This is a genomic window from Curvibacter delicatus NBRC 14919, from assembly GCF_001592265.1.
In the GTDB taxonomy this organism is placed as follows: Bacteria; Pseudomonadota; Gammaproteobacteria; order Burkholderiales; family Burkholderiaceae_C; genus Hylemonella; species Hylemonella delicata.
Map to the genome: position 1 here is coordinate 1 of NZ_BCWP01000030.1, position 42,643 is coordinate 42,643.

General features: G+C 64.3%; 41 protein-coding genes and 1 tRNA gene. 27 read left to right on the top strand and 15 right to left on the bottom strand.

What is annotated here, in order from left to right:
* On the bottom strand, positions 1 to 302 hold a 302-nt coding region (locus CDE01S_RS13545), incomplete at its 3' end, for a hypothetical protein (RefSeq protein WP_157077129.1).
* 49 nt (positions 303 to 351) lie between these two features.
* A complete protein-coding gene (locus CDE01S_RS13550) occupies positions 352 to 756 on the bottom strand; it encodes an HIT family protein (protein ID WP_066708496.1) in 405 nt (134 codons plus the stop codon).
* A 109-nt stretch (positions 757 to 865) separates the two neighbouring features.
* Between CDE01S_RS13550 and CDE01S_RS13555 the strand changes: the two genes are divergently transcribed.
* The 5 genes from CDE01S_RS13555 to CDE01S_RS13575 all read left to right on the top strand — a co-directional run bounded on the left by CDE01S_RS13555 (position 866) and on the right by CDE01S_RS13575 (position 6,248).
* Entirely contained in the window at positions 866 to 2,101 is a 1,236-nt protein-coding gene (locus CDE01S_RS13555) for a multidrug effflux MFS transporter (RefSeq protein ID WP_066708498.1), read from the top strand.
* Positions 2,079 to 3,047 carry a tRNA (adenosine(37)-N6)-dimethylallyltransferase MiaA gene (gene miaA / locus CDE01S_RS13560; protein WP_066708501.1) on the top strand — a complete coding sequence of 323 codons (969 nt, stop codon included), beginning with the start codon at positions 2,079 to 2,081 and terminating at the stop codon, positions 3,045 to 3,047. The genes CDE01S_RS13555 and miaA overlap by 23 nt, the downstream gene beginning before the upstream one ends.
* Positions 3,044 to 3,709 carry an ABC transporter ATP-binding protein gene (locus CDE01S_RS13565; protein WP_066708504.1) on the top strand — a complete coding sequence of 222 codons (666 nt, stop codon included), beginning with the start codon at positions 3,044 to 3,046 and terminating at the stop codon, positions 3,707 to 3,709. Before miaA ends, CDE01S_RS13565 begins: the two co-directional genes overlap by 4 nt.
* Positions 3,709 to 5,436, top strand: a complete 1,728-nt coding sequence (gene pabB, locus CDE01S_RS13570) for an aminodeoxychorismate synthase component I (RefSeq protein WP_066708506.1) — start codon at positions 3,709 to 3,711, stop codon at positions 5,434 to 5,436. Before CDE01S_RS13565 ends, pabB begins: the two co-directional genes overlap by 1 nt.
* Positions 5,437 to 5,546: 110 nt before the next feature.
* On the top strand, positions 5,547 to 6,248 hold the full coding sequence (locus tag CDE01S_RS13575) for a DUF3334 family protein (RefSeq protein ID WP_066708509.1): 702 nt from the start codon (positions 5,547 to 5,549) through the stop codon (positions 6,246 to 6,248).
* Positions 6,249 to 6,344: 96 nt separating this feature from the next.
* On the opposite strand, the gene CDE01S_RS13580 is transcribed toward CDE01S_RS13575, so the two are convergent.
* A complete protein-coding gene (locus CDE01S_RS13580) occupies positions 6,345 to 7,007 on the bottom strand; it encodes an NAD(P)H-dependent oxidoreductase (protein ID WP_066708512.1) in 663 nt (220 codons plus the stop codon).
* Positions 7,008 to 7,144: 137 nt separating this feature from the next.
* Here CDE01S_RS13580 and CDE01S_RS13585 point away from each other — a divergent pair, with 137 nt between their 5' ends.
* A complete protein-coding gene (locus CDE01S_RS13585; protein WP_066708515.1) occupies positions 7,145 to 8,035 on the top strand; it encodes a LysR family transcriptional regulator in 891 nt (296 codons plus the stop codon).
* 60 nt (positions 8,036 to 8,095) lie between these two features.
* On the opposite strand, the gene CDE01S_RS13590 is transcribed toward CDE01S_RS13585, so the two are convergent.
* Positions 8,096 to 8,986 carry a LysR family transcriptional regulator gene (locus tag CDE01S_RS13590; protein WP_066708609.1) on the bottom strand — a complete coding sequence of 297 codons (891 nt, stop codon included), beginning with the start codon at positions 8,984 to 8,986 and terminating at the stop codon, positions 8,096 to 8,098.
* A gap of 102 nt (positions 8,987 to 9,088) precedes the next feature.
* Here CDE01S_RS13590 and CDE01S_RS13595 point away from each other — a divergent pair, with 102 nt between their 5' ends.
* From CDE01S_RS13595 to CDE01S_RS13605, 3 genes are read left to right on the top strand one after another with little or no spacing between them, the layout of a single operon-like run.
* Positions 9,089 to 10,303 carry a CaiB/BaiF CoA transferase family protein gene (locus CDE01S_RS13595; RefSeq protein ID WP_066708518.1) on the top strand — a complete coding sequence of 405 codons (1,215 nt, stop codon included), beginning with the start codon at positions 9,089 to 9,091 and terminating at the stop codon, positions 10,301 to 10,303.
* Positions 10,300 to 11,301 (top strand): hydroxymethylglutaryl-CoA lyase, encoded by a 1,002-nt coding sequence (locus CDE01S_RS13600; RefSeq protein ID WP_066708521.1) that lies wholly within the window; start codon positions 10,300 to 10,302, stop codon positions 11,299 to 11,301. The genes CDE01S_RS13595 and CDE01S_RS13600 overlap by 4 nt, the downstream gene beginning before the upstream one ends.
* Positions 11,302 to 11,325: 24 nt before the next feature.
* Complete coding sequence (locus CDE01S_RS13605; RefSeq protein WP_066708524.1) at positions 11,326 to 12,324, top strand: Bug family tripartite tricarboxylate transporter substrate binding protein; 999 nt, start codon at positions 11,326 to 11,328, stop codon at positions 12,322 to 12,324.
* A 71-nt stretch (positions 12,325 to 12,395) separates the two neighbouring features.
* On the opposite strand, the gene CDE01S_RS13610 is transcribed toward CDE01S_RS13605, so the two are convergent.
* Together CDE01S_RS13610 and CDE01S_RS13615 are read right to left on the bottom strand one after the other, a co-directional pair.
* Positions 12,396 to 12,821, bottom strand: a complete 426-nt coding sequence (locus CDE01S_RS13610) for an Hsp20/alpha crystallin family protein (RefSeq protein ID WP_066708527.1) — start codon at positions 12,819 to 12,821, stop codon at positions 12,396 to 12,398.
* Positions 12,822 to 12,976: 155 nt separating this feature from the next.
* Entirely contained in the window at positions 12,977 to 13,441 is a 465-nt protein-coding gene (locus tag CDE01S_RS13615; RefSeq protein ID WP_066708530.1) for a CBS domain-containing protein, read from the bottom strand.
* Between the two features lie 131 nt (positions 13,442 to 13,572).
* Here CDE01S_RS13615 and CDE01S_RS13620 point away from each other — a divergent pair, with 131 nt between their 5' ends.
* From CDE01S_RS13620 to CDE01S_RS13635, 4 genes are all read left to right on the top strand, one after another.
* Complete coding sequence (locus CDE01S_RS13620; protein ID WP_066708533.1) at positions 13,573 to 16,131, top strand: FtsX-like permease family protein; 2,559 nt, start codon at positions 13,573 to 13,575, stop codon at positions 16,129 to 16,131.
* A gap of 61 nt (positions 16,132 to 16,192) precedes the next feature.
* Positions 16,193 to 16,268 (top strand) — tRNA-Lys (locus CDE01S_RS13625).
* A gap of 426 nt (positions 16,269 to 16,694) precedes the next feature.
* Positions 16,695 to 17,900, top strand: coding sequence for a hypothetical protein (locus tag CDE01S_RS13630; protein ID WP_066708536.1), 1,206 nt, complete (start codon positions 16,695 to 16,697; stop codon positions 17,898 to 17,900).
* A 203-nt stretch (positions 17,901 to 18,103) separates the two neighbouring features.
* A complete protein-coding gene (locus CDE01S_RS13635; protein ID WP_066708537.1) occupies positions 18,104 to 21,034 on the top strand; it encodes an EAL domain-containing protein in 2,931 nt (976 codons plus the stop codon).
* A 33-nt stretch (positions 21,035 to 21,067) separates the two neighbouring features.
* Here the strand turns inward: CDE01S_RS13635 and CDE01S_RS13640 are convergent, their stop codons facing one another.
* The gene (locus tag CDE01S_RS13640) at positions 21,068 to 21,403 is read right to left on the bottom strand and encodes a cupin domain-containing protein (RefSeq protein WP_066708538.1); all 336 of its coding nucleotides are present in this window, start codon (positions 21,401 to 21,403) and stop codon (positions 21,068 to 21,070) included.
* Between the two features lie 314 nt (positions 21,404 to 21,717).
* On the opposite strand from CDE01S_RS13640, the gene ubiU reads away from it, so the two are divergent.
* The 8 genes from ubiU (at position 21,718) to CDE01S_RS13680 (ending at position 28,723) form a co-directional block, all read left to right on the top strand.
* Entirely contained in the window at positions 21,718 to 22,785 is a 1,068-nt protein-coding gene (gene ubiU, locus CDE01S_RS13645; protein WP_245636176.1) for a ubiquinone anaerobic biosynthesis protein UbiU, read from the top strand.
* A 14-nt stretch (positions 22,786 to 22,799) separates the two neighbouring features.
* Complete coding sequence (locus CDE01S_RS13650; RefSeq protein ID WP_066708541.1) at positions 22,800 to 23,699, top strand: U32 family peptidase; 900 nt, start codon at positions 22,800 to 22,802, stop codon at positions 23,697 to 23,699.
* A gap of 5 nt (positions 23,700 to 23,704) precedes the next feature.
* On the top strand, positions 23,705 to 24,322 hold the full coding sequence (gene trhA, locus CDE01S_RS13655) for a PAQR family membrane homeostasis protein TrhA (RefSeq protein WP_066708544.1): 618 nt from the start codon (positions 23,705 to 23,707) through the stop codon (positions 24,320 to 24,322).
* On the top strand, positions 24,322 to 24,867 hold the full coding sequence (gene ubiT, locus CDE01S_RS13660; RefSeq protein ID WP_066708546.1) for a ubiquinone anaerobic biosynthesis accessory factor UbiT: 546 nt from the start codon (positions 24,322 to 24,324) through the stop codon (positions 24,865 to 24,867). The genes trhA and ubiT overlap by 1 nt, the downstream gene beginning before the upstream one ends.
* Complete coding sequence (locus CDE01S_RS13665; RefSeq protein ID WP_066708549.1) at positions 24,860 to 25,234, top strand: putative zinc-binding protein; 375 nt, start codon at positions 24,860 to 24,862, stop codon at positions 25,232 to 25,234. Before ubiT ends, CDE01S_RS13665 begins: the two co-directional genes overlap by 8 nt.
* A gap of 6 nt (positions 25,235 to 25,240) precedes the next feature.
* On the top strand, positions 25,241 to 25,852 hold the full coding sequence (locus tag CDE01S_RS13670; protein WP_066708554.1) for a UbiX family flavin prenyltransferase: 612 nt from the start codon (positions 25,241 to 25,243) through the stop codon (positions 25,850 to 25,852).
* A 6-nt stretch (positions 25,853 to 25,858) separates the two neighbouring features.
* On the top strand, positions 25,859 to 27,343 hold the full coding sequence (ubiD, locus tag CDE01S_RS13675; RefSeq protein WP_066708569.1) for a 4-hydroxy-3-polyprenylbenzoate decarboxylase: 1,485 nt from the start codon (positions 25,859 to 25,861) through the stop codon (positions 27,341 to 27,343).
* A gap of 69 nt (positions 27,344 to 27,412) precedes the next feature.
* On the top strand, positions 27,413 to 28,723 hold the full coding sequence (locus CDE01S_RS13680; RefSeq protein ID WP_066708572.1) for an acyl-CoA dehydrogenase family protein: 1,311 nt from the start codon (positions 27,413 to 27,415) through the stop codon (positions 28,721 to 28,723).
* A gap of 18 nt (positions 28,724 to 28,741) precedes the next feature.
* Here the strand turns inward: CDE01S_RS13680 and CDE01S_RS13685 are convergent, their stop codons facing one another.
* From CDE01S_RS13685 to ytfE, 3 genes are all read right to left on the bottom strand, one after another.
* The gene (locus tag CDE01S_RS13685; protein ID WP_066708574.1) at positions 28,742 to 29,005 is read right to left on the bottom strand and encodes a DUF2249 domain-containing protein; all 264 of its coding nucleotides are present in this window, start codon (positions 29,003 to 29,005) and stop codon (positions 28,742 to 28,744) included.
* 103 nt (positions 29,006 to 29,108) lie between these two features.
* Positions 29,109 to 29,303: a hypothetical protein gene (locus CDE01S_RS13690; protein WP_157077130.1), complete on the bottom strand. Its 195-nt coding sequence runs from the start codon at positions 29,301 to 29,303 to the stop codon at positions 29,109 to 29,111.
* 23 nt (positions 29,304 to 29,326) lie between these two features.
* On the bottom strand, positions 29,327 to 30,061 hold the full coding sequence (gene ytfE, locus CDE01S_RS13695; RefSeq protein WP_066708580.1) for an iron-sulfur cluster repair protein YtfE: 735 nt from the start codon (positions 30,059 to 30,061) through the stop codon (positions 29,327 to 29,329).
* A gap of 207 nt (positions 30,062 to 30,268) precedes the next feature.
* Between ytfE and CDE01S_RS13700 the strand changes: the two genes are divergently transcribed.
* Positions 30,269 to 31,381, top strand: coding sequence for a lipocalin-like domain-containing protein (locus CDE01S_RS13700; RefSeq protein WP_066708583.1), 1,113 nt, complete (start codon positions 30,269 to 30,271; stop codon positions 31,379 to 31,381).
* An 18-nt stretch (positions 31,382 to 31,399) separates the two neighbouring features.
* Here the strand turns inward: CDE01S_RS13700 and CDE01S_RS13705 are convergent, their stop codons facing one another.
* A complete protein-coding gene (locus CDE01S_RS13705; RefSeq protein ID WP_066708615.1) occupies positions 31,400 to 32,176 on the bottom strand; it encodes a TOBE domain-containing protein in 777 nt (258 codons plus the stop codon).
* A gap of 79 nt (positions 32,177 to 32,255) precedes the next feature.
* Here CDE01S_RS13705 and modA point away from each other — a divergent pair, with 79 nt between their 5' ends.
* Genes modA through modC form a run of 3 tightly spaced genes read left to right on the top strand, consistent with a single transcriptional unit; the run spans position 32,256 to position 34,791 of the window.
* Positions 32,256 to 33,017 carry a molybdate ABC transporter substrate-binding protein gene (gene modA / locus CDE01S_RS13710; protein ID WP_066708618.1) on the top strand — a complete coding sequence of 254 codons (762 nt, stop codon included), beginning with the start codon at positions 32,256 to 32,258 and terminating at the stop codon, positions 33,015 to 33,017.
* An 8-nt stretch (positions 33,018 to 33,025) separates the two neighbouring features.
* Positions 33,026 to 33,709: a molybdate ABC transporter permease subunit gene (gene modB, locus CDE01S_RS13715; RefSeq protein WP_066708586.1), complete on the top strand. Its 684-nt coding sequence runs from the start codon at positions 33,026 to 33,028 to the stop codon at positions 33,707 to 33,709.
* Complete coding sequence (modC, locus tag CDE01S_RS13720) at positions 33,706 to 34,791, top strand: molybdenum ABC transporter ATP-binding protein (RefSeq protein WP_066708589.1); 1,086 nt, start codon at positions 33,706 to 33,708, stop codon at positions 34,789 to 34,791. Before modB ends, modC begins: the two co-directional genes overlap by 4 nt.
* An 8-nt stretch (positions 34,792 to 34,799) precedes the next feature.
* Here the strand turns inward: modC and CDE01S_RS13725 are convergent, their stop codons facing one another.
* Both CDE01S_RS13725 and CDE01S_RS13730 read right to left on the bottom strand, forming a co-directional pair.
* Positions 34,800 to 36,473, bottom strand: coding sequence for an FAD-dependent oxidoreductase (locus tag CDE01S_RS13725; protein ID WP_066708592.1), 1,674 nt, complete (start codon positions 36,471 to 36,473; stop codon positions 34,800 to 34,802).
* Between the two features lie 9 nt (positions 36,474 to 36,482).
* Positions 36,483 to 37,472, bottom strand: a complete 990-nt coding sequence (locus CDE01S_RS13730; protein ID WP_066708595.1) for a Bug family tripartite tricarboxylate transporter substrate binding protein — start codon at positions 37,470 to 37,472, stop codon at positions 36,483 to 36,485.
* Between the two features lie 121 nt (positions 37,473 to 37,593).
* On the opposite strand from CDE01S_RS13730, the gene CDE01S_RS13735 reads away from it, so the two are divergent.
* The gene (locus CDE01S_RS13735) at positions 37,594 to 38,517 is read left to right on the top strand and encodes a LysR family transcriptional regulator (protein WP_066708598.1); all 924 of its coding nucleotides are present in this window, start codon (positions 37,594 to 37,596) and stop codon (positions 38,515 to 38,517) included.
* Between the two features lie 73 nt (positions 38,518 to 38,590).
* Entirely contained in the window at positions 38,591 to 39,952 is a 1,362-nt protein-coding gene (locus CDE01S_RS13740; RefSeq protein ID WP_066708601.1) for an esterase-like activity of phytase family protein, read from the top strand.
* A gap of 20 nt (positions 39,953 to 39,972) precedes the next feature.
* On the opposite strand, the gene CDE01S_RS13745 is transcribed toward CDE01S_RS13740, so the two are convergent.
* Together CDE01S_RS13745 and CDE01S_RS13750 are read right to left on the bottom strand one after the other, a co-directional pair.
* The gene (locus tag CDE01S_RS13745; protein ID WP_066708604.1) at positions 39,973 to 40,830 is read right to left on the bottom strand and encodes a methylated-DNA--[protein]-cysteine S-methyltransferase; all 858 of its coding nucleotides are present in this window, start codon (positions 40,828 to 40,830) and stop codon (positions 39,973 to 39,975) included.
* 102 nt (positions 40,831 to 40,932) lie between these two features.
* The gene (locus CDE01S_RS13750; RefSeq protein WP_066708606.1) at positions 40,933 to 42,576 is read right to left on the bottom strand and encodes a methyl-accepting chemotaxis protein; all 1,644 of its coding nucleotides are present in this window, start codon (positions 42,574 to 42,576) and stop codon (positions 40,933 to 40,935) included.
* Positions 42,577 to 42,643 lie beyond the last annotated feature (67 nt).

A 42,643-nucleotide genomic window follows, 5' to 3' on the forward strand; every position in this document is an offset into this window, starting at 1 on the left:
CGCGGCCCGAGCACCTTGCCGAACTCCAGTGGGTCATAACCTGGCCCCACCGGGCCCACACCACCGCCCCAGCGCACGTTGTTGCGGTCCATGGCTGCACGTAGCTCCTCAGGCGTGAGCCCGCGGTACAGATGCATGTGCACATCGGCAATCGGCACGCTGGCGGCTAGGCTGGCGCTTTCGGCCTCGTTGGCGCGCACCGGCGCCGCCAGGGACAGCCAGGTGGCGAGCATCGCGCCCAGCGCCAGGCCGTGGCACAACCGTCTGACATTCAGGTGCCGGATCAGGCTCAGGGGCTTCATGCAGTCTCCTCTTGGGCTTGGATGTGAGTGAGACCCATGATAGGCAGGTTCAGAGCTTGATCTGCTCGGCGTATACCCTGAGCTTCTCCAGCCCCGGCTCCTTGCGCGGCCAGACCAACTCCGCGCCGTCTCCCACGTAGCGCGGCAACACGTGAATGTGCACATGCGGCACGGTCTGCCAGCCCGCCGGTTTATTGGTCTGCAGCAGTGTCATACCCTCGGGCTTGAAGGCGGCCTGCACCGCCCGCGCGATGCGGTGGGCCACGGCAAACAGGTGGGCTGCCTCAGCCTCCTCCAACTCGATCAGTGTCTCGACCTGGCGCTTGGTGGCCACCAGCACGTGACCGGGGTTGACTTGGCCAGCGTCCATGAAGGCAATGACCTGCTCGTCCTCGAAGACGATGACGGCCGGGATCTCGCGGCGGATGATGCGGGTAAAGACGGTGTCGGTCATGGCAGTCGGATGAAGGCTGTGCGTTGCGCATTCTGCAGGGAACGGTTGCCCTTGTTGCAAGGGGCCGCAAACGCCTTAGGGTATTCACCGATCTGGTAGTCTTGGCCGAATGTCTGCTCCCGTTTCCGTCTCTGCTGCCCCTCCTGTCAGCGCCATGTCTCCCGCGCTGGTTGTGCTACTCCTGTCCCTGCTGCTGGGCCTGCAGCCCATCACCACCGATCTCTACCTGCCCGCCCTGCCTGCCCTAACCGAGGGCTTTGGCGCCACGCTGGCGCAAGCCCAGCTCACGCTCACCGGGCTGATGCTGTCCTTCGGTCTCTCGCAACTGGTGTGGGGCCCGCTGTCCGACCGTTTCGGCCGTCGCCCCATCCTGCTGTGGGGCATGGGCGCCTATGTGCTGGCGTCGCTGGCCAGCGCGCTGGCACCCAGCATGGAACTGCTGATCATCGCGCGCATCGTGCAAGGCGCGGCCATGGGCGCCGGCGTCATGTGCGCGCGGGCCATCGTGCGCGACCTCTACCGCCCGGCAGAAGGCCCGCGCGTGATGTCCAAGGGCCTGACCGGCCTGGGTGTCGCTGCCTGCATGAGCGCGCCGCTGGGTGGCCTGCTGTCGGACTGGATGAACTGGCGCGTGGCCATGCTGGCGCTCACCGTCTTCAGCGTCGCCACGCTGGTCCTGGTGGCCTGGCGCTTCGAGGAAAGCCTGACCCAGAAGAACCCGCAGGCACTGCAGCCCGCCAAACTGCTGGCCACCTGGCGCGTCATCCTGTCCAACCCCACTTTCTGGACCTATTCGGTGCTGTCCACCGCCACCTACGGCGGGCTGTTCACCTTCCTGGCCTCGTCGTCCTTCATCTTCATCAAGGTGCTGCACATCTCCAAGCCGACCTATGGCCTGCTGATGTTCACGGTCTCGTTCGTCTACATCATGGGCACCGTGATCTGCCGCCGCCTGGTGCCGCGCCTGGGCGTGCGCCGCGCCGTGGCGCTGGCCGGCGGCTTCTCGCTGGCCGGTGGCACGCTGATGGGTATGCTCGCGCTGGCCGGCCTGCACAGCGTCTGGTCCCTCATGCTGCCGTTCTACCTCTTCATGCTGGGACACGGCGTGCACCAGCCCTGCAGCCAGAGCGGTGCCATCGGCCCCTTCCCCTATGCAGCCGGTGCCGCTGCCGCGCTCAACGGCTTCCTGATGATGGTGGCCGCCTTCGCTGTGGGCGGCTGGCTGGGCACCCACATGGACGGCACCGTCATGCCGCTGGCATATGGCGTGTGGTTCTGGGGCGTGGTTGTCGCCCTCTCCAGCTGGACCCTGGTGCAAAAGCATGGCAAAGCCAGCGAACACTGAGTTCCCCGTCTGCCTGGCCATCGCCGGCCCGACTGCCAGCGGCAAGACTGCGGCGGCACTCGCCATTGCACGCGAAATGGCGGTGGAGATCATCAGCGTCGACTCGGCGCTGGTCTACCGCGGCATGGACATCGGCACCGCCAAACCCAGCGCACAGGAACTGGCCGCCGTGCCGCACCACCTGATCGACATCCGCGACCCGCTGCAGGCCTACAGCGCCGCCGAGTTCGTGCGTGATGCCACGCAGTTGATCCACGAGATCCATGCGCGCGGCAAACTGCCGTTGCTGGTGGGCGGCACCATGCTGTACTTCAAGGCCTTGTTCGACGGCCTGGACGATATGCCGAAAGCCGACGCGCAGGTGCGTGCCGCCCTGGAAGCCGAGGCACAGGCCAAGGGCTGGCCGGCACTGCATGCCGAGCTAGCGCAGGTTGACCCGGTTACTGCGGCACGGCTGGCGCCCGGTGATTCGCAACGCATCCAGCGCGCGCTGGAGGTGTTCCGCGTTTCAGGCCGCCCGCTCTCCAGTTTTCACACTACAAAAACCATAGCTACCGGCGCAGATGCAGCAAGGGCTACCACCCTGATTTCCCTGGAACCGTCAGACCGTGCCTGGTTGCACGCGCGCATTGCCCAGCGCTTCGACGCCATGCTGGCAGCGGGTTTTCTCGATGAAGTGAAAACCTTGCGCGCCCGCGGCGACCTGAACCCCGACCTACCCTCGATGCGCTGCGTTGGCTACCGCCAGGCCTGGGAGGCCCTGGAGGGTCTGTTCCCCATGAGCGAACTGCGCGACCGCGGCATCTTCGCCACGCGCCAGCTTGCCAAGCGGCAGATCACCTGGCTGCGTTCCATGCCGCAGCGCCGCGTGGTGCACTGCGACGCGCCGGACGCGCTGCAGCAGGTACTGCAGATCGCGCGCACGTTGGCCAAGGAGCGCGCATGAGCCTGGTGGTGCAGGACCTGGGCAAACGCTACGGCGAGGTGCCGGTGTTCCAGCATGTCTCGCTGAACGTCCAGCCGGGCGAGTTCGTCGCCATCGTTGGCGAATCGGGTGTGGGCAAGTCCACCCTGCTCAACTGCCTGGCCGGGTTGGACCATTGGGACCGTGGCACGGTGGCCATCGATGGCGTGGACCTGGGTTCGCTGGACGACGACGCCCGTGCCCGGCTGCGGCGCGAGAAGGTCGGTTTCGTGTTCCAGGCCTTTCACGTGCTGCCGCACCTGGACGTGGCGCAGAACGTGGCACTGCCACTGATGCTGCTCAACCGCCCCGATCCGGCGCGGGTGCAGGCCATGCTTGACGTCGTGGGCCTGGGTGAACTGGGCGCACGCCTGCCGCAGCAACTCAGCGGCGGGCAGCTGCAGCGCGTGGCCATTGCGCGCGCCCTGGTGCACCGCCCGGCCCTGCTGCTGGCCGACGAACCCACCGGCAACCTCGACCCCGGCACCGCCGCCAGCGTAATGGCGGCATTGATCGCGCAAACGCGCGAACACGGCGCGGCGCTGGTGCTGGTGACGCACGCCATGCCGGCCGTGTTGCAGGCCGACCGCATTCTCACGCTGCAGGCAGACGGCCTGAGCGACTTCTCATCCCAGGATTCCTGATGCAAGCCCTGATCGATTTCTGCCCGGTGCAGCCCGGCCAGGCCGGTGCCTTGCGTTGCGCCTTCGACCAACCCTTGCAGACGCTGGTGGCACACACACTGGCCGAGGTCCGCCCTGTGCTGGACAGCGTGGACCGGCTGGCACGGCAAGGCCGCTGGTGCGTGGGTTATGTACGTTATGAGGCGGCACCGGCCTTCGATGCCGCGCTGACCGTGCATGCGGCGCAGGGGCCGTTGGCCTGGTTTGGCGTCTACGACAAGGCGCTCGACTGGCCGGCAGAAGAAACGCATGAAACCGCCGTGGCGACGTGGCACGACAGCCTGACGCGCAAGGCGTTCAATCGCAACATGGACACCATCCACCAGGCCATTGGCGCCGGGGATCTCTACCAGATCAACTACACGGCACCCCTGCTGGGCCAGCTGCAAGGCTCGCCGCAGGCCTTGTTCCAGGCGCTGCAGCGCGCCCAACCGGGCGGTTATGCGGCCTTCATCGACAACGGCCTTGAGCAGGTACTGTCGGTGTCGCCCGAGCTGTTCTTCGACTGGCACGGCCAGCAGATCCTGGCCCGCCCCATGAAGGGCACGGCCCCGCGCGGCGCCAATGCCGAACAGGATGCGCAGCAAATGGCGCAGCTGCGCGCCTCGCCCAAGGAGCAGGCCGAGAACGTGATGATTGTCGACCTGCTGCGCAACGACCTGTCGCGCATCGCCGAGCCGTTCTCGGTGCAGGTGCCCGAGCTGTTCCGCATCGAGGCATTGCCTACCGTGTTCCAGATGAGTTCGGACGTGACGGCCACCACCCGCACCGGCACCACGCTGACCGACGTCTTCACGGCCCTCTTCCCCTGCGGCTCGGTCACCGGCGCGCCCAAGGTGCAAGCCATGCGGTTGATCCACGCGCTCGAGACGCAACCGCGCGGCATCTACTGTGGTGCCATCGGTGTGGTGCGCCCGGGTGGACATGCCACCTTCAACGTCGCCATCCGCACCGTCACCGTGAAGGACGGTGCCACGCGCTGCGGCATCGGCAGCGGCATCACCTATGACGCCACCGCCGAAGGTGAGTGGCAGGAGTGGCGCAACAAGCAAGCTTTCCTGGCGCGCGCCAGCCAGCCTTTTGAATTGCTGGAGACACTGCGGCTGGAAGACGGCGTGCTGCGCGACGCCGCACGCCATCTGGCCCGCATGGCACGCGCCGCACGGCATTTCGGCTACCCCTTTCCGATCACAGTACTGGACCAGGCCTTGGCGCAGCAGGCACAGACGCACCCGCAAGGCGTGTGGCGCGTGCGCCTGCTGCTCGATGCCGGCGGCAAGGTCACGGCACAGGCCTTTGCCATGGAGACCACGCCCTCGCGTGTGCGGCTGCGCCTGGCACCCAGCGCGTTTGATGCGGCCCACGGCGAGTTCGTGCGTTTCAAGACCACGCAACGCGCGCACTACGACGCCGCCGCCCCGGCCGATCCGGGCGTGTTCGACACCCTGCTGTGGAACGCGCAAGGCGAACTGACCGAATGCACACGCAGCAACATCGCCGTGCGGCTGGACGGGCGCTGGCGCACGCCACCGCTGGCCTGTGGCCTGCTCGATGGCGTGGCGCGAGCGCGCTACCTGGAGGAAGGCCGCATCGAAGAAGGTGTGGTGCGCGTGGAAGACCTGCCCCGGGCGCAGGGGCTGGCGGTGTTCAACAGCCTGCGCGGCTGGATCGAGGCCGAACTGGTCTGAGCCCCGGTCAGCATTCCTGTGCGGCCCTGTACGTCGCTGGTGCGACCCAGCTGCCAGTACCCCGACAGGTCATTGCGGTAAAGTTGCGCTATTAACCAGAAAGGCAAGTCATGAGCGAAACGCGGCAGGAATCGGCAGTGGTGTACGGGACCGAAGATATCCTGACAAGCTTGTGCAATTCAGTGACCCGGGTGCTGTCGGTGGCCACCCAGAGCCGGCTGCATTACTCCGGCATGGTCCAGCGCATCACCAAGACCAGCCTCAAGCCGGACATCGGTTGTTTTGTGCTGTTTGACGGCGGCTTCTCCGGCCTGGTCGTGCTCAACTTCTCGGCCGCCGCGGCCATGGAGATCTACGAAAGCTACATGCTCACCATGGGCATGCCCAAGAGCGCACTGTCGCATTCGCACACCTCGGACGAAGTGAGCAACATCATGGGCGAGCTGATGAACCAGATCGTCGGCGACTTCACCGGCAAGGTGCGGCGCGAGCTGCAGACCAACATCACCCAGAACCAGCCCAAGATGCTGGTGCTCAATAAACAGGTGGTGCTGAGCGTGGACGCCCAGCTGGACCAGCCCGAGGTGCGGCGCGTGACCTTCTACACCGACAAGAGCAACATCTTCTACCTGGAACTGGCGATCGACCGCACCGAGTTCATCCGCCTGGGCGACTTCGCGGCCGAGGAGGAGGTCAACCCCGACGAGGTGATCGCCCAGGCCCAAGCCCAGACGCCGGCCCCGGCCAGCGCCACCGCACCCAAGGCGGAGCAGGACGACCACGAGGCCCTGCTGAAGTCACTCGGCATGTAAGCCGGCCCCCGGTGGCAGGGGCCCCAAACCCTCTGCCGTGCCGGGCAGCACCCAGCCGTCCGTCACCCCGGTTCACCGGCATGACGGACACCTACATCACACCTCGCTCACGAACTGCTCGCGCGGGCGACGCACCTTCTTCAGGTTGACCAGCCAGTCCTTGTCTTCCTGGCGGTAGCCAATGGGCATGATGGCGACGCTGCGCAGACCGCGAGCACGCAACTTCAGGATCTCATCGAGCGCATCAGCATCAAAGCCTTCCATGGGCGTGGCATCCACCTCTTCGAAGGCGGCGGAAATCAGGGCCGCACTCAGGCCGATGTAGGCCTGCCGCGCCGCATGCTGGAAGTTCACCTCGGCCTCGCGCGGCGGGTACAGCGCCAGCAGTTTCTGGCGGTAGTTCTCCCAGCCCTCGTTCTTGAAGCCACGCACTTCGTTGGTGTAGTCGAACATCTGGTTGATGCGCTCGGGCGTGTAGTTGTCCCAGGCCGCGAACACCAGCAGGTGCGAGCCGTCGGTGATCTGCGCCTGGTTCCAGGCAATGGCCTTGATCTGCTCGCGCACCGCGGCATTGCTGACGACGATGATCTCGAACGGCTGCAGGCCGCTGGAGGTCGGCGCCAGGCGGGCGGCCTCCAGAATGCGCTCCAGCTTGTCCTTCGGCACCGCCTTGGTGGGGTTCATGCTCTTGGTGGCGTAGCGCCACTGGAGTTGCTGGATCAGCGGTTGGGTGGAGGTGGATTGTTGGTTGGCACTCATGGGAAATTCTCTGGGTCAATGGAGTGGCTTGCACGGGACGTGTGGCCTGACTCAAATTTAAGGATTAAATAGTTCCATGAAAAGCCACAATGATGCAAAATTAAGTTTCCAATTCATCAACAATCAAACCAACGCCCATGCTGAGCCCCCAACACCTGGCCACTTTTTCGGCCATCGTCAGTGCCGGCAGCATCAGCAAGGCCGCCACCCGGCTGGGCTGCGGCAAGTCGGTGGTGTCACGCCAGCTCGCCAAACTGGAAGCCGACCTGGGCGCCCGGCTGATCCAGCGCACCACCCGCCGCCTCACGCTCACCGAAGTCGGTGAAGCGGTGCTGCTGGAGGCCCAGCAGATCGACCGCTCGCTGGCCAATGTCGAGCAGATCAGCGGCCAGTTCCAGCAGGAGGTGCGCGGCCGCCTGCGCGTGGCCTGCCCGCGGCCCTTGGGGCAGCGTTACCTGGTGCCCTTGTTGACGGCGTTCACGCAACAGCATCCGCTGGTTGAGATCACGCTGGTGGTGGAAGACCGGCTGACCGATCTGGTGGCCGAGCAGATCGATGTCGCCATCCGCGTCGCGCACATGGAAGACTCCACCCTGGTCGCCCGCAAACTCGCGCCCAACCCGCGGGTGCTGGTGGCGGCCCCGGCCTATCTGGCGCGCGCCGGCACCCCCAGGACACCGGCCGATCTGGCGCAGCACAACTGCCTGCTCTACATCAGCGGCACCACGGTGCGGGATGAATGGACCTTCCGCAAAGGCACGGCCACCACCCTGATTCGGGCCACCGGCAACATCAGGATGAACGATGGCATGGCCCTGGCCGCCAGCGCCTGTGCCGGTGCCGGCATCACGGTGCTGGACCGCCTTCTGGTCGAGCCCGAACTGGCCAGCGGCGTCCTGGTGGAGCTGCTGCCGGACTACCGCCTCGCTGCCGGACCACCGGTCTGCGCCGTCTACCCGGCACGCAAATGGCTGCCCTTGAAGACCAAGACCTTCGTCGCGTTTCTGCAGGAGCGCCTGTTCAACTAAGCACCCAGGGCCGGTGGGCGGGAACCGCCCCAGGTCCTGAGGTTCGGCAGATGGGTCGCCTCAGTGTCTGGCTGCGCTGATGTGCTGCACCAGCAGCCGTGCCACCGGCGACAGCGCGGCCAGGTCGCGCACCGCCACCACCAGCTTGCGTGCTGCCCAGGGCTCAGACAGCGTGATGCACTGGATCTTGAGTGACGGCATGAACAGTTGCGCACTCAGGCGCGGCATGACGCCGATGCCCAGCCCCGAGGCCACCATCAGGCACAGCGCGTCGTAGCTGCTGACCTGGATGCGCAGGCGCAGCGGGCGGCCCAGCTCGGCGGCCGCCTTGGTCAGCAGGTGGTTCATCACGCTGCCCGGGTGGGCGCCCACCACGTCATGGTCCAGCACCTGCGCCATGCGCACGCTCTTCTTGCGCGTGAGCGGGTGCCCCTGCGGGGCAATCACCACCAACTCGTCGTCGTGGTAAGGCAGCAGCGTGAGCTGCTCACCGTAATTGCCGGCGTTCAGGATGCCGATGTCGGCCGCGTTGTCGGCCACCGCCTTGGCAATCACCGAGCTGATGCGCTCCTGCAGATGGATCTGCACCTGCGGGTACTGCGCCATGAAGGACTTGAGCTCGGCCGGCAGGAACTGCGTGATGGCCGAGATGTTGGCGTACACCCGCACATGGCCACGTACGCCGCTGGCGTATTCGCGCATCTGGGCGTAGATGTCGTCCAGGTCGTTGAGTACGCCGCGCGCCAGGTTCAGCAACGCAAAGGCGGCCGCGGTCGGCTCGGTACCCTTGTTGCTGCGCACGAAGAGTTCGGTGGCCAGCTGCTGCTCCAGTTCGCTCAGGCGCTTGCTCACCGCCGAGGCGGCAATGTGCTCGCGCGCGGCGGCATTGGCAATCGTGCCTTCCTCCATGACGGCGACGAACAGGCGCAAGGAGACGGGATCGAGCTTCATGGCGGCCATTCTGCCATCTCATTTGGAGATGGCAAGCTGCCGAATGGTTGATTTACCAAAGGAACCAGTCTTACCATCATCGCCAACCGAGAAGGAGACAGCATGACCACCACGCCCCCCACCCTCACGCCCGCAGCCCTGCAGGGCGTGCGCGTCATCGAGATGGGCCAGCTGATCGCGGGCCCGTTTGCCGGCAAGACGCTGGGCGAATTCGGTGCCGACGTCATCAAGATCGAGGCCCCCGGCGCCGGCGACCCGCTGCGCAACTGGCGCCTGATCCAGAAAGGCACCTCGGTCTGGTGGCAGGTGCAGTCGCGCAACAAGCGCTCCATCGCGCTGGACCTGCGCAGCCCCGAGGGCCAGGACATCGCCCGCCAGCTGATCGCCGAGGCCGACGTGCTGATCGAGAACTTCCGCCCCGGCACCCTGGAGGACTGGGGCATGGGCTGGGAAGAACTGCGAAAACTCAACCCCGGCCTGGTGATGCTGCGCATCAGCGGCTACGGCCAGACCGGCCCCTACCGTGACATGCCGGGCTTTGGTGTCATCGGCGAGGCCATGGGCGGCCTGCGCCACCTCACCGCCGAGCCGGGCCGTGTGCCGGTGCGCGTGGGCGTGTCCATCGGCGACACACTGGCCGCGCTGCACGGCGTCATCGGCGTGATGATGGCGCTCTACCACCGCAAGGTGAACGGCGGCGCCGGCCAGGTGATCGATGTGGCACTGCATGAAGCCGTGTTCAACGTGATGGAAAGTTTGATTCCCGAGTACAGCGCCTTCGGTGCCGTGCGCGAGGCCGCTGGCAGCGCGCTGCCTGGCATCGCCCCCAGCAACGCCTATCCCTGCCGCGACGGTTATGTGCTGGTGGCCGGCAACGGCGACAGCATCTTCAAGCGCCTGATGGAGACCATCGGCCGCAGCGACCTGGGCAACGCCCCGGATCTGGCAAACAACGCCGGGCGCGTCAAGCGCGTGGCCGAGATTGATGCTGCCATCGGCGCCTGGACGCAGACACGCAGCATCCAGGAGGTGCTCGATGCGCTGAACGCGGCACGCGTGCCGGTGGGCCGCGTCTACACCGCCAAGGATATTTTTGAAGACCCGCACTACAAGGCGCGCGACATGATCCTGACGCAGCACACCCGTGATGGTGATGACATCGCCGTGCCGGGCATCGTGCCCAAGCTCTCGGCCACGCCGGGCCAGATCCGCAGCAGTGCACCCCATCTGGGCGACGACACCGACAGCGTGCTGCAGCAGATGGGCCTGTCGGCGGACAACATTGCAACCCTGCGTCAGAAAGGCATCGTGGCATGACCCTCAGCAAACTCCCCATCTGGTTCGGCAATGGCCGGCGCATCCACCTGCAGGAAGTCGGCACACGCGACGGCCTGCAGGCCGAGTGCACCTTTGTGCCGACCGAAGACAAGATCGCCCTCGTCAACGAACTCTCGGCAACCGGCCTGTCCAAGATCGAGGTCACCTCGTTCACCTCGCCCACCGCCATCCCGGCGCTGCGCGACGCGGAAATCGTCATGCGCGAGATCGAGCGCCAGCCCGGTGTGGTCTACAGCGCCCTGGTGCCGAACATGCGCGGCGCCGAGCGCGCCATCGACGCCCGCGCGGATGAGCTCAACCTGGTGATGTCCGCCAGCGAAACACACAACCTGGCCAACCTGCGCATGACGCGCGAACAGTCGTTCGCGGCACTCTCACAGGTGATCGGCCTGGCCCAGCGCGAAGGCGTGGCCGTGAACGTGTCGCTCTCGTGCAGCTTCGGCTGCCCGATGGAGGGCGATGTGTCCGAGTCCACCGTGCTGGCCTGGGCGCAGCGTTTTGCGGACCTCGGCGTGCACGGCCTCACGCTGTGCGACACCACCGGCATGGCCTACCCGACGCAGGTGGCCACGCTCACGCGTGCCGCCCGCCTGCGCTGGCCCGGTACCGAACTCACCCTGCACTTTCACAACACGCGCGGCATGGGCCTGGCCAATGTGCTGGCCGGCATCGATGCCGGCGCCGACCGCTTCGACGCCTCGCTCGGCGGCATCGGCGGCTGTCCGTATGCGCCGGGCGCCACCGGCAATGTGTGCACCGAGGAGGTCGCCCACGCCCTGGCGCTGATGGACTTCGACACCGGCGTCGACCTGCCGCGCCTGATCGCTGCTTCGAAGCGCCTGCCCGCCCTGATCGGCCACGACACGCCGAGCCAGATCACCAAGGCCGGCCAGCGCCTGGACCTGCACCCGGTGCCGGCCGATTTCAACGCCATCCGCGCGCGCGCGCTGGCGCGCAACGCCGAGCCCGTACACTGACTTTCATTCCACAAGGAGACTTTGATGACCCCACAACAACATCGGCGCACCCTGACGCTGGCCGCCGCCGTCTTCACCACGCTGGCCACCTTCAGCGGCCTGGCCCAGGCGCAAGGCAGCGGCAACTACCCCAGCCGCCCGATCACCCTGGTGGTACCCACCGCCACCGGTGGCACCACCGACTTCTCCGCCCGCATGCTGGCGCAGCCGCTGGGCACCGCGCTCGGCCAGTCAGTGGTGGTGGACAACAAGGGCGGCGGCAACGGCTCCATTGCGGCCATCCAGGTCAAGCGTGCCGAGGCTGACGGCTACACGCTGCTGATGCAGTACTCGGGTTACCACGTCATCTCGCCGGCAGTCAGCAAAACGCCGCTGCAGTGGGATGCCAAGGACTTCCAGCCGGTGGCCAACGTGATCTCGGCGCCGCAGGTGATCGTGGTGCGCGCCAGCCTGCCGGTGAAGAACATGGCCGAACTGGTCGCCTACGCCAAGGCCAACCCGGGCAAGCTGAACTACGCCTCCAGCGGCAACGGTTCGCTGCAGCACGTCACCGGCGCCATGCTGGAACAGCAGGCCGGCATCGACATGATGCACGTGCCCTACAAGGGTACCGGTCCGGCCCTGCAGGACCTGCTGGGCAACCAGGTGGACCTGACCTTCGGCACCCCGCCGCCCTTCGTGCCGCACATCCAGAGCGGCAAGCTGCGCGCCCTGGCCGTCACCGGCAAGAAGCGCCTGCCCAGCCTGCCGGACGTGCCGACCACCGCCGAGGCCGGCTTCCCGAAGCTCGACGCCACCTCCTGGTTTGCCGTCTTCGCCCCGGCCAAGACGCCCAAGCCCATCATCGACAAGCTGACCGCCGAGATCGCCAAGATCACGGCCACACCGGCCTTCAAGCAGAAGGCGGTGGAACTCGGCGCCGAGGCCGACTACATGAGCCCGCAGCAGTTGGGGGACTTCACCAAGGCCGAACTGGCACGCTGGGCCCAGGTGGTCAAGACCTCGAAGATCGAAGCAGACTGAGCACGGCTTCCTGAACAAAAAAAGCCCGGCAATCACGAAGATTGCCGGGCTTTTTTGTGGGCGTCGGGTTCTTACTCGATGCGCAGCTTCTGCGAACCGTTGCCCTGCTTCTTGGGCAAGGTGAGTGTGAGAACGCCGTTGTCGTACTTGGCCTTGGCCTGCGCCTGGTCCACGTCCTGCGGCAACTGGATGCCGCGCGACACCGAGCCGAAATAACGTTCGTTGCGCAACTGCTTGTCGTCCTTGTGCGCGTCTTCCTGCTTCACTTCAGCACGCACCATCACCATGCCGCCTTCGATGGTCACGTGGATGTCTTCCTTGCGCACCCCCGGAATCTCGGCCGACACGGTGTAGCTGTTGCCGTTTTCCTTCACATCGATCTTGATCTGCCCCGGGCTGGGCAGCGGGTCACCATGCAGCGGCTTGACGTAAAAACCCGGTGCAACATCACGGAAAAAATCATCGAACAGGCTGCCGCGTGTGATCAGTGAACTCATGTCATTCCTCCTAAGGTTGGGTCATGTTTCATGGTCATGGCGCAGACAGCCATGGCCATCGGTTCAAAGTATGTGGTTCACACCGGGGCTATTCAAGGGGGAGGTGCTTCAAATTTGATGCACGTCAAAATCCCCCTGCCCACGCGGCAGGTGGCTCAGCGGCGCAACTGGCGCTCGCGCTGGCCCTCGTGCTCGATCGCAGCCACCAGCAGCGACAGCTCCTCCGACAGAATGGCCAGCACATCGTCCAGCGTTGCAATGCCGATGAGTTCGCCCTGCGCCCCCACCACCGGTATGCGCCGCACGCCCTTGGCGCGCATGGCCCGCATCAGGTCGATCAGCGAGTCGTCCTCACCCACCGTCACCGGGTCGGCGCTCATGACATCGCCCACGCGCAGGGTGTGGAGGTCCAGGCCGGGCGCGACCACGGCCGTCACGATGTCGCGGTCGGTCAGCAGGCCGACCACCGTGCGCCGGCCGGCCACGCCATCCTCCACCACGACCAGGCAGCCGACATGCTCGGCACGCATCAAACGCGCGGCATCCAGCAGAGGGGTGTCCCGGAAGGCGATGGTTACACTGCGCGTGCACACTTCACCGGTTGTCAACCGCTCACCCATGGTGTTCTCCTTGCCATCGTGTCCATGTCGATGCTTTCCATACTGAACTCTCATGGCCGGCCTGTAAAGACCCGACTGCGGACAAGCCAGCGTTGTGCTGAACCACGCCCTGCCCGCCTGACCCACCCGCCATGCGCCAACTGCTGCTGACCTTCTCCTGGCAGGAACTGCGCCACCACCCCTGGCGCCATGCCGCCGCCGTGCTGGCGGTGATGCTGGGCGTGGCGCTGGCGTTCTCGGTCCACCTGATCAACGCCTCGGCACTGGACGAGTTCTCGCACGCGGTGCGCGCCGTGGGTGGCCAGCCCGACCTGACACTGCGGGCCGCACAAGGCAGTTTCGATGAGGCCCTCTATGGCCGCCTGGCCCGCCACCCGCAGGTGGCGCAGGCCAGCCCGGTGCTGGAGTTCAGCAGCCAGGCCCTCAGCGCCGGCGGCCAGCGCGTGCCGCTGCGCGTACTGGGCATCGACGCCTTGCAGGTGGCCACCACCGCCCCCGACTTGCTGCCGCGGCCGGCCGCGGATGCAGACCGCCTGGCCCTGTTCGCACCCGCCACCGTCTTCCTCAACCCGGCGGCCCGGCAGCAGATCACCAGCCCCACGTTCTTCTTGCAAAGCGGCCTGCGGCTGGCCAGCGTGAAGGTGGCCGGCACCGTCAGCGCCAGCGGCCCGGCCCTGGCCGTGATGGACATTGCTGCCGCGCAGGAGTTGTTCGGCAAGCTGGGCCAGCTCAGCCGCCTCGACCTGCGCCTGCAACCCGGCGTGGACCGCAGCGCCTTCGTGCGCGCCCTGCAGGCCGCGCCCGACTGGCCCAGTGGCCTGAGCCTGAGCGAGCCCGGCGACGCAGCGCAACGCATCAGCCATCTGTCGCGTGCCTACCGCGTCAACCTCACGGTGCTGGCGCTGGTGGCGCTGTTCACTGGCGCCTTCCTGGTGTTCTCGGTGCTGGCCTTGAGCGTGGCCAAGCGCGCGCAGCAGTTGGCCCTGCTGGGCGTGCTGGGCCTCACCGGCCGCGAGCGGCTGGCCCTGGTGTTGTGGGAGTCGCTGGCATTGGGCACGCTCGGCAGCGCGGCCGGCATCGCCCTGGGCACGGCGCTGGCGGCATTGGCCCTGCACCTGCTGGGCGGCGACCTGGGCGGCGGCTTCTTCACCGGCGTGGCGCCCCGCCTGCAGTGGGACGGCGCGGCCGCGCTGGGTTACGGCCTGCTGGGTGTGCTGGCCGCTCTGGCCGGCGGCTGGTGGCCGGCGCGACAGGCGCAGCGGCTGCCGCTGGCGCAAACCCTCAAGGGGCTCGGCGCCACCGGAACGCACGCCTCACATCGCTGGATTGCTCTGCTTTTGATAGCTGCCGGCGCAATATTGGCGAGGGCGCCAACCATTTTCGACATCCCACTGGCGGCCTATGTGTCAATCGCCCTGCTGCTGGTGGGCGGCATCATGGCCCTGCCCTGGCTCATCGCCGTGCTGCTGGACCGCCTTGCCCCGCTGGTGGCGCGGCACACGCTGCCGCTGCTGGCGGTGGAGCGCGCACGCCGCCAGCGCGAGAGCGCCGCGGTGGCGGTCAGCGGTGTGGTGGCCGCGCTCAGCCTGGCCGTTGCCCTGACCGTGATGGTGGCCAGCTTCCGCGATTCGGTGACGCAATGGCTCGCGCAGGTGCTGCCGGCCGACCTCTACGTGCGCAGCGCCAGCACCGTGGGTGCGGCCGACACGCAGTACTTCACGCCTGAATTCGTGCAAGCGGTGGCGCGGTTGCCCGGCGTGCAGCGCGTGCAGGCGCAACGCCAGCTGGCCTTGTTGCTGGCGCCGGAGCGCCCGGCGGTGGCGCTGCTGGCACGTGAACTCGACGACCCGGCGCGCGACCTGCCGCTGCTGGGCGAACCACTGCCGGTGCCGGCGGGGCAGATCGGCATCTATGTCAGCGAAGCCATGCTCGACCTGCATGGCGCCCGGCCGGGCCAGGTGTTTGCCCCAATTTCACAGTCTTTCATGCCTCTGGCCCTTGACCGACGAGCGCCACCAGCTACGTTTTTTGTAGCAGGCGTGTGGCGCGACTATGCGCGCCAGAGCGGCACCATCGCCATGGCGCGGCGCAGCTACGAGCAATTGACCGGCGACACGCGCAGCAACGACCTCGCCTTGTGGCTTGATGCGGCGGTGCCACTGGACGCGATGCAACAGGCCATCCGCACCCTGGCCGACCAGGCCAGCCCCGGCAGCGGCGCCCTGCTGGACTTCGGCAGCGCCAGCCAGATCCGCGCCACCTCGCTGCGCATCTTCGACCGCAGCTTTGCCGTCACCTACTGGCTGCAGGCAGTGGCCATCGGCATCGGCCTGTTCGGCATCGCGGCCAGCTTCAGCGCGCAGGTGCTGGCGCGGCGCAAGGAGTTCGGCCTGCTGGTGCACCTGGGCTTGACGCGCCGGCAGATCCTGGCCGTGGTGGCCGGTGAAGGCGCGGCCTGGACCGGCGTCGGCGCCATTGCCGGCCTCGGGCTCGGCCTGGCCGTGGCCGTGGTGCTGGTGCACGTGGTCAACCCGCAGAGCTTTCACTGGAGCATGGAGCTGATGCTGCCCTGGGGCCGTCTGCTGCTGCTGTGCGCCGCCGTGGTGCTGGCCGGCACGCTGACGGCCTGGCTCGCCGGCCGTGCCGCTGCCGGGCGCGATGCAGTGCTGGCCGTGAAGGAAGACTGGTGAATCCCGCACCGGAAGACGAGCCAAAGTGATGCTAGAATTCGACCCATTGCTTCAATGCAGCGGGTTCTTAGCTCAGTTGGTAGAGCAGCGGACTCTTAATCCGTAGGTCGAGTGTTCGAGTCACTCAGGACCCACCAGAAATTAAGAATAGAAATCAAGGACTTGACCGAAAGGTCAGGTCCTTTTTCTTTGCCCGGCCGTGACAAGAACGTGACGATATAGCCCACATTTTCAGCACGTTGCCGCTCTATTCTCATGGCGGCATCAGCTAAATGACTGGTTGCGTACTTGGCGTATCCATCGTCAGACTCTGTTGCTTGAGCCCTCATTCCCTCTCGGGAACGATCCTTGGAATCAAGGTGACTGCAATTGCGTGGTCGAGCAACTCCATTTTTAGTCCCCTCCTTGTCGAAAACTTCATTCTGTAAAAAGTAAGCACTAAACACACCTCGAATCCAACAACCTGGGAAACGGGAAGAAGCCCAAGGTGCTGGCTCCGTTGGTCTAAGATGCAATTAGCAGTACATAGAGCCTTCCTTCATACAAGACTTGAAGGGTTTTTTATGAACAAGCCCATTCGTGTCTACCTAGACAGTAGCGACTTTTCCAGCCTGTCTAACTCCACGGACTCCGCCACTTGGGGTGAAACAACTAGCCAGCTTCAAGAGTGGGCTGATTCTGGTGTCGTTCAGTTTCTTTTTTCTGCTGTCCATCTCACAGAAATGGCACCGCTAGAGGCCAAGTTCACCCCGGCAGCGGCAGCAAGGGCAGATCTTGTTGTCCGTCTATGTGGACGCAATGCCCTCATATCTTTTGATCGCCTTGCGGAGTTAGAGCTCAGGAACTTAATTGACCCTCTCTCCTCATTGCCATCCGTAGTCTCTAGCGAAGCGGAATGGTATCCAAAGTGGGGGAACCTGATTTCTCCCGTGCAATGGGCCGAAACAGTCAACCAGGTGGATCTCACCGGCAAAGAGCAGGGTTTGAACAGAGAACAACGCCGCAGCCTGAAGCGACAGATGTTCAAGCGCGGGCTCCCCAAGAAAGCCACCCGTGAATTATTGTTCTCCAATGAAGAAAATATCGATTACTCAGATCTGCTGAAGCTTTATCCGATGCGTCTTCAAGATGCCCAGGTACTAGGTAGATACATGATTGGAAAGGCCTCTTCGGAGGAGGCCAATGCTGCGTTTCTAGAGAGTCTGCGTGACCCCCGTTGGATGATGCGGTGGTTTGCAGAACATCATGACAAGATGAGCCCTTTCATCTTTTGGCTTAGAAAGCCCGCTCAAGACCTTAATGAGGCAGTGAAGTCCATTGCAAACAAATCGCAGGAATTGCACAGACTTCAATCAACATTAGGACCAAATTTCAAGCCAGATGTTCTCACGTCACAGTGGTGGACTAGTACCCAAGAAGAAATGCTGCAAAACTTCGCCAACAGAATGATCCGCGTTCTACTTCAGGACACGGAGACCACAGTAACTAGTCAGCAAGTTCGCGCACATTGTCCAGGCATAACGTCGTTTCTGCTTTCGGCAGTTTCTTTCGCCAAGGACTCCGTAACTGAAAACCCCCGTCAGCCAAAGGAGAGCGACTTCGCTGATGTGCTACATGCTATGTACGCGCCGTACGTTGATGTGTATAGGACTGATTCGTACATGGCAAATCATGTTCGACGTCAGGTGGAGACTTATCCAACAACCGTTGTTCCAAAGTTGTCGCTATTAGTGCCCCTGCTTAGGGATAAGCTGGCTCGCCTAACTTAGCTCAAGCTTTTGCTGAGAGCCATTCCTTGGTCACACTATACGCAAAAGGCACCGACTACAACCCAGTACCGCGCATCAGACCAAGTCGATGCCCACGGAGACAGCAGTAGCTCCAATCAAGGACTTGACCGAAAGGTCAGGTCCTTTTTCTTTGCCCGGCGTTTCCTCACAGATACGGGTATCGGTTTTGCTAAAGTGCACCGATGTCAAAGGGCGAAACCACCTCCAACCGTGCGCTGCTGATTCCCGGCATTTTTCTGCTCCTGGGTTTGACGCTGACCTACTTTCTGCAGGGCAGCGCCCGCGAGGCAGCGCGGGAAACGCTGCACGACGAGTTCAAATTCCGTGTCAGCGAAGTCCTCGGAAACATTGACCGGCGTCTGCAGAGCTACGAACAGATCCTCGAGAGTACCGCCGGTCTGTTCGCCGCATCAGACCAGGTGGCGCACGGCGACTTCGTTGAATACGTTCACGCACTGAGGCTGGAAGGGAAATACCCAGGCATTCAGGGTGTCGGGTTTGCCAAGCTCGTGCCGCACAAGGACAAAACCAGGCACATCAGCGAGATGCGGGCCAGCGGCCGGGCGGACTACGACATCCGACCGGCAGGGCAGCGCGATGTCTACACCCCCATCGTTTACCTGGAGCCGTCCACCTCGCGCAACCATCGCGCCATCGGGTACGACATGTATTCCGAGCCGGTGCGCCGTGCCGCGCTGGAACAAGCACGGGATGAAGAAAAAACCAGAATCAGCGGCAAGGTGCGGCTGGTGCAGGAAACCGACCAGGATCTGCAAGCTGGCTTTCTGATGTACCTGCCGGTTTATCAGCGCAAGACCACGCATCAAACCCTCGAAGAGCGCCGCACAAACCTGATCGGCTGGGTCTACGCGCCCTTCCGCATGAATGACCTGATGGCAGGCATCCTGGGCGAACGTTTTGGTGAAGCCAACGCGGTGCTGAACCTTGAAATCTTTGATGGCGACTCGCTCCAGGCCAGCCAGCAGATGTTCAACTCGAACGGCCAAGGCCATGAAAACGCCCAATTTCATGCCGTCCAGCGCATCGCGCTGTTTGGGCACCAATGGACCGTGGTCATCGACTCGCTTGCCCCTTTCGAGGCCCGGATGCGGAGCGACAAGGCCAACATCATTGCCTTGGCCGGCACCATTGCCAGCCTGCTGCTGGCCTTGGTGGGTTGGCTGCTTGCAACGGCGCGGGCACGCGCGCTGGCCATCGCGCACCGGATGACCGAGGAGTTGCAGCAAAGCGAAGCCGCACAAAAGCGGCTCAATCGCGCCCTGCGTCTGCTCAGTGACTGCAACATGGCCTTGGTGCACGCGGAAGAAGAATATAAGCTGCTGTCCGAGATTTTCCGCCTGTGTGTCGAGCGCGGTGGCTACCTCATGGCCTGGGTTGGTTACGCGGAGCAGGATGCCCAGAAGAGCGTGCGGCCGATCGCGCAGTCCGGCTACGAAAGCGGCTACCTGGAAAAGATCAACATCTCCTGGGCCGACGACGAACACGGACGGGGCCCGACAGGCACCGCCATTCGCAGCGGGCGGCCGAATGTCAACCAGAACATCCTGACCAACCCGGCCATGGCGCCGTGGCGCGAAGCAGCCAGCCAGCGCGGCTATCAGTCCAGCGTGGCACTGCCCCTGATCTGCGAGGCCCGGGTGCTGGGCGCCCTCAACGTCTATGCCCATGACCCGGGGGCTTTCGACCCCGAAGAACTGCACCTGCTGGAGGAGCTGGCGAATGATCTGGCCTACGGCATCGTGGCCTTGCGCACCCGCGAGGAACACGCCGCCGCCAAGGACCGCCTCACGTTCCTGGACCACTTCGACCCCCTGACCCACCTGCCCAATCGCCTGCTGCTGCGCGACCGCTTCGAGCGTGCCGCGCTGAGCGCCAAGAGCGAGCAAAAGACCGTTTGTCTGTTGTACCTCGACCTGGACCAGTTCAAGCAGGTCAACGACAGCCTGGGTTATGCGGTGGGCGACCGGGTGCTGGTCGGCGTCGTGGAGCGGTTGCGTCAGTGCGTCCCTCCGGCTGCCACCATCAGCCGCCTGAGCGGAGACGAGTTCGTCGTGCTGCTGACGGGTAACTACGATGCCACCGGCATTGCAGTTGTCGCCAACACCATCCGTGATGTCTTTGCCGAGCCTCTGGCCATTGACACGCATGTGCTGAACCTGTCCTTCTCCATCGGCATCAGCCTGTACCCGAACGATGGCGAGGATTTCGACACCCTGCTCAAGCACGCCCACACGGCCATTGGCAGCGCCAAGGAGGCCGGGCGCAATACCTATCGCTTCTTCACGCGCGAAATGAATGCGGGCCTGGCTGAGCAGATCCGCCTCACCGGCGGCCTCAGCAACGCTGTTCGCCATGGCGAGTTCCTGCTCCACTACCAACCCCAGATCGACATTCAAAGCGGCCGGATCACCGGCGCCGAGGCCCTGGTACGCTGGCAACACCCGACCGACGGACTGGTGCCGCCGGGCAAGTTCATCAGCCTGGCGGAACGCAGCGGCCACATCGTGCAGATTGGCGAATGGGTGCTGAATGAAACCTGCCGCCAGGGCAAGCTCTGGATGGACCGGTACCCGCAGGCGCCGGTGGTGGCCGTCAACCTTTCAGCCTTGCAGTTCAAGCGCGGCAATGTACTGGAGATGGTGAGCAAAGCGCTCACCACGTCCGGCTTGCGCCCGGACCGCCTGGAGCTGGAGCTGACCGAATCCATCCTGCTGCAGGATGTGGAGGCCACCATGAAAACCTTGCAAGGCCTGAAGGCCTTGGGCGTCAAGCTGTCCATCGATGATTTCGGCACCGGCTATTCCAGCCTGTCCTACCTCAAGCAGCTGGCCATCGACAAGCTCAAGATCGACCAATCGTTCGTGGGAGACATGCTGACCGATGAAGACGGCGCCTCGATCGTCAAGGCCATCATCCAGCTGGGGCATACCCTGCAACTGACGGTCATCGCCGAGGGCGTGGAGACCGATGCCCAACTGGCGTTCCTCAACACCGCAGGCTGTGATGAAGCGCAAGGTTATCTGTTCAGCCGCCCTGTCCCGGCCGATCAGTTTGCCAAGCTGCTGGAGAAGAAAGAAGCCGAGCGGGCTTGAACGGCTCACCGCCGGCACGGCACGGGCCGCGCTTCACGTGCGGGCTGCAACGCAGATCGTCACGAGTGCGGACGAGTCAACCAGCGCCCGCAGGGCATGCGGCTCGTTGCGCCGCAGGTGGATAAAACCGCCGGGCTCCAGCAGTTGTGTCCCCTGCGGGGTGTCGAACTCGATGCGGCCCTCGATGCACTGCACGGTGATTTCACCAGGCGCACTGTGCTCATGCAGCGCCATGCCGGCGCGCAGCACGATACGCACAACTTCCAGTTGATCGGCCTTGAGCAGTGCCATCGTTTTGGCATGGGCCAACTGCTCGCCCAGCGGCAGCACACTCACCACCTGGCCCGACTGCACATGTTGTTGTGCCATGGAACGCTCCCCGTCTGATGGCTGGGTGCACGCACCCGCTGGCGCCAGCGGCGCCTTGGCCTGGCGCGGCTTGCGCCGGCCTGAAGTGCGTGCATGCCAGATAGATATACAGAACAGACATCTTTTAGCATGGTCGCATGACGAACGTCAATTGACCGCAAGCGAAACGTGGGCATGGACCGGCATGTTGGGGCCGGCGCCAGTAGCCTCTGCGGAGTCTCTGATGCAGATCAACAGCGCTCTGGATCGGGCGGCGTATCGTGCAACCCAGTGCGACAAGGCCCTCCCGGCACCCGCACCGGAAACCGAGTCACATGGAACCCTTGTCCCCTCTCGCTGATGCTGCCACGCTGGATGGATTGGCGACATCTGCAGCCCCTCCGTTGGAGCTGGTATGCCCAGCGGGCAGCCTGCCCGCCTTGAAGGCCGCTGTCGACAACGGCGCCAGTTGCGTTTACCTCGGCCTGCGCGATGCCACCAATGCGCGCAATTTCGCCGGCCTCAATTTCGATGAAGCCGCCATTGCCAACGGCATCGGCTACGCGCATGCGCGCGGCTGCAAGGTGTTCATGGCACTCAACACCTACCCGCAGGCGGCCAACCCCGGCCTTTGGCGCGAAGCCTTGGACAAGGCCGTCGACCTGGGTGTGGATGCTGTGATCCTGGCCGACCCGGGGCTGATGCAGTATGCGGCCACGCGCCACCCTCAGTTGCGGTTGCACCTGTCGGTGCAGGGGTCGGCCACCAATTACGATGCCATCAACTTCTACCGCGAACAGTTCGGTATCGTGCGGGCCGTGCTGCCGCGCGTGCTGTCGCTGACACAGGTTCAACAGGTGATCGACAAGACCCCGGTGGAGATCGAGGTGTTCGGTTTCGGTAGCCTGTGCGTGATGGTCGAAGGGCGCTGCGCGCTTTCCAGCTACGTGACGGGCGAATCACCTAATACACACGGCGTGTGCTCACCAGCCAAGGCCGTGCGTTGGCAGGAAACGCCCAAGGGCCTGGAGTCGCGCCTGGGTGGTGTGCTGATCGACCGTTACGCCACCGGCGAAAACGCCGGCTACCCGACGCTGTGCAAGGGCCGTTTCGATGTCGATGACGAAGAGAACTACTACGCCATCGAGGAGCCCACCAGCCTGAACACGCTGGAACTGTTGCCGCAGCTCATGAAGATGGGCGTGCGCGCCATCAAGATCGAAGGGCGCCAACGCAGCCCGGCCTATGTGGCGCAAGTGACCAAGGTGTGGCGCGAAGCCATTGACCAATGCAGGGTTGCACCGCACCGCTACGCGCCCAGGACGGGCTGGATGGCCAGCCTGGACCAGGTGGCCGAAGGCCAGCAGCACACCCTGGGCGCCTACCACCGGCCCTGGAAATGACAAAGTCCCGCACCATGAAAATCGCCCTCGGGCCGCTGCTGTACTACTGGCCGCGCGATACTGTTTTCAACTTCTACGACCGCATGGCTGCAACAAAGGTCGACATCGTCTACCTGGGCGAGACCGTGTGCTCGCGCCGCCATGAACTTCGCCTGGCCGACTGGCTGGCCATTGCGGCCCGCCTGCGCGAGGCCGGCAAGGAAGTGGTTCTCTCCACCCAGGTGTTGCTCGAATCGGGCTCCGACGTGAGTGTGATGCACAAGATTGCCGACAACGGCGAGTTCGCGGTGGAGGCCAACGACATGGGTGCCGTGCAACGCCTGGCCGGCAAGCTGCCGTTCGTGGCCGGCCCGCACCTCAACCTCTACAACCTGCCCACACTGCAGTGGATGGCTTCGCTGGGCGCCAGCCGCTGGGTCATGCCGCTGGAGATGAAGCAGGACGATCTGGCCCTGCTGCAGCAAGGCCGCCCCAGCGGGCTGCAAACCGAGGTGTTTGCCTATGGCCGCCTGCCGCTGGCCTATTCGGCGCGTTGTTTCACGGCGCGGCACAACAACCTTCCCAAGGACGATTGCCGCTTCAGCTGCCTGCAGCACCCGGATGGCCTGCTGCTCAAGACGCGTGAGAGCGAAGAGTTCCTGGTACTCAACGGCACACAAACTCAGTCAGCACGCGTCTACAACCTGGTGGATGCTTTGGACGATATGCAGGCACTGGGCGTGGATGTGATCCGGCTCAGCCCGCAGCCACAGCACATGGCCGAGGTGGTGGCCGTGTTCGATGCCGCACGTACACAGGGGCTGGCACTGCAGGCAGCACTGGCCCGCCTGCAGCCACTCATGCCCGCACAGGGCTGCAACGGCTACTGGCATGGCCGCCCAGGACTGGAACAGGTCTCACTCGCCACCGCCTGAACGCCATGTATTACACCGAACGCTTCAACGGCTACAGCCACCTGGCAGGCACGGCACTGGCCATGGCTGGCTCGGTCGTGCTGATCGTGCTGGCGGCACGCCTGGGTGACCCCTGGAAGATCGTCAGCTTCAGCATCTACGGCGCCATGCTGATGGCGCTGTACCTGTTTTCCACCCTGTACCACAGCGTGCGCGGCCGCGCCAAGGACGTGCTGCGCAAGTTCGACCATTGCAGCATCTACCTGCTGATCGCCGGCAGCTACACGCCGTTCACGCTGGTGTCGCTGCGCGGGGCCTGGGGCTGGTCGCTGCTGGGCGTGGTGTGGGGGCTGGCCCTGCTGGGCATCCTGCAGGAGATCTGGCTCGCCAAGGGCGCGCGCATGCTCTCGCTGGTCATTTACGTGCTGATGGGCTGGTTGGCCCTGGTGGCGGCGGCACCGCTGTGGGACGCGCTCACGCCCGCCGGCTTTGCCTGGCTGGCCGCCGGGGGCGCCTGCTACACCCTGGGCATCGTGTTTTACGCCACCGACCATAAGGTGCGCCACGGCCATGGCGTGTGGCACCTGTTTGTGTTGGGTGGCAGTTCCTGTCACTTTTTCACCGTGTTGTTTTACGTCGCCTGATGGCCTGGACCAATATGAGCCCCTCGACTCCCGCCGCCGACCGATCAACTCCGTTTGTGCTGCCCGCCGCAGCCGCCTCTCTCCTGGCACGGTTGCCGGCCTACCCGGGTTCGCTGCTGCTGGTGACGGCGCTCAACCTCGGCCTGGCACCACAATTGCCGGCTGACGTGCGCGCGCTGTTGGCTAGCAAGAAACTGCGCATCCATGTGCGCGATGCGCGTCTGACCTTTGACTTCACCTGGACTGGCCAGCGCTTCGCGGCTTGCGCCGCGCAGCAAGCCGCCGACCTGACCATCGCGGCCAGCGCCCACGATTTCCTGCGCTTGGCGCAACGCCAGGAAGACCCGGACACGCTGTTCTTCAGTCGCCGCCTCTCGATGGAAGGCGATACTGAGCTTGGCCTGATGGTCAAGAACACGCTTGATGCACTGGAGCTGCCCATTCTCGACCTGCAGCAGCTGGCACCTCCCCGCATGTTGGCGCGCATCGCTGCCTGGCGATCCGCTGCGGCCGGACACCGTCATTCCGGAGGACTGCATGAGTGAGCCGGCGCACAAGCACCCGCTGGTGTATTCATGCTCAGGCTGTTCCAGTGCTGCGCAGCTGGCCAACCATGTGGCCCTGCAGCTGGACCGGCGCGGCGTGGCCGAGATGTCCTGCATCGCCGGCGTGGGTGGCCATGTGCCGCAACTGATGAAGATCGTGCGTTCGGGCCGACCGATCCTGGCACTCGATGGCTGTCCGCTGGAGTGCGTGAAAAGCACCCTGGCTTGCCACAGCATCACGGCCGACCGGCATTACCAGCTGCAACAGTACGGCATCAAGAGGCGGCCACACGAAGACTTCGATCCCGGGCAAGCCACCATGGTGCTTGAGCGCGTCACGGCCGACCTGCAGGCAAACCCACTGTAGGCCACGATGCGCCAACCCGCACCTGCCACCTTGCCAACGCCACGACGCATCATCGTGGCGATCTCGGGTGCCAGCGGTGCGGCCTATGGTGTGCGCTTGCTGCAGGTGCTGCACGACACGGCAGACATCGAGACCCATCTGGTGGTGTCCGATGCGGGCTGGCACAACCTGCAGCAGGAGTTGCCCCTGAGCCGTTCTGCCATCGAAGCCCTGGCTGCCCAGGTGCACGACGTGAACAACATCGGGGCCACGCTGGCCAGCGGTTCTTTCCAGTGCAGCGGCATGGTGGTGGCGCCCTGCTCCATGCGCACGCTGGCCGCCGTGGCGCACGGCCTGGCGGACAACCTCATCACGCGCGCGGCCGACGTCATTCTCAAGGAACGCCGGCGCCTGGTGCTGATGGTGCGCGAATCACCGCTGAGCCTGATCCACCTGCGCAACATGGTCTGCGTGACCGAGGCCGGCGGCATCATCTGCCCGCCGCTGCCGGCGTTCTACCTGCGCCCGCAATCGGTAGCCGACATTGTGGACCAGGGTGTGGCACGCGCGCTGGACCTGCTGGACATTCCCCATGCACTGAGCGCACGCTGGGCCGGCCTCACCCCGATCAGCGCCTGAGTGCCCATGCCCTACGCCGACCTGCGCGACTTCATGGCCCAGCTGGAACAGGCGGGTGAGCTGCGGCGGATCACGACGCCGGTATCACCGCATCTGGAAATGACAGCGCTGTGCGACCGCGTGCTGCGTGCCGGTGGTCCCGCCCTCCTGTTCGAACAGCCCACCGGACACAGCATGCCGGTGCTGGGCAATCTGTTCGGCACACCGGCACGTGTGGCGCGCGCCATGGGTGTGGCCGACCTGCGTGCGCTGCGTGACTTTGGCGAGGTGCTCGCCGCACTCAAGGAGCCCGAAGCACCCAAAGGTTTCAAGGACATGCTGGGCCTGGGTGGTCTGCTCAAGACGCTCTGGCACATGGCACCCAAGGAACTGCGCTCGGCACCATGCCAGGAGCTGGTGTGGGAAGGCGCTGAGGTTGACCTGGCACGCCTGCCCGTGCAACACTGCTGGCCCGGTGATGTGGCGCCGCTCATCACCTGGGGGCTGGTCATCACGCAGGGGCCGCACAAGCCACGGCAGAACCTGGGCATCTACCGCCAGCAGTTGCTCTCGCGCAACCAGCTCATCATGCGCTGGCTGGCACACCGCGGCGGCGCGCTGGATTTCCGCGACCATTGCGCCCTGCACCCGGGGCAGCCCTATCCGGTAGCGGTGGCACTGGGTGCCGACCCGGCCACGCTGCTGGGCGCCGTGGCACCGGTGCCGGACAGCCTGTCGGAATACCAGTTCGCCGGCCTGCTGCGCGGTGCGCGCACCGACGTGGTCCCGGCGCTGGGCGTTCCCCTGCGTGTACCGGCCACGGCCGAGATCGTGCTCGAAGGCCACATCTACCCCGATGCCAGCCACCCCAGCGGCTACCAGCACGCGCTGGAAGGACCGTATGGCGACCATACCGGTTACTACAACGAGCAGGCCGAATTCCCGGTGTTCACCGTGGACCGCATCACGCTGCGCCGCGATCCGATCTACCACTCCACCTACACCGGCAAGCCACCCGATGAACCGGCCGTGCTCGGCATGGCCATGAACGAGCTGTTCATCCCGCTGCTGCAGCGGCAGTTCCCCGAAGTCACCGACTTCTATCTGCCTCCCGAGGGCTGCAGCTACCGCATGGCCGTGGTGCAGATCCGCAAGGCCTACCCCGGTCATGCGCGGCGCATCATGATGGGCGTGTGGAGCCATTTGCGCCAGTTCATGTACACCAAGTTCATCGTGGTGGTGGACGAGGATGTGAACGCGCGCGACTGGCGCGAGGTGGTCTGGGCCCTGACCACGCGCATGGACCCGGCGCGCGACACGATGATGATCGAGAACACCCCGATCGACTACCTCGACTTCGCCTCACCCGTCAGCGGGCTGGGCAGCAAGATGGGGCTGGACGCCACCAACAAATGGCCCGGTGAAACGCAGCGTGAGTGGGGGCGCCCGATCACCATGGACCCGGCGGTCACGGCGCGTGTTGATGCACTCTGCCAGTCACTCGGCCTGTGACCAGCGTACCGGCGCAGACCGGTGTCGCCTGTGTGCTGACAAAGCCAGGTCCGCGTCGCAGAATGGGGCATGAACTTCGAACACACGCCCCGCGCGCAAGCCCTGCTGCACGCCCTCGAAGCGTTCATGCAGCGCTACCTGTTGCCCTACAACCCGGCCTGGCATCGTTCGGTACAGGACAAGGTGTATCCACCGCCTTTTCTCGAAGACCTCAAGACCCTGGCGCGTGAAGAAGGCTTGTGGAACCTGTTCCTGCCCGATCTGGATCACGACGAACCCGGCACCGCGCTGAGCCACCTCGACTACGCGCCGCTGGCGGAAGCCATGGGCCGCCTGCCTTGGGCAGCTGAAGTGTTCAACTGCAGCGCCCCCGACACCGGCAACATGGAGTTGCTGCACCGCTTTGCCACGCCCGAGCAGCGCACACAGTGGCTGATGCCTTTGCTGGAAGGCCGCATCCGTTCTGCCTTTGCAATGTCCGAGCCGGATGTGGCGTCGTCCGACCCCACCAACCTGCAGACCATTGTGCGCCGCGACCACAATGAGCTGGTACTCAACGGTCGCAAGTGGTTCATCACAGGCGCGGCGCACCCGCATTGCAAGCTACTGATCGTGATGTGCCGCAACGTGGAGTCGCCTGAGACGCCAGACGCATCCCAAGATAACGGTAGTCCGCGCCACCATCAGCACAGCATGGTGCTGGTACCGCTGGACACACCCGGCGTGCACGTGCTGCGCAACATTGCCGTCATGCACCACCAGGCGCCGGAGGGTCACTGCGAGATTCTGCTGCGTGATGTGCGTGTGCCCATCAGCAACCTGCTGGGTCACTGGGGCGAGGGATTCGCCATGGCGCAGGCCCGCCTGGGGCCAGGGCGCGTGCATCACTGCATGCGGACCATCGGCCAGTGCGAACTGGCCCTCGAATTGACCAGCGAACGCACGCTGGAGCGTCAGGCCTTCGGCAAATACCTGTCGGACTTTGCCAATGTGCAGGACTGGATCGCGGAATCAAGAATCGAGATCGACCAGGCCCGCCTGCTGGTCCTGCAGACCGCCTGGCTGCTGGACCAGGGCAAGGTCGAACCGGGACAGTTGCGCGCCCAGGTGGCCGCCATCAAGGTGGTAGCGGCCCGGCTGCAGACCCGCGTGGTGGATCGCGCCATGCAGGCCTTCGGCGCCATGGGCCTGTCTCCCGATACCCCGCTGGCCTACTTCTGGAGCTGGGGCCGTGCCCTGCACCTGATGGACGGCCCGGATGAAGTGCATCTGCGCACCGTTGCACGCAACGAACTGGCGCGAGCGCAAGCACGCATGGGTGCCAGCGCGGCCTACTTCACCACGCCCGAACAGCTGCAGGCGCCGGTGCGCCTGCGCTGATCATCGACCTTGAATCTCTCAGCCCTGAATCTGGAAATCGATCACGATTTCGCCCGGCTGGCGGGCCACATAGGCCATCTTGACCCGCGGTCCAAAGTACTGGTCAATCTGCGACAGCAGCGGCAGAGGATCATGGTCGTTGCAGAAGCGCATGGTCTCGCCGGACTCCAGCGCGTTGAGCGCACCAAAGATGGCCGCATGCCGGAAGCGTTTGGCGACGCCACGTGCATCGAAGGGATAGACGCCTTCGGCGACAAGGGGTTTTGAGCAGTCATGTGACATGATGGATCTCCTTGAATAAAAACCGGCAAGAGACAAAGCAGCAGCCGATCTCTTGCGCAACGATGTCGGCGCGGCACCGAAGTCCCGAGCCGCTTGCCAGTGCTCAGTGCTTGACCGGTTTCAAGCCCCGGTCATCGAAGACGGTGCCGCAGTTCTCCAGGGCCCCCATCACCCGAGCGGCACCATCGTGCCCATGGCCGTGAGCGGCCGGCTCGGCAGCGTATGAATACGCCGCCGCAAGCCCGAACGACAGAACGGCCACTGACAGAAGATTCGCGAATTGTTTCGGATGAAACATGGCTGCTCCCGTCATGAAAACAGTCAACCGCATCCACAGCCCGAAGTTCCGCAGCCTGACGAAACTGCTTCGGCCTCGAACTGAGGAAACAACACGTTGTTTTCCAGGTGGATGTGGTTGATCAGATCGTCATTGAGCTGGGCGATTCCCGCATAGAGTGCACGCCAGGTGTTGCAGGCATCCTCCGGCGGCTTGGCTTCGTTGGTAAGTTCGGCCAGTTTTTCCAAGGCGACACCATGGTCGACGTGCTCAAAACGCATCACCTTGATGGGCTGGCTGACAAAGGGGTTGCCGCCTTTTTTCAGGATCGGAAACAGGATGGTTTCCTCTTTTTGCATGTGCGACAGCAACTCTTCCTGCATGCTCTCCAGGAAATCACCCAGCCCTGCCGGGACCTGGGGATGCTCGCGGTGCACCGCTTCGACACGGTGCGCCATCCGGATCAGTTCGGGCAGCTGCGCCCGATGCACGTCATGGTAGCGCGCCAGAATATGGTCGATGAGCTCGGCCGGCTCGGTCAGCGCCGGTATATCGCTTGAGCGCTGCAAGGTCGCCAGCTCGGCCAGAATGGCATTCACGTCCAGCCCTTTGTCGGCCGCTGCCTGCTGCAGGCTGACCTGGCCACCGCAGCAGAAATCGAGCTTCAGACGCCGAAAGACGGCGGTGGCACCTGGCAGTTGAACAGCGATCTGGCCCAGGGCCTGCTTCTGGTTCAAGCCCGCGGCGCCGGGTTCTGTGGTTTCAAGGCGTGCATTCATGGAAACGCTCCTTCAAATCTAAAGCAATATATTTAATACATGTTTATTGTATCCAATAAAAATTATTCTTAATGAATCTTTTCTTGATCTAAAGCAAACCATCCGCACACGTCCGCAGAGCCGCCGGCGTAGGGCATGCCCGGCCAAGCGATATCCCTCACCGGGTAGCTGTATTGCAGAATAGGCCGTTCTGTCGCCTGCACTGCCATGCCCTTCAAGCCACCAACCCTCTTGCGTCGCAGCCTGCTGCTGGCCGGTCTGGGGCATGTCGCCGGTGTGCACGCCCTGGCGCCGCGCCAACTTGTCTTCCCGCGGGATTTTGGTGCGCACCCCGATCTGCGCACCGAGTGGTGGTACATCACCGGCCATGCCCACGCCGGTGACCGTCTGTTCGGCTTTCAGCTCACCTTCTTCCGCTCCCGCGTCGACGCCACACAGGGAATGGCTTCGCGGCTGGCTGCACGGCAATTGATCTTTGCCCACGCGGCCGTCACCGACGTCAAAAACAAGAAGCTGTGGCATGACCAGCGCATGACGCGCGTTTCGGGAGATGCCCGATTCGACCAGGCCCATGCCAGTGAACGCGACACCGACATCGCCCTGCGCGACTGGACACTCCAGCGCCGGGACAGCCCAGCTGGCGACGTTTACAACGCCCGGATTCCGGCCAACGACTTCCAGCTGGCACTGCAATTCAGCGCTCGCCAGCCCCTGCTGCTGCAAGGCTCACAAGGCCTGTCGCGTAAAGGTCCGGCACCGGAACAAGCGAGTTACTACTACAGCCAGCCGCAACTCGCGGTGCGCGGCCGTATCACCCTGAATGACCGGCACCACACGCTCGACACGAACACGCAGGCAGCAGCCTGGCTCGACCATGAATGGAGCGAGGCGCTGCTGCACCCACAGGCCGCTGGCTGGGACTGGATCGGCATCAACCTCTTTGACGGCAGTGCGCTCACCGCTTTTCGCCTGCGCGACCGCCGTGGTGACACGCTGTGGGATGGCGGTTCGTTTCGCAGCGGCACCCATGCCGGGCAGGCGCAAGCGCGCATCTTCCAGCGCGGCGAGGTCCGCATGACACCGCTGCGCCACTGGCGCAGCCCAGCCAGCCAGGCTGGCTATCCGGTGGAATGGACGGTGGAGACACCGAGCGGACGCTTCACCGTGAGAGCCATCATCGACAACCAGGAGCTCGATAGCCGCGCCTCTACCGGCGCCATCTACTGGGAAGGATTGAGCGACCTCTTTGACAGCCAGGGCCAACACATCGGGCGCGGCTACCTGGAGATGACCGGCTACGCTGGCGCCATACGGCTCTAGATGCGCCTGCGCCCGGTCTCAGCTGGCCAGCGCAATCACCACAGCCGACTCGTCGACACTTGCCACAGCCTGGCATCCCACCTTGAGGCCGCTGTCCGGGCCGGCAAAACCCACCAGATGCAGACCGGTCGCCAAGGTCAGCGCCACCTCGCCACCGGCTGCCGCACGCGATACGCGCGTGGCCTGGCCGTGCAGCAGATTGCGCCCGTCTGCCGCCTTGCCCGCCGAGGCCACCGCCACGGCCGTGGCCTTGAACAGGGCCAGCACCGGCAATCCGGCACGCAGGCTCAGCAACTGGGCACTTTCGCGTGTGATGCGGGAAAACAGTGAGCGTCCATCAGGCAGAGCCAGTTCCACGCGAATTGCCGCCGCTTGGGGTCTGAGCGCTTTGATGCTGCAAGGCAACTGGTTCCGCATGCTGGTTCGCAGGCCAAGTGCTGCCAGCCCCGGCGCTTCCAACGGCTTGCCTTGACCTCCGGCCATCTGCTCCATCCGGGCCTGCACATGCGCCCTTGCCTCCTGCATCAGATCAGCGGCCTGCAACAGTTGCCGACCGGCTGGGGTGAGATGGGCACCGCCACCGCCGGAGCCGCCGACGGCACGCTCGACCAAAAGCGCACCGGCCAGGTTGCTCAGGGTGTCGAGGGCCTGCCAGGCCGCCTTGTAGCTGACACCTGCAGCACGCGCAGCTTCAGAGATCGAGCCCACTTCGCCTATGCGGCGCAGGATATCGATGCGCTTGTCGGCCAGTTCATGGCCCAGAGCGCCAGCCAACTTGAGTTTGGAAGAGGTCATGCGCACATTGTGCCGCCGGTGTGGCAAGACGGCGGCTATACTTCGCTATTCATTTTTAGAATAGCGAAGGATGATCCCCATGCGTACCTGCTCCCGAATTCTTGTGGCACTGGCCACGGCGGCCGCAACCGGCCTGTTCGGCCTGTGTCAGGCTGCTGAAGTGAGTGTGGCCGTGGCCGCCAACTTCACCGCGCCAATGCAGAAGATTGCTGCCGCTTTTGAGCAGGACACCGGCCACAAGGCCATTCTGGCCTTCGGCTCCACCGGCAAGTTCTATGCACAGATCAAAAACGGTGCACCGTTTCAGATACTACTGGCCGCTGACGATGAAACGCCGGCCAGACTGGACAAGGAAGGCCTGGCCGTCTCCGGCTCGCGCTTCACCTATGCCACAGGAAAACTGGTGCTGTGGAGCGCACAGGCCGGCCTGGTGGACGAGAAGGGCGAGGTCTTGCGCACCGGCCAGTTCGAACGCATCGCTGTCGCCGATCCCAAGCTGGCCCCTTATGGTGCGGCCGCCGTAGAAACATTGACCCACCTCGGCCTACTGAAAGCCCTGCAGCCACGCTTTGTGCAAGGCGAGAACATCGGGCAGACCTACCAGTTCATTGCCACCGGCAACGCGGCGCTCGGTTTCGTGGCACTGTCACAGGTGATGGTGGACGGCCGCATTGCCCGCGGTTCGGCCTGGGTGGTGCCGGCTGAACTGCACGCGCCGATCCGGCAGGATGCCGTGATTCTGGGCAGCGGAAAAGACAATCCAGCCGCCACGGCGCTGGCAAGCTACCTGCGCGGTGACAAGGCCCGTGCGATCATTCGCTCCTACGGTTATGCCTTGTAATCACCCCCATGCCCTTCAGTCCTGATGATCTGAGCGCCATCTGGCTCACGCTGAAACTGGCCACCCTGACCACTGCGTTGCTGCTGTTGCTGGCCACGCCGCTGGCTTGGTGGCTGGCGCGCACCACATCGCGCTGGCGCGCCCCGCTGGGTGCGGTGGTGACACTGCCGCTGGTGCTGCCCCCCACGGTGCTGGGCTTTTACCTGCTGGTGGTGCTCGGACCCCATGGCTGGATCGGCCAGCTGACGCAGTCCCTCGGGCTGGGCACGCTGCCCTTCACCTTCGGCGGCCTGCTGCTGGCGTCGCTGATCTACTCGCTGCCGTTTGCGGTACAGCCGCTGCAGAACGCGTTCGAGGCCATCGGCCCGCGCCCCCTGGAGGTGGCCGCCACCCTGCGCGCCACACCGCTGGATGCCTTCTTCACCGTGGTGTTGCCTCTTGCGCGTCGGGGTTTTGTCACCGCCGGCATCCTGACCTTCGCCCATACCGTGGGGGAATTCGGTGTGGTGCTGATGATCGGCGGCAACATTCCTGACAAGACACGTGTGGTCTCGACGCAGATCTACGGCCATGTCGAAGCGCTGGAATACGCGCAAGCACATTGGCTGGCCGGCAGCATGGTGCTGTTCTCGTTCGTGGTGCTGCTGGGCCTGTCGCTGCTCAACCGCCGCCACACCGGGGTACTGCCATGAACACAGCAGACAACCGGGTCCAACTGTCGCTGGCACGGCCTGACTTCCAGCTGGAAGTCGATCTGGCATTGCCGACATACGGCATCACCGTGCTGTATGGCGCTTCCGGCTCCGGCAAGACCAGCGTGCTGCGCTGCGTGGCCGGCCTGGAGCGCGCCCGCAACGCCCTGGTTCGCATTGATGGCGCGGTCTGGCAGGACGACACAAGCGGTATCTTTCTGCCGCCGTGGCAGCGGCGACTGGGTTATGTGTTCCAGGAAGCGAGCCTGTTCGAGCATCTGGACGTGCGCGGCAACCTGAGCTACGGACAAAAACGTAGCCTCGCGGGCCGGCCAGCAATTGCACTGGATGCCGTGATCGAGCTGCTGGGCATCGGCCATCTGCTGCAGCGCCGGGTGCAGCAGCTCTCCGGTGGTGAGCGGCAGCGCGTCGCGATTGCACGCGCGCTGGCCACGCAGCCGCGGCTGCTGCTGCTCGACGAACCACTGGCGGCGCTCGACCAGGCACGCCGGCACGAAATCCTGCCTTGGCTGGAGCGCCTGCGGGATGAACTGCAGATCCCCATGCTCTATGTGACCCATGCGGCCGATGAGGTGGCGCGGCTGGCGGACTCTCTGGTCGTGCTTGACCAGGGCCATGTCAAGGCGGCCGGACCGACAGCGGAGGTGCTGGCCCGTATCAATACGCCCGTGGTGCTGGGCGACGACGCCGGTGCCCTGCTGCACGGCGCCGTGGTGGAGCACGACGCCCACTGGCACTTGATGCGCGTTGAATTCGACGGCGGCAGCCTGTGGCTGCGCGACAGCGGACTGGCCATCGGACAGCTGGTACGCCTGCGCGTACTGGCACGCGACGTCAGCCTGGCCACCGAAGCACCACACCACACCAGCATCCAGAACCTGTTGCCCGCCACGGTCGACTCCATCGCGTCGGACACCCATCCGTCCCAGGCTCTGGTGCGTGTGGCCTGCGGTCATGCCATGCTGCTCTCCCGCATCACGAAGCGCGCTGTTGACACTCTGGGCCTCCACCCGGGCCAGGCGGTCTGGGCCCAGGTGAAGTCCGTCGCACTGATCGGATAGGTGTTGGCTCAGGCAGCCAGCTTGAGCTGCTGGCGATGCACCCCGCGCAGGATGTCGACCAGTTGCTCCGGCTTGACCGGCACCTGATCACCGCGCCAGACCACATGCTGATCTGAACGGCACAGCACCAGTTTGTGCTGGTAAGCCGCCGGCACGGCGGTCTGGCCCTGCAGATCGATCACCTGCAGCGGTAGCCGGGCCGCCTTGGCCGCAGCGACAAGGGGCGCCACATCCACCTTGCCATCGAAACGCAGCAGGGTGTAGCCCGTCCCCAGAACGTCGTAGAGGGAACGGCCATCATCGAGGCAGAAATGCGGCGCCCGGCAACCGGGCACCGTCGACGGCGTGAAGCCGCCCATCGTATAACCCGGTGGCGGCTCATCATCAGGCACCATGATCGGCGAGCCACTGTAGAAATAGCCGAAGTTGAGTCCGGCACAGCAGAACTGCTGCACGTTGAGGTCATAGGCCTCCTGGCCGATGAGCGCGCGCGCCGCTGCGCCAGCGGCATCCTCGGCCTCGATGTTGGGGGGTACCGCACGGCGCGCCTTGATCATCTTCTGCGCATGGTCCATCACGAAATAGGACACCTGCTCAGTGATCGGCTGACGTTCGGCCTCGTAAGCATCGAGCATGCCCTCAGTCGCCCAGCCCTGCAACCGCGCCGCCAGCAGCCAGGCCAGATTGGTGGCATCAGCAATGCCGGCATTCATGCCGTAGCCTGCATAGGGCACCCACAGGTGGGCAGCATCGCCGGCGATGAAGACATTGCGGTTACGGAAACGGTTGGCCACCAGGCGCCGGCCGACCCAGTCCTCCTTGCTGATGACTTCGTACTCGAAGTCGGGGCCTACGCCCAGGATGTCGCGGATCGACTGGTCACGGTCCACCGAATCGAACTCGGGCTCCTCGGCGTTGAGGTGGTTGTGGACCAGCCAGGTGTCATGGCCATCGATGGCGAACACGGTGCCGCAGCGGCGCGGATTGACCGAGTAGTAACACCAGGCTGGCCGACCGGGCAACATGGCACGCAGTTTCGGCGCACGGATGAAGGTGGACTGCACACGCTGGATCACCGCAGTGCCTTCGAGCTTCGCCCCCATCTGCTTGCGCACGCCGGAACTGCCGCCGTCACACCCCACCAGGTAGCGGGCGCTGAGTTTGCGCTGGCTGTTGGTGTTGAGATCCAGCAAGGTGGCCTCAACACGGTCTGACGCCTGGCTGATGTCCAGCACCTGGGTGCGGTTGAGCAGCGTCACGCCAGGCTGCGCTGCCGCATGCTCCAGCAGGATCGGCTCCAGATAGATCTGATTGATGCGATGCGGTGGCTCGGGGGTCGGCCACCCGGTGTCCGGCCCTACGGTTTCGGTGTAGCGGTCGCGCCGGCAGGGGATCGGAATACGCGTGAGTTCGACACCGGTCATGCTCGTGCGAAACACCACATCGTTCGGGTAGTCTTCCGGCAAGCCGGCGTGGCGCAGCTTGCCCGCCACGCCCAGGCGGCGGAACTGCTCCATGGTCCGCGCCGAGACGTGGTTGCATTTCACGTTCGGCGGTTCGGCATAACGGCGGATTTCGGCCACCGTCACCTTGATGCCGCGTTGCGCCAGGTCCATTGCCAGCGTCAGGCCAACCGGCCCGGCGCCGACGATCAGGACATCGGTATCCAATGTGTTTGTCATGTTGGAAGCTCAGTCGAGTTTGATGCGGGCCATCTTGATGACTTGGGCCCATTTTTGGGTTTCGGACTTGATGTAGGCCTCGAAAGCCTCCACCGTGCTGGGCGCCGGCTCCACGCCCAGGGAACGCATGCTCGCCTTGATGACCTCGTCATTGAGTGCGGCCGTGATCTCGGCATTCAGCCGGGCAATGACCGGCGACGGTGTGCCGGCGGGCGCCACCACGCCAAACCAGCCCGTGGAGTCGTACCCCGGCACGCCGGCTTCCGCCACCGTGGGCACATCGGGCAGCATGGGCAGGCGTTGCGGGCTGGTGACGGCAAAGGCCGTCAACTTGCCTGCCTTGATGTGCTGCAGGGCCGCCGGCAGATCGGCCACCGCCAGGGGAATCTGTCCCGACAAGACATCCAGCGTCGCCGGACCCGAACCACGATAGGGCACTTCAACCAGCTTCACGTCCGCCATCTGCCCAAACAGGGCTGCCGTCAGGTGCATGGCTGTGCCGTTGCCGCCATGGGCAATCGCCAACTTGCCCGGCTGCGACTTGGCCAGCGCTATCAGCTGCTGCAAGTTCTTTGCAGGCAGCGAGGGATGGCCGATGATCACGAAGGGAATGGCAGCCAGCATGGTGACGGGCTTGAAATCACGGGCCACGTCGAACGGCATCTGCGCATAAAGGCTGGCATTGGCCGACAAGGCGCCGGCCGCGCCCACCCCCAGCGTGTAGCCATCTGCCAGGGCCTTGGCCACGGCCGTCAGTCCAATATTGCCGCCCGCACCCGGCCGGTTGTCCACCACCACCTGCTGCCCCAACTTGTCTGTCAGGCGCGGTGACAGCAGGCGCACCATGGCATCCGCACTGCCCCCGGGCGGGAAGGTCACGATCATGCGAACCGGCTTGTTCGGGTAGTCCTGCTTTTGGGCCTGGGCAGGCAGGCACACGGCCAGCCCCAATGCGGCCAGTGCCGCAAATCCCGCCCACGGGCGGAAAAAATGAACCATGTTGTCTCCTTGGTATGTAGGCGTCCATCAACGATGGCGCAGCGTTTGTCGCCCCTTGATTTGAATCAAGTTTTATTCATTCGTAAATCGAAAAAATATGAATGAATTATGATTTTCATTCATGAATAACGAACGCAAATTCAGCCCCTCGCTGCGTCAGTTGCGCGCCTTTGTGACGGTCTATCAGTTGCGCAAACTGAGCGCTGCCGCCGAGCGGCTGTTCATCACGCAATCCGCCGTGAGCGTGCTGATACGACAACTGGAAGAGGGCCTCGGCACCCGCCTGTTCGACCGCACCACACGGTCTCTGCAGCCCACACAAGCTGCGCAGGAAGCCCTGGCGGTGGCAGAACGCATACTGCGTGACGTGGACTCCCTGGGCGCCGGGCTGCAGGACCTGACCGGCTTGCGACGCGGCCGCGTGTGCGTGGCGATCACACCCACCTTGGCAGAAATTCTTTTGCCTTCGGTGATCCGCACGTTTACCGCACGCCATCCCGATATCCGTGTGGTCATCGACGATTGCGCTCCCGATCAGTTCGTTCCGCGCATCATTGGCGAGCAGGTCGATTTCGGCATCGGCACGCCAGAACGGGCCGGTGTCGACGTCGATGCCGAGACGCTCGTGCGCGATCATCTGAGTCTGGTCTGCACACACGACCATCCGCTGGCAAACCGCAAGACGGTACGCTGGCGCGACCTGGAAGGCCTGCCCTTGAGCACCGTGCGCCCCGGCTACGGCATTCGCCCTCTGATCGACCTGTCAGCGGCCAAGGCCGGTGTCTCGTTGAACGTGATCAATGAAGTCGCCTTCCTGTCCACGGCCTTGTGGATGACGGGCTGCGGGTTGGGCGTCGCCGTCATGCCGGCGGCCTATGTCACCTACTCACGCGATCCGGGTCTGGTGGCCAAGACATTGACGGCCCCCAAGGTATCGCGCGACATCTCGGTGGTCACCAAACGAGGACGCTCGTTGTCACCAGCCGCCCAATGTTTCATTGATGTGCTGCGCGCCGAACTGGCGCGCTCGCCAACGAAGCCCTGATCGGCCCCTTCACGGTTCTGTCATGTTCGCTCCCTAGCATCCGTGGTACTTGTTCAACCAACCCAACAGCCCCATGCGCCAATCACCTCTGCTCTCGCTCCTCGCCTTGCTGGCCATTGCACCCGTGCAAGCCCAACAGGCCTTTCCCGCCACGCTGGTCGGCCATGCCGCGCTGCCGGCACGTACCTTCATCGCCGCACCGAAAGATGCACCGGCCAGCCTGCAGACCTCGGGCAAATACACCACGGCCGACGGCCACCGCGAAGACAAGCTGGAATCCATCGCCGGCAGCTCTTACCTGTCGGCCAAGGGGACACCGAAACCCACCGGCATCAACCTGCCCTTCAAGGGTCAGCCGGTGCAAGGCTTTTCCGGCATCAAGGCCATGAAAGACGGCAGCTACTGGGTGCTGACCGACAACGGTTTCGGCAGCAAGGCCAATTCGGCCGACGCCATGTTGATGTTCCACCGCGTCTTGCCCGACTGGAAAACTGGCAGCGTGAAGCGCCTGCAAACCGTGTTCCTGCACGACCCGGACAAGAAAGTGCCGTTCCTGATCGTCAACGAGGGCACGAAACAACGCTACCTGACCGGTGCCGACCTCGACATCGAGTCCATGCAATTCATCGGCGACCACGTCTGGTTCGGTGACGAACTCGGCCCCTACCTCGTGAAAACCGACCGCCAGGGCAAGGTGCTCGCCGTCTTCAGCACCGAAGTGGACGGCAAGCTGGCCCGTTCGCCCGACCATTTCTCGGTGACCACTCCCGCCACGGCCGGCGCCTTCTCCACGCCGGTGCGCCGCTCACGCGGTTACGAAGGCATGGCCGCGTCGAAGGATGGCCAGTTCCTGTACCCGCTGCTGGAAGGCCCGCTGTGGAATGAGGCCGACAAGAAGTGGGAGACCAAGGACGGCCGCGAGTACCTGCGTGTGCTGGAATTCAACGTGGCCAAGGGGGAATGGACCGGCCGCTCCTGGAAATACGCCTTGGAGCTCAACGGCAACAACATCGGCGACTTCAACATGATCGATGCCGACACCGGCCTGATCATCGAGCGCGACAACGGCGAAGGCCTGGAACACACGGCCTGCAACGGCCCGGCCCGCCCGGACTGCCAGAACGTACCGGCCAAGTTCAAGCGCATCTACAAGATCAGCCTGAAGGATGCGGACGCCGACGGCTTCGTGCGCAAGATCGGCTACATCGACCTGCTCGACATCCAGGACCCGAAGGGCGTAGCCAAGGTCGGCGGCAAGGACGGCAAGTTCACCTTCCCCTTCGTCACCATCGAGGACGTGGACGTGGTCGATGCCGAGCACATCATCGTGGCCAACGACAACAACCTGCCCTACTCCTCAGGCCGCGAGTTGGGCAAGAACGATGACAACGAGTTCATCCTGCTGCACGTGCCCGACCTGCTGTCGGCGCGCTGAAACAGCCTCTCCAAGCTGCTTCATTCAGGCCGGGCTTCATGCTCGGCCTGCCCGGCCTCCCATGCCAGCAGGGCCATCTTGCGTCCGCTCCCCCAACGGTAGTGACCGAAGTCACCGGATTCGCGGATGACGCGGTGACAAGGAATCAGATAGGCAATGGTGTTGGCGGCCAGCGCGCTGCCAACCGCCCGCTGGGCCTGATGCGCGCCAGCCATCTGGGCAAGCTGGGTATAGGACACCACGCGTGACGGCTCGACCTTGAGCAGGGCCTCCCACACCTTGATCTGGAAATTGGTGCCGCGCAGCACCAGGTGCAAGGTGCCCCGCTGCGGTGTGACGAGGAAGACCCGGTCCAGCCATTGCTGTGCCTGAACATCGTCGCGCTCACGCTGTGCTGCCGGCCACTGGCTTGCCAGCTCATCCTGACGCACCGCATCGTCCTCATCCAGAAAAGCCAGGTAACACAGGCCGCGCGCCGTCCACCCCACCAGCGCCTCGCCAAACGGCGTTGCGCCAAAGCCGAAGCCCAGCCTCACGCCAGCGCCCCCTTGCTTGATCTCGCCCGGCGTCATGGCCTCACAACTCACCAGCAGATCGTGCAGCCGACCAGGGCTGGACAACCCGCTGGCTTCCGTCACGCTGAGCAGATCGGCCGACATGCGCAGGGCCTGCCGGGCATGTTCCTTGGTCAGGTACTGCAAAAAACGCTTGGGTGAAATGCCAACCCAGGCGGCAAACACGCGTTGCAAATGGAATTCGCTCATGTGCACCGCTGCCGCCACCTCGGCCAAGGTGGGCTGGCGCAGCGCATGGCAGCGAAGGTAGTCGATGGCACGTGCCACCACCACGTAATGCCGGGCCGGATCGGGGTTGTTCATGTCGAAGGAGTCTGCCTGATACTGGCCCCATTCTGGCCTCGACAAAAATGCAGCGCCACCCGATTCTTGCGGACATGGGGGTGTCCGCGTCAGGCCGACCGGTCAGGCAGCGCTGAGCGCCAGGGCTTTCATCTCCCGGCGCAACTCAACCGCATCGCGCTGCACAAAACTGTCGTTGGCACTCAGACGGAACACCCCCACGGTATCAGCCAAGACCCGGGCCTGGCCATGCAGCGAGCTGGCAGCAGCTGCCATCTGCTCGACCATGGCCGCATTCTGCTGGGTGCCGCCGTCCATCTGGGCCACCGCTTCGTTGACCTGCGAAATGCTCTCCAGCTGCTCCTCGAAGGTAGCAGTGAAATCCCCCAGCATGGAAGCCACCTTGTGCACGACATCCACCGTCTGCTCAATGCTGCTGTGCGCCTGCTGCGCCGTCTTGTTGCCGGCATGGATCTTGGCCGTGGAGTCCTCGATCAAACTGCGGACTTCCTTGGCCGCCTCCGAGGTGCGCTGCGCGAGTGCCCGCACTTCGCTGGCCACCACGGCAAAACCTCGCCCCTGCTCGCCGGCACGTGCCGCTTCCACGGCGGCGTTGAGCGCCAGGATATTGGTCTGGAACGAGATGCCTTCAATTACCTGGATGATTTCTGAAATCTTGGCGGATGAAGTGCTGATGGCCTGCATCACCGTCGTCATCTCCTGCACGCGCACACCACTGGTCTGCGACACGGTGGCAGCCTCATCTGCCAGGGTGCTGGCACTGCGTGCGGACTCGGTATTGGTCCGCACCACACTGGTGAGCTGCTCCATGGTGGAAGCGGTCTGCTCCAATGCGGCCGCCTGCGCTTCCGTACGGGCAGACAGGTCATGGTTGCCGGCGGCAATCTCATTCGAGGCAGACGTGATGGCAACAGCCTCGGTGCGTGTATCACCGACGATGGAGCGGAGGTTGACATTGAGCTGGTTCAACGCCCGGTAGAACTGCCCCACTACATCGCTGCGATCGGTCTGGATCCTGGCGCTCAGGTCGCCAGCCGCCATGCGGTTGGCGAACAACAGCAGGTCGTTGAGTGGCCGGGTGGCCATGGCACGCAACCAGACGCCAACCGGCAGGCCGATCGCCAGGGCCGTGAACAATTCGACCAGCGTGGGCAGGTTGAGACCGAGCGTCCCCGTCAGGCTTCCCGCCGTCAACAGCACGGCCACAGGCGCCAGCACTGAAGCGGTCACGATCTGTCCCCCCAGGCCAAGACGGAAGGACTCACGCACACGTCCCGGCACGGTCGTCGGCCGGAGCAAGCCCCCGGCCAGGCGATGGACCAGGACACCCGCCTCCTTTTCAGCACGCATGGTGGCGTACAGCGCCTCGGCGGCTGCCACCTGGTCACGGGTTGGTGGCGTGCGCACCGACAGATAACCCTGGACCACGTCGTCTTCAATCAGAGGCGTGACGTTGGCCATCACCCAATAGAAATCGCCGTTCTTGCGGCGGTTCTTCACCACGCCGGTCCAAGGCTTGCCGCGGTTCACGGTGTCCCACAGGTCGCGGAAGGCCTCCTCCGGCATGTCGGGGTGACGCACCAGATTGTGCGGCTGGCCCAGCAGTTCCTCGCGCAAGTAGCCGCTGGCTGCGATGAAGGCCGGATTGCAATAAGTGATGCGCCCTTTGGTATCGGTGGAGGACACGAGCATCTGCTCGGGGAGCATGATGTACTCGCGGTGGGAAACGGGCAGATTGATGCGCATGGCTGGCCTTCAGGCAGAAAAGTCCGGGAGAAGCGAAGAAAAGGGGGGATGCTTAAGGATTTGCTGA

Coding starts and splice junctions, on each gene's coding strand:
- CDE01S_RS13550 (WP_066708496.1), bottom strand. CDS start 756: ATGACCGACACCGTCTTTACCCGCATCATCCGCCGCGAGATCCCGGCC.
- CDE01S_RS13555 (WP_066708498.1), top strand. CDS start 866: ATGTCTGCTCCCGTTTCCGTCTCTGCTGCCCCTCCTGTCAGCGCCATG.
- miaA (WP_066708501.1), top strand. CDS start 2,079: ATGGCAAAGCCAGCGAACACTGAGTTCCCCGTCTGCCTGGCCATCGCC.
- CDE01S_RS13565 (WP_066708504.1), top strand. CDS start 3,044: ATGAGCCTGGTGGTGCAGGACCTGGGCAAACGCTACGGCGAGGTGCCG.
- pabB (WP_066708506.1), top strand. CDS start 3,709: ATGCAAGCCCTGATCGATTTCTGCCCGGTGCAGCCCGGCCAGGCCGGT.
- CDE01S_RS13575 (WP_066708509.1), top strand. CDS start 5,547: ATGAGCGAAACGCGGCAGGAATCGGCAGTGGTGTACGGGACCGAAGAT.
- CDE01S_RS13580 (WP_066708512.1), bottom strand. CDS start 7,007: ATGAGTGCCAACCAACAATCCACCTCCACCCAACCGCTGATCCAGCAA.
- CDE01S_RS13585 (WP_066708515.1), top strand. CDS start 7,145: ATGCTGAGCCCCCAACACCTGGCCACTTTTTCGGCCATCGTCAGTGCC.
- CDE01S_RS13590 (WP_066708609.1), bottom strand. CDS start 8,986: ATGAAGCTCGATCCCGTCTCCTTGCGCCTGTTCGTCGCCGTCATGGAG.
- CDE01S_RS13595 (WP_066708518.1), top strand. CDS start 9,089: ATGACCACCACGCCCCCCACCCTCACGCCCGCAGCCCTGCAGGGCGTG.
- CDE01S_RS13600 (WP_066708521.1), top strand. CDS start 10,300: ATGACCCTCAGCAAACTCCCCATCTGGTTCGGCAATGGCCGGCGCATC.
- CDE01S_RS13605 (WP_066708524.1), top strand. CDS start 11,326: ATGACCCCACAACAACATCGGCGCACCCTGACGCTGGCCGCCGCCGTC.
- CDE01S_RS13610 (WP_066708527.1), bottom strand. CDS start 12,821: ATGAGTTCACTGATCACACGCGGCAGCCTGTTCGATGATTTTTTCCGT.
- CDE01S_RS13615 (WP_066708530.1), bottom strand. CDS start 13,441: ATGGGTGAGCGGTTGACAACCGGTGAAGTGTGCACGCGCAGTGTAACC.
- CDE01S_RS13620 (WP_066708533.1), top strand. CDS start 13,573: ATGCGCCAACTGCTGCTGACCTTCTCCTGGCAGGAACTGCGCCACCAC.
- CDE01S_RS13630 (WP_066708536.1), top strand. CDS start 16,695: ATGAACAAGCCCATTCGTGTCTACCTAGACAGTAGCGACTTTTCCAGC.
- CDE01S_RS13635 (WP_066708537.1), top strand. CDS start 18,104: ATGTCAAAGGGCGAAACCACCTCCAACCGTGCGCTGCTGATTCCCGGC.
- CDE01S_RS13640 (WP_066708538.1), bottom strand. CDS start 21,403: ATGGCACAACAACATGTGCAGTCGGGCCAGGTGGTGAGTGTGCTGCCG.
- ubiU (WP_245636176.1), top strand. CDS start 21,718: ATGGAACCCTTGTCCCCTCTCGCTGATGCTGCCACGCTGGATGGATTG.
- CDE01S_RS13650 (WP_066708541.1), top strand. CDS start 22,800: ATGAAAATCGCCCTCGGGCCGCTGCTGTACTACTGGCCGCGCGATACT.
- trhA (WP_066708544.1), top strand. CDS start 23,705: ATGTATTACACCGAACGCTTCAACGGCTACAGCCACCTGGCAGGCACG.
- ubiT (WP_066708546.1), top strand. CDS start 24,322: ATGGCCTGGACCAATATGAGCCCCTCGACTCCCGCCGCCGACCGATCA.
- CDE01S_RS13665 (WP_066708549.1), top strand. CDS start 24,860: ATGAGTGAGCCGGCGCACAAGCACCCGCTGGTGTATTCATGCTCAGGC.
- CDE01S_RS13670 (WP_066708554.1), top strand. CDS start 25,241: ATGCGCCAACCCGCACCTGCCACCTTGCCAACGCCACGACGCATCATC.
- ubiD (WP_066708569.1), top strand. CDS start 25,859: ATGCCCTACGCCGACCTGCGCGACTTCATGGCCCAGCTGGAACAGGCG.
- CDE01S_RS13680 (WP_066708572.1), top strand. CDS start 27,413: ATGAACTTCGAACACACGCCCCGCGCGCAAGCCCTGCTGCACGCCCTC.
- CDE01S_RS13685 (WP_066708574.1), bottom strand. CDS start 29,005: ATGTCACATGACTGCTCAAAACCCCTTGTCGCCGAAGGCGTCTATCCC.
- CDE01S_RS13690 (WP_157077130.1), bottom strand. CDS start 29,303: ATGTTTCATCCGAAACAATTCGCGAATCTTCTGTCAGTGGCCGTTCTG.
- ytfE (WP_066708580.1), bottom strand. CDS start 30,061: ATGAATGCACGCCTTGAAACCACAGAACCCGGCGCCGCGGGCTTGAAC.
- CDE01S_RS13700 (WP_066708583.1), top strand. CDS start 30,269: ATGCCCTTCAAGCCACCAACCCTCTTGCGTCGCAGCCTGCTGCTGGCC.
- CDE01S_RS13705 (WP_066708615.1), bottom strand. CDS start 32,176: ATGACCTCTTCCAAACTCAAGTTGGCTGGCGCTCTGGGCCATGAACTG.
- modA (WP_066708618.1), top strand. CDS start 32,256: ATGCGTACCTGCTCCCGAATTCTTGTGGCACTGGCCACGGCGGCCGCA.
- modB (WP_066708586.1), top strand. CDS start 33,026: ATGCCCTTCAGTCCTGATGATCTGAGCGCCATCTGGCTCACGCTGAAA.
- modC (WP_066708589.1), top strand. CDS start 33,706: ATGAACACAGCAGACAACCGGGTCCAACTGTCGCTGGCACGGCCTGAC.
- CDE01S_RS13725 (WP_066708592.1), bottom strand. CDS start 36,473: ATGACAAACACATTGGATACCGATGTCCTGATCGTCGGCGCCGGGCCG.
- CDE01S_RS13730 (WP_066708595.1), bottom strand. CDS start 37,472: ATGGTTCATTTTTTCCGCCCGTGGGCGGGATTTGCGGCACTGGCCGCA.
- CDE01S_RS13735 (WP_066708598.1), top strand. CDS start 37,594: ATGAATAACGAACGCAAATTCAGCCCCTCGCTGCGTCAGTTGCGCGCC.
- CDE01S_RS13740 (WP_066708601.1), top strand. CDS start 38,591: ATGCGCCAATCACCTCTGCTCTCGCTCCTCGCCTTGCTGGCCATTGCA.
- CDE01S_RS13745 (WP_066708604.1), bottom strand. CDS start 40,830: ATGAACAACCCCGATCCGGCCCGGCATTACGTGGTGGTGGCACGTGCC.
- CDE01S_RS13750 (WP_066708606.1), bottom strand. CDS start 42,576: ATGCGCATCAATCTGCCCGTTTCCCACCGCGAGTACATCATGCTCCCC.